This is a genomic window from Microcoleus pseudofavosus SVA1_A4, assembly GCF_036700565.1.
Classification (GTDB): Bacteria; Cyanobacteriota; Cyanobacteriia; order Cyanobacteriales; family Microcoleaceae; genus Microcoleus.
Map to the genome: position 1 here is coordinate 1 of NZ_JAUBPE010000041.1, position 57,671 is coordinate 57,671.

Sequence of the window (57,671 nt, forward strand, 5' to 3'; positions counted from 1 at the left end):
GCAGAAATTGCCCTGGAAGCCGGTGCGCCAATTCTCAATAGTTCCAGTTTAAAAACGGCCTTAGACTTAAACTGGGATGACCCTTCAGAGCGTCAAAACGCACTCTCAATTATTCTAAATAGCTTAAATTCTGTTGAAGAATGGATGCAAGGTCAGTCCGATTGCAATAACTTTGAAGTAGCCCAAGAGACTCTGGATGTTGCCCGAGTGATTGAATCTCAAAATGTAACTTTCGACTCTCAAGGCGTTCCGAGTTTAAGTAAAGGGGTGGCCTCATACCGTCGCATTTCTATTGAGGACCCAGATATGCGGCATGGAAGGAAAAGCCGGTCTAAGAAGATAGATGGTTATAAACGCCACGTCCTCAAAGATTTAGATAGCGGTGTAGTTTGTGCAGTGGCATTGAAGGAGCGCAAATACTCCCGAATCTGCTGCTACACTTGACCTGGAACGTGACTTAAGACTCCAAAATATTCACCTAACTGAGTTACATATTGACCGGGCTTATTTATCTAGTCATTGGGTCATACAGCGGGATGAGCAATTAAAGATATTTTGCAAGGCCAGGCGTGTCAGAAATTCTGGCCGGTTTGATAAAAATTCCTTTTTCCTGGATTGGGATACGCATTTAATGAGTTGTCCCAATCAAGTAAGTATCCCTTTTGAACCGGGAAAAGTTGTTCATTTTCCTCCGAGTGAATGTGCAATTTGTCCTCTGAGATCCGACTGCACCAATAGTAAAAGAGGACGTAGTGTATCAATTCATCCTGATGAAGCTTTAATGCAAGAGTTGCGAGCGCGTCAATCCACTACCACTGGTCGTCTTGACTTGAGAAAGCGTACTACAGTTGAACATTGTCTAGCCCATATTGGTCATTGGCAGGGGGACCGTGCCCGGTATCTTGGACAAAGGAAAAATCTCTTCGATTTACGTCGAGTCGCTGTTGTCCATAACCTCCATGTCATTGCTCGAATATCTAAGCTTTTGCCAATTCAACCGGGCATAGAGTCGAATTCATTGGCCGGGTAATTGCATACATCTCTTTTGTTGTCAACTTCTAATACTGTACCGACGCCCTAGGGGTGGCCTACTGATTCTAATTCCTTTTTCTTTACACCATGCTCGGTTTTCCCTTGTACGGTAAATTCGATCCGCATGAACTGATTCTGGATAGTATCCTGTGAATTTATAATAAGCTTCTACTTGGGCTTTCAAGTCCCCTGATTCGTTAAAGCTATCCCAGCTCATCCGGTCTAAAAATACATATCCTTCAAAGCAGCTCGCTGATAGTTTAGCTCCAAGCTCTACGCTTTTTCCGGCTTTTCCTCTGACTATAGGACGGATATGGGGTTGACTTAAACTTACTATTCTATATTCAATACTCTGTTTATTTTCCTCAAATAACCATTGCTGTTGGCGATAGACTTCTGTGAGGACTAGCAAGGTTTTATATTGCTTTTTATTCAGACCTTCTAGACTCGCACCTGCATCAATTAGTTGCTCAATATGAGCCAGGTTTCTTTTGATATATTGGAGTTGTTTTTTAATTGCCTGTCTTCTTTTTTTGCGGGTGGGCTTTCTTTGTTTGGCTATTAATAAGTAATCTTTTCTTGCTAAATTACGGTAGGTTCTTGGTTTTTTATGAATTTTTTCTTTAACTTGTTTATACAGGATATCTATGATTTTTTCGGTATGAACTCTGGCTCTGTTTAATAGTCCTAAGTCGGTCGGATAAGCAATATCGGCGGGAGCGCAGGTTGCATCTATGATTAGTTGACCACGATTGGATGATTCATTTTTGGCGTCCGAATCCTTTTTTTTTTCGGGTTTGACTGGCCTAAGTTCTCGCATTTTTTCGACCATGCGTTCGTTCACTTTATTAATTAGGTTTGAACTGATTCGTTGCCTAAAGTGAACCAATAGAGATGAGTCAAATGGTAGTTCATTGCTGTAGCTTGATTGACCGATAAAGTATTGTAGATAGGGGTTCTCACGAATCTGTTCTACGGTTTCTTGCTGAGCTAATTCCTAAGTTTTCTTTGATAATTAATGCCCCCAATGCCATCCTAAAAGATTTGGCGGGTACCCCCTTTTCTGTGGGGAAGTTTTCAGCATATTCTGATTCAAATTCTGACCACGGTATTATTTGGGCCATCTTTATCCAACGGTTATCTGCTGACAACTTTCCACATGAGGAAAGTTCAAAGTCGGATGGTGAGGAGGGAGCAAGCTCAGCTTTTCGGTACAGGTTCGCAGGTGGTGATGCACGGGTTTTGATCTATTTTAACCGCTTTCCTTGCACCTTTCCACCTTTTTAGGGTCACACAACTCATACAGTGTTTACGGAAGCAACTGCTTCAGCAAGCCCTAAATATCAAGCTAGAGCTAGAATTGTCATGAGAAATGGTCAAATCAGTAGCGGGTTTTACTGTAGTTTGCCCGCAGGTAATTTGGGTTAAATTATGATATTTTAGTTGTTTAGATAAACGATTTGCTGCTGCGGAGGCATCTGCCGAACAAGCAAATTCAATATTTGATAACTCTCGCAACTTTTTCTGACCCTCAATTTCAGCTTTTTTGAGGTTTTTTTCTAACTTACGTTGGTCAGCATCACGACGCAAACTGCTCTCTACTACTAACCATCTTTGTGCAATTCCACCATAATTACTTTTGTGTTCTGACCAACGATATCCGGTCACTGAGCTTTGATGAAATTCTGATTCCTGCAAGCTGAGATACCAGTTGCTGCGCTTGTTTCAGGCGAGCGTGGTACACGAGTTAACCATTTTAAATTGGTTAACATTTCTAAGTTGGGGGCACTATATAATGCACTGTCAGCTACCATTAAACTGTCGAGATTTAATTGTTTTTTAAAGTCTTGACAAATTGAGGCGAATATGGAATTATCTGATTCGTTTCCTGAAGCTACTCGTAAAAATAGTGGCACATCTCCGTCTCCACTACAAATTAGGTCTAAAATGAACTGTTTTAAGTCGGGACGATGGTCGCGAGAGTAGCCGTAGGTAATCTGAATTGGTATTGGGGATGTTTGATGGTTGATTGATGAATTATCTAACTGATTGCTATCTGTTTCTATGCTAGAACAAGATACTGATGGCAATTCTTGTTCATATTTGCCATGTAGATGAAATGAACTTGAGTCGAGGTGAGATGTGTCGGTATTTATCTCGAATTTTTGAGCTGCTTCTAGGGCAATGGTTGTGAATATTTCCGTAATTCCTGCTAAATATAATTTATCTAATACTCTTCCTAAACGGTCATCATTTAAATGTGATGCTTCAATTCCTGAGCCAAGTAAATGTTCTATTGCTTTCCCTTCAAAAAATTTAGAGAATAAGTATAGTGGGGCGGAAACCATCCCTAATCCATTGATAATCATGGCTTTGACTACCAAGCCGGGACTGACTATTTCGCCCGGTTGTTCGCCTATTAACTCATTGATTTTTTGGACAATTCCTATTTCATCAATTAGACCTGCTATCAAGCCCAGATGATCTAGGTTTTCTACTTTCATCTCAGATGCTTTCTGCATGGGCTGCTGAATCCTGATTTGAGCGTTCATCGCGATCGTAAGTGTACACTATTTTTGGTGATGATTGGTTACGGAAGAGCGATCGCAATTAACGCATTTTCGAGGCTGCGATCGGGTTACTATGAGGTCATAAACTTGGTTTATTAGCGATCGCAATTTTAACTGGTATCAGATTCTAGGTGATGGGAGCATGACCGAAATTATTGAGTATTTTTACTCAGGCTCGGTCTCGGATAATTCACTTTTATCCCCTCAAGCAGCGTATGTGCCAGTTGGGGGTGCGGAATGTGGGTTATATCTCGCCCAAATCGCAAAATAATGATACTAAAATTAGAAAAGGTAGGCACAGATATTTTTCCTACAGTGAATGTATGAAAATCCTTAGTCATCAAAGCCAGAACTGCGGAATGTGGAATAGAAAATCATTTAGGATTGCGATAGATCAACCGCTTTAGCCTCGTTGTCGCCCCCTGAAACAAAGATACTACTCTTAGCTCCCTGTCCGAAAATTGGGGGTCATTTCAGTGCCCTCCTTTCGGTCTGGCAGCTCAGAATCTCGCGGAGCTCATCTGCCACTCCGCTGGCTTCAGGACCCGATAGCAGTCCGAAATGGTCGCAGGGAAACTCTCGTGTGGCAACATCGGTGCCTAGAAGTATGCCCCACACCTGCGGCGAGTCTCCCGCCGGGGCTGAAATCGGCGGCAATGCTAAAGTATTTCCTTCGACCGTGAAGCCAAGCGCCGCCCGGAAGAGCGTCACCCGGGCTCGGCAAACGAACGGTTCCGGCCGATAGCCGTTGAGAAAGCCGTCATGCCGCGCCGCCAGCCGGCTCGCTTTGCCAATCGAACTTATTAGTTGTTCCCGATTCAGAGGCGAGTGCCTTCCAACCCGGTTTGCAATCACCTCGGCATGGTCTTCGGGTTCCACACCATGGAAATCCCCAAGTTCGAGAAGGCGCGGCGCGTTCCAGCGCCTGACCAGCATATTACCGATCAGCAACGAGGCAAATGCGGGATCGGTCAGGGTCGTATTCTCCTTGAGGTAGAGCAGATCCGCAGACCCAGGAGCGTAGGTATCGAGCAGGATCAGATCCTGGACAACCTCGCCCTGCTGTTCAAGCGCGCGGCAAATCTCGACCGCGATCGCCCCGCCGAATGAATAGCCCCCGATCCGATACCGTTCCGCAGGACGAGATTCCCGAATGACTGAGAGGTAATACTCTGCCAGTTCCTCGACACTCGCCTGAGACGCGGATTCAACGGCTTCGATTCCGAACAAGGGGAAGTCTGGCCCAAGAGACTGGCTGAGTGACAACAGCCAATTTGTATCTCCGGGGGCGCCGTGGAGCCAGAAAGACGGCGCTTGTCGGCCGTTCTCGTGGAACGCCATTAGAGGACTCCGCAGGGAACGCTGCAACGGTTTGCTAGGCCCCGTCGGCGGTAAGTTCGCGGCCAGTTGCTCAATCGTGGGATAGCGAAGGAAAACATCTGCCGGCAACGACAAATCAAAGGTCTTCTCCAGGGACTGGCGGAGTTCCACCTGTACGAGAGAATCGACGCCCAGTGTGCTCAATTCAGCATCGTCTGCCAAATCTTCATCAGCGATACCAAGTGTTTTACCGATAACCGAGCGGAGGATCTTTACCGCATCGGTGGAATCGGGCCCGACATCTGGGAGTAGCGAGCCGGTTTCCGGTTTCGTCGGCACCCAGTGTTTCGCGCTTGAGAACGGATAGCCTGGTAAGGGAACCTTTTCACCTTTGAATCCCGGTTCGATATCCCATGTCAGGTTTCCCCCCGACATCCATTCCCGCGCAGACTGTTCTGCCTTACTGTCTCCAGAAACCGCCGGGGCTCCGTTGAGCCAATTCTGAATCCGCACAAAAAGGCTCTCTCGATCGCTAGCTACGAAAGCAACTCTTTCAGCGAATGTATCCCGGCCGGTCTGTAAAGTGTGCGCTACACTTCGCAACGGGTAGTCCTTTCCCCAAGTCTGCAACGCTTCCACAAGACCCCGGACTGCTTCTCTCAGTGCCTTCGGGTTCTTGGCTGAAATCGGAATAATCTCTGGAACGCTCCGCGATTGGGGATCGTTTTGCTTGTGCCGAACCTCGGAACGCTCCAGCAGGACGTGACAGTTGGTACCGCCGAATCCGAAGCTGCTGACACCTGCGCGGAATACTGGGAGGCCCGATCGATCGATGAATGGTTCCCAATCCCGAGTAGACGGAGAAATTCGGAAACGCCCGCGATCGAGTCGCAAAAGGGGATTCACCGAGTCCTGGTGCAACGTGGCCGGAATCTTCTCATGCCGCATTGCCAGAATCACCTTCAGCAATCCCGCAATCCCCGACGCCGGTTCGAGATGCCCGATATTCGTTTTGACCGAACCCAGCCAGCAAAACGGAGCGGCCGAAGAGCTCTTGCCTGAGCGGTGGAGCCGATCGAACGCCTCAATCAGCGCGTCCACTTCTACCGGATCTCCGAGTGGAGTGCCGGTTCCATGCGCCTCAATGAAGGTCACGGAGTCTGGATCGATCCCGGCCCGTTCGTAGACTGTCGCGATCAGATTAGCCTGCGCCTCCGCATTTGGCGCCGTCAGCGACATAGCGCGCCCGCCGTGGTTGACGCCCGTACCCCTGATAATGGCGTGGATGAAGTCTCCATCCGCGCGCGCCTGGCGAGCGGACTTGAGGAACACGACCCCAACACCTTCCCCTTTAACGTAGCCGTCCGCTTGCCGATCGAAGGCCCGGCATCGCCCGCTTGGAGACAATACTCCCATCCGGGCCGCCATTAGAACAGCGTCTGCCGACAGCAGGAGGTGAACCCCGCCAGCGATCGCAAACTCAGCCTCTCCAGAACGGATGGACTGCACGGCCCGGTGTACGGCGACGAGGGAACTGGAACAAGCAGTATCGATCGCCTCGCTCGGACCGCGCAGATCGAGCAAGTAAGACACGCGGTTGGCGATCATCGAACGCGCGTTTCCAGTGGCCACTTGAGGTTCCGTCCCTGCGCGAAACCGCTCCACGTACTCATTCATCTGCACGCCCGCGAAGACCGCTGTCCTAGAGCCTGCAAGCGAAGACGGGCGAATTCCCGCATTCTCGATCGCATGCCACGAGTTTTGCAGGAACAAACGATGTTGCGGGTCCATCTGCTCAGCTTCTCTTGGCGAGATGCCAAAGAACAAAGGGTCGAATTCAGCTACCTGCTCAATGAAGCCACCCCACCGCGCAGCTTCTTCGCGACCGGTTCCCGCCAGATCCCGGGAACACTGGCGCCAATCCCAACGGTCTACAGGAGTCTCTGAAATCAGGTCCCGGCCTGCTTCGAGGTTGCGCCAGAATTCTTGGAGGTCGGGGGAGCCGGGGAACATCCCGCTGATCCCGATAATGGCGACTTCCTCTTCGTCGCTGGAAGCGGTGTGCGGCGGCAAAACGAGGTTGTTTTCCTTGACCCCACACTCTTTGAGGTGTCCCGCTAGCGCAGCGATATTGCTGAACCGGAAGAAAATAGACGGGCTGATGTCAACGTTATACTGCTGTGCAATCCTTGCCGCGAAATCTTTCAGCAAAATCGAGTCAAATCCATACTCGCTGAACCCAGTCCGAGAGTTGAGCTTTTCAGGAGCGATGGAAAGAACGGAAGCAGCAAGGTTTCTCAACAATTCTTCGACAGAACCATCCACTTCAGTGGGCGCGACTGCCGAACCGCTGGGTTTCGGTAATGTTCTTTCGGAAGCTTGCAGTAAGCGCTCAATGGCAGCATCGTCGGCATCTAAAACTAGAGTCCGCGCAGCGCCGTGTTGCAGCACGCGATCGAAAGCCTGCATCCCAGCTTCAGCCGTCAACAGCCGCAGTCCAGTAGCAGCAAGATACATCTCGCGCGCCTCGCTTTCGAGATTCATGCCACCGTCCGCCCAGAGCGGCCAACCGATCGAAATGCACCCTGCGGACTCAGCAAATGCGTCCAAATACCGACAGGCACAAGCGTAGTTGCAACTGCCGAGATCCCCTGCCAGCGCTGCGAGGGACGAAAAGAAGACCGCGAAATCTAAATTCCGAAAGTCGAGGAGCTTGTGCAGCACGCGGGCGCCTTCCAACTTAGGACGCAGAACCGTCTTGAAATCGCGCCAGCTCATATCGCCCAGGGTGCCCCGGCCCTGCACGCCAGCGCAGTGAATTACACCCTGGACGCGGCCCAGCAAGGCTTCGGCTTTCGCGAGGGCTGCTCGCATCTCCGATTCGGATGCTACGTCCGCCTGAAAGTAAGCGGCGTCGCCACCCGCGCTCCGCACCGACTCGATCGCAGCTTGGACTGCCGCTGAATGGGGCGATCGCCCGGTCATGACAATACGCGCGCGACAGGTCTGGGCAAGGTGCAATGCGAGCTTGGAGCCTAACGAACCCGCTGCGCCTGTAATCAAATAGACACCCTGCTCCGCGAGCTTTGGCGACACCGTCGCAGTTTGGTCCAGCGGAGTAAAGTCTCGGCTCAGGCGCGCGCCGTCCCGGTAAAAGATATCGGTGTCACACCAGCTAGTCTGTGCTTCCGCCTTCACGAGCAGGGGCAAATCTGCCGCGGCTACCTCGACCCGGATGGTTCTGAGGCGCAGATCCGCACAAGCAGCCGTGATGGAACGGCGGAAACCGCCAACCGCATCGTGTTCGGCGATTTCCCCATCCCGGCCGTCGAAAAAGTAATAAATGTCCATCTGTCCAGGTTTGACCTTGAGCAAGGACTGAGCCAGAAGGAACATCCGGCGAAGCGGAGCGTAACCGCTGCCAGCATCAGCCATCGAAACCAAGTCCCAGCAGTGAAGGATGCCCTTCGCTGCCGGACACTCGGAAAGGAGCCGTTCGTAGTGTTGCTCCTCATCAGGATCGATGCGGAAGGTTCGGGATTCTAGGACTTCAAACCGCGAGGTACCGGGCAATACAACCGTCACGCGCCGGAGCGGAGCGAGCTCGCGCTGGCACTTCTGCGCCATCTCCATATCTGGGGCGAATAGCAGCAGGTCGAATGCTTCCGTGCCTTGGTTGGCTGGAGACGGGCGCCAGACTGGACAGAGGATCTTTGGGCTGTCTTGCTGCCTGTCCGGCGCTTGAGATGGCGCGGTGATTTGGAGCCAATGCCTCTCCCGTTCAAAGGGGTATCCTGGAAGGACTACAGGCCGACAAGACAGGTCGGGCTGCGGCGCGGACCAGTTTGCGGTTTGCCCTAAAACCCAGGATTTTGCGGGTTCCGGCAGGTCGTCAAATGAACCGACCGCCATCCACCCGCGCAGCTTGTGAGCCGCTTCCCCCAAGGAATTCGCAGCGATCGCAGCCCGATGCTCCATTTCCACCCGGCCCCGCCTGAGTGTAAACGCGATATCAGACAGGTTTTGGCTGGCGCCGCGTGTTTCGAGATGCTCCGCAAGGTTCGCAGCCATTCTCCGCAATGCCTCTGGAGTGCGTGCGGAGATATGAAGTATTTCTGGACTGGATGTGCGATCTTCCGCGTCCGCTGGCGCTACTGGCGATTTGTAAGCTTCGAGAATGATATGGACGTTGGTCCCGCCCGCCCCGAACGAGCTAACACCGGCCCGCAGATCGCCCTGCCAAGGTTCCAGTTTCGACTGAAGAAGGAACGGACTATTGGTTAAGTCGAGGGCCGGATTGGGTTCCCCGCAGTGCAGAGATGGAACCAAGGTGCCGTGGCGCATCTGCAAAATGACCTTGATCGCGCTAGCAACGCCTGCCGCCGCTTCCAGATGCCCAATATTGGATTTCACAGAACCGAGCGAGCAGAAGTGCGTTTGGCCGGTTTGGCGGCGGAATGCCTTCTCTAACCCCCGCCATTCCAACGGGTCGCCGAGCTCCGTTCCAGTCCCGTGAGCTTCGATATAACGAATGGTTTGGGCATCAACCGCAGCATCCTTCAGGGCCAGGCCGATGAGTTCTGCCTGTGCATCGGGATTCGGGACTGTGTAGCCTGTAGTCAAACCATCTTGATTCATCGCGCTGCCCAGAATTACGGCGTCGATCCGATCGCCGTCTGCTTCGGCAAGCGAGAGCGGTTTGAGGAGCAGCGCCCCCACTCCTTCTCCCGGGACAAAGCCATTGGCTCCCCGTCCAAAGCTTCTGCATCGACCGTCCGCCGAAAGGAACCCCAGTCCGCTGAGGGCGACATACTTCGAGGGATGGAGCAGAAGATTTACTCCTCCTGCGATCGCGACTTCACACTCCCCGCGCCTCAGCGACTGTACGGCAAGGTGAATCGCGGCAAGGGAGGAAGAGCAAGCGGTATCAACGGCTATACTCGGTCCCGTGCCATCCAGAAACCATGAGACGCGGTTGGCGACCGACCAGTAGGATGAAGACGCCAAAACCATGTTGCCTCTAGACCACTCTTCGGCTGAGAGGAGTTGATAGCTTCCCCACGTAATTCCCGCAAACACGCCTATGCGGCGGGAACTGCCATTGGCACTCGCGCGAAGCCGGGCTGGCGTATATCCAGCGTTCTCGATCGCGTGCCAGGCGGTTTCCAGGAATAGCCGTTCCTGCGGGTCCATCGATGCTGCTTCCCGTGGTGAGATCCGGAAGAACAACGGATCGAAACGATCCACATCCTCAAGGAAGCCTCCCCACTTGCATGCCGACTTGCCGGTATATAGATCCGCGTTCCAGCGCGATCGCGGAATCTCCGTGATGCAATCCGATCCCGAAGCTAGCAGTTCCCAGAACTCTTCCGTGTTTCGCGCCCCCGGAAAGCGTCCTGCCATTCCGATCACTGCGATCGCTTCGTTGCTGTGTTCCGAATGCTTTGGTTGCGCGATCGCCATCGGAGCGCTGGGTTCAGTTTCGCCCAATTCCGCGCCGCCCAGCAACGCCGAGAGGGACTCCACGGTTGGATTCTCGAAAAAGACAGCAGGGTCGAGGGAAAGCCCAGGAAGCTTTTTGTGCAGTTCCTCACCCAGCCTGGCAAGTAGCAAGGAATCGAATCCTAATTCACCGAGCCGCGAATGCGGATCGATTTCTTGGGGACGAAGCCCCAGCAGCCCTGAAATGATTTGAGTAAGAATCGAGCCAACCGCCGGAAGACTTCCGGCAACCTTGCCAGTTGCTATGCCAGACTTCGCAACCGCAGCGCGACTGCTCAACAGGGTCTTAAACTTCTCCGGGTCTCCCGGCACAATGGCGATTTGGGGTTCATTCTGCGACAGCGCCCACTGGATCAGGCGCAGGCCATCTTCCGCCGCTAGCGGTCGCAGCCCCGCAAACCGCTCCATCCATTTTTGAGAGTCCTCACTGAGTGCCATGCCTCCGCCCTGCCAGAACGGGAGGTCGATCGCCCGACTGTACCCGCTTCTCAGGTGCGATCGGCGAAGGCTCTCTCGCCAGAGCATGAATCCGTCAAGGAATCCATTCGCAGCCGAGTAATCCGATTGCCCCGGTACTCCCCAGATCGAACTCAGCGAAGATAGACAGAGGAAGAAATCGAGTGGGTCTTCCCGTGTCAGCAGATCGAAGTAGGTGACTCCATGCAGCTTCGGGCGCAGCACTCGGTCGAACGAAATGCGATCCTTTCGACTTAGCAGTGAGTCGTCGATCGCACCTGCGGCATGGACGATTCCCCGCAGCGGAAACCCTGTCTTCCGCGCCGCGTTGACAACCAAGCGGACGCCAGCAATTTCGCCAACATCAGCCACTACATACGTCACATTCGCGCCTAAAGCACGCCACGACTCCAGAATTCCCGACTTTTTCGGATCGAGCGGCGATCGGCCCGCCAGCACCAACGCAACATTGCCGACTCTGACGGCACTCTCCGCGAGCGTTCTGCCGATCGCGCCCAGCCCGCCGGTGATGATGTAACATCCTCCGTCTTTCCAGATCGGCTTCGGGGTAGAGTGGCCGGGATCGATGGTTCGGAGTCCGCGCGCGGAAAGCCCGCGTTCATCCAAATGGAAGGAGAAAGAGCCACGCTGGTTCCAGATGGTGGAGGCGGCATCCAGAATAGCTGCTGCATTGCTGCCGATCGCATCTCCGACAGCCAGAACGGCAGGTCGAATTCGGGTACTCTCCTGAGCGACTGAGGCAAGCATCGCGGCCGCTGCATCCGTGAATGGCTGCTCATCCCCCACGCCACCGACATATAGAATATTCACCGGCTCAGTGGGTGCTGAACGCAGCATCGCACGGCACAAGCAAAACAGTGGATGAAGGGTGCCGTTGAGCGAGTTCCGCAAATAGTCTTCTTCCCCGCTGTCCATCCCGAACCCTGCACGCTTCGTCGATCGCAATACCACATGAGACGGAAAGTTCCTCTTGGACTTGAGGTGTTCCAGCAAGGCATCATAGTCTTGTTCGCGAACCAGATTGATCCGGTATCGGTCGTCGGCCAACGGATCGAAATCGATTCCCGGCATCGCTAAAATTGCGCGACTAGACCTGCTCCAGCAGTCCAAGCTTTCAAATTCCGCAGTTAAGGACACTCCATCGGGGGCAATCCCAATCCAGAGCAGCGTGCCCAACGGAGCTTTTGGGGTTTTGTTCCTGGCGATCGGCACCCATTCAGGGGCAAACAGGCCGATCGGCGCACCTGCTTCTGGCGCTGCTTCTGGTGCTGATGCTGGTGCTGAGCTTGTGGAGCGTGGGAACCAACACTGTCGGCGTTCAAAGGGATATCCCGGTAATTCTACGGGACGCGGCGATCGGCCATGCCACATAGCGTTCCAGTTCACATCCGCACCTTTTACCCAACGGGCTGCCAGTTCCAGCGGGTTGCCGTCCCATTTCTCAATAATTTCTTCCTCGTCGTCTCTGGAGCGATCAAATACCACTTCGCGTGCAGGAGTTCCATTGAGGAAGAGTTTCCAGTGCTGAATTAGTTCTGCCCTGTTTGCCGCCTGCACAGCCAGACGGAACGGGAGTGCCACGCGCCCGCTCTGTAGCGTAAATACGAAATCCTCGAAGTCAGGCGGATTCGGCGCTTCCAAGGCGTGCAGCAGTTGGTTGACGAGGACGCGCAGACGCTCACCGTCGATCGCGGAGACGGGAACGACTTGAGGTTGTGCGATCGGCTCCGCGATTCCGCTCCTGCTGACTGGCTGAGCCGGGTATTCCTCCACGATCAGGTGAACATTCACCCCGCCCGCTCCAAAGGAACTGACGCCCGCCAGAAGAGGCGAGCCACCCGATCTCTTCCAATCGGCCGCCTTGTTCTGCACGAAAACTGGACATTTTAGGAAATCGATCAGCGGATTCAGTTCTTCGGCATGAAGCGAGGGAGCGAGGCGCCGGTGCTTCATTTGCAACAGCACTTTGGTGAGACCAGCAATCCCCGCAGCCGATTCCAGATGTCCGATATTCGATTTGACCGACCCGATCGCACAGTATGGGGACTCACTCCGGCCCAGCGCTTTCGTCAAGGCAGATATCTCAATGGGATCGCCTAACTCCGTTCCAGTGCCGTGCGCTTCGATGTAGGAAATCGCCGATGGATCGGCACCCGCATCGCGCAGCGCCTCGCAGATGACATCCGCCTGCGCCTCCGGGTTCGGAACAGTGTAGCCGGAAACCTTCCCGCCGCTGTTCGTGGCTGAGCCGCGGATGACACCGAGAATGCGGTCTCCATCTCGTTCCGCATCGGCGAGGGTTTTCAGGACCACGACTCCGGCCCCCTCTCCGGGCACAAGGCCCGACGCGCCCGCACCGAATGGACGGCAAACTCCGTCTCGGGCAAGCATCTTCATCCGACTTAAAGCCACCAGATGACGCGGATGCAAGATGAGGTTAACGCCGCCCGCGATCGCTGCGCGGCATTCATCCCGCCGCAGACTCTGAACCGCCAGATGAATAGCTACCAGGGAAGACGAGCAAGCTGTATCGACGGCCACGCTTGGACCGCGAAAATCGCATAAATAAGAGAACCGGTTCGCGATCGAAGATGCCGACGATCCGGCCATCACGAAGTGTCCGTTCAGCGCCTCCTCCGCTGCCAGAATCTGATACTCGCCGTACATCACCCCAGCGAACACGCCCACTTCCCGGCGGCCAGCGTTCTTCGGAACGCGAACCAAGGTGGCTGGCGTCAGACCGGCATTTTCTATCCCAGCCCAAGCGATCTCAAGGAACAACCGTTCCTGAGGATCCATTCCGGCAGCTTCATTCGGCGAAATTCCGAAGAAGCGAGGATCGAAACAGTCCACCCGGTCGATCCAGCCGGCGCGAGTGGAGGAGGTGCTATTCTCCCTCTTGCCTGCCGGATCGAAGAAGTCCCGATTCGGCCAGCGATCGGGCGGAATCTCGGAGATACATTCGCGCCCGTCAATGAGATTCCGCCAGAAGTCTTCGAGTCCTTCGCCTCCGGGGTATCGCCCCGCTATTCCCACGATGGCGATCGGAGCAGGTCCGAAATTCTGGCGCTGCGGTGGCAAATGCACGGCCGGCGCTTCGATCTTGGATTTCAATGCCGAGGCTGGGATGAGGTTGCGTACTTCATCAGGTTTGTTCTCCTCCAGCCACTTGCCTAGGGCATCTAGAGACGTGCACTGGAACAGAAGGGTTTGGGGCAGTTGTCCGAAATCTTGTTCCAGCGCCCGGATAATCTCAAGCGTTACGAGAGAATCCACTCCATACTTTTCAAAAGTTGCTTTGCGAGCCAGATTCTTGCCGTCGAGCCGCAAGATTGACGCGAACACCCCCCGGAGATAGTCTATAAGCCCAGCCTGGCTAGCTGCTGGCTCGGCGGCTGCCGCGGGCACTTCCTGAGTAGTTTCCGAACTCGTTTCCTCAGCCACTTTTTCTGGAACTTCAACCCATCCGTCACTCTCTCCCAGAATGACGGACTGTATTGCATCGCCGCCGCCAGGAACCGCCGGACTCGCTTCACATATCCCCCGAAAACCCGCCAGCCGTAGCACCGCCCGCCACTGGCGCACGCCCAACAAAGGAGCATGGGGCAAACGGAGGTCTGAATCGCAGAATAACCACCAGCCGTGCGTAAGTCCGAAGGTCAGGGTCGCAAAGTCCTGAACGCGGGTGCCTTCATTGAGGACAAGCAGTCCGTCACGCTTCAACAGCCGCTTAGCCTCGCGAAGGGAATCCATCACACTGGAGGTTGCGTGCAAAACATTCGCTGCCAGCACCAGATCGTAGGAACCCGGCTGAAAGCCTTGGGATTCGATGTCCTTGGAAATATCGAGTACCCGGAATTCGCAGAATGGTCGGGAAACTCCGAACTTGAGTTCGGCTTGACGGACGAGGGCAGGCGATACATCGGTGTACGTATACAGGATCGACTCGGCGAATCGATCCAGTTTGTTGAGAACGGCGAAGCTAGTACCCCCGGTGCCCGCACCGATCTCAATGACCCGAACGATCGCGTTTGGCGCCTCAGTCAGAATCGCTTCAATAGCGGAACCGACAGCCTCCGCTGTGAGTGAATTGTAGTAGTCCATCAGGGCGTTGCCCCGATAGATTCCCTCCACCAAGGAAGACGACCCTCCTGGAAACAGAACGGTCAGCGGATCGCATTCACCGGTTAGGATTTCGCCGTAACGGTCGAGACACTTTTCCAGCAACTCAACATGGGGTGCAATTCCGGGATAGTCCGATCGCAGCCGATTAGCCTCAGCCTGCAAACCTTCGATCCGGCTTTGCGATTCAGGTTGAAGTCCTGCGGTCGAAACTACAATGTCACCGTTTCGTTCCTGAACTAACCCAGCCCGCAAAAGCATATCGAGCAATGCGGCAAACAGCCGCTCGTAACGGCTGTGGACCCGCAGTTTGCCGATGAGCGATCGCGCAGTCCACCGCTCCTCACTCGAGCGCAGTACGCCCAATTTTCGCAATGTTCCCAGCAGGCGAAACTGTGCGTACTCCTCAAGTTCCTGAAACGCAGCGACGGCGCGTTGGTCGATTGGCGAGTTCGTTAGGAAACGGACGAGCGACTGGGAAGCGGCAACAATCGACGACACGGAGGACTCTTGGATTCGTTCCGTACTCCATCCGCTGCGATCGATGGAGCGCAGCACCTCATCACCCAGCCGAACGGGCACGCTTTGCCGGACACCATGAATCAGCAGCCGCCGCAATGTCTCGACGCCCTCAGCCGTTCCTATTCCCAGAATCCCTTGTTTCTCGATCCGTTTGCTATAGTCCTCGCTGGCGACTATACCCGTTTCATTCCAATAGCCCCAGTTGATGACCTGAATTCTCGGCCCAGTCTCGGGCAGCCAAAGGGCGAAAGCGTCCTGAAAAGTGCAGCCAGCGGCATAGTTGCTCTGGCCCGCATTGCCCATGAGAGCGTTGGCAGAAGAAAAGAACGCGATGAAATCTAACGGCTCGTCCCTTGTGAGTCTTTCCAGCAGCCAGCTTCCCGCGATCTTTGGTGCAAGCGCTTCCCGAAGCGCTGCTTCAGTCATCGTGCGAATGCTCGCGTCACGGAGGACAATGGCCGAATGAATTGCTCCGTTGAGCCGCCCGGCTGTCTGGCGGATTTCGGTGAGTAGAGCTTCCATCGCCCCTTGGTCTGCGACATCAGCTTGGCGGTAGATTACCGTGGACGCGATCCGCTGTAACTCGTTGAGACGAGACGATCGCTCGGCATCCAACGGGCGCCGGCCAGTTAGCACAAGCTTTATGCCTGGCGTATTCGCTAATAACTTTGCCGCCTCGAATCCGATACCGGTCAATCCGCCGACGATCAAATAACATCCGCCAACTCGCATGGGAAGCTTATTCCCGTCATCGGGCAAACGCATCTCTTGGATGGTTCGCACCAGCCGACGGGAACCTCGGAACGCGAGCTCCGTGCCGGGCGCAGACTCTGGCTCTGCCGCGATCCGCTCGGCCATCGCTGGAAGGTCTGTCGCAGTCTGCCTATCTATATCCAAGCAGGTAACAGCCAGGCTAGGGAATTCCCGCGACAGCGCTTTGGTAAAGCCGATCGGGGAGGCATTCCACGGATTTCCACCGCCTGTGCCGGCATTCTGCACGTCTTGCGTAATTAGCCTCAACCGCGCCCGATCCTGCCAAAGGCGCGCCCTGTCCAGAGCTCTTATGAGATGAAACAGCGTCACCACTCCCCGATCCTGGATCGTTTCCAGTTCCGCCAGCGTGGAAGGGGCGGCAGTGTTGCCGGACGCCAAGAAATAGATCGTTTGCAGGGGCTGCATTTCCCGGCATATACGCTCTAGGTCATACGCTTTAGGTTCGATTTCCCAGTGCCGCGCGGAAACTGCCCGGAAAGCATCGGCGGGGTTTACATGAAAGACGGTTGAGTGCGGGTGCTGCGCGATCAAAGCTTCGGCTAGATCGCGATCGCCCGGCTGATAAACGATCAGAACCGGCCCCTCGGAAACCGATATTTGGGCTGGCGTTGGTGTTTCCTTCCAGACAGGCCGGTAGCAAGGCACGGCATCTACGGCCGGGTGCGCACCCGGCTTAGCATCCGCACCCAACCGCCGCGCCGGACGCAGTGTGAAATCCCGGATCAGTACCAAATCCTCGCCAGCAGGATTTGCGATCCGCAGGTCGAACGAGCGATCGCCGATCGAGTCTGCGGCGCGTCGCACATGGACGAGGCATTCGCTGGTCAAGGGTTTCAGTATAGCTAACTCCCCGATCGACGCGGGCAACAGCGCGGGCAGTTCCGCAGCTCTGTCGGCAAATAGGCCCATAACACACTGAAGCGCACCATCCAGAATTGACGGGTGCAGAGCGAGTCGGCCGACCCAAGGCGCTTCTTCTTCGGGCGCCCTTACCAGTCCGAGTGCTTCGGATGGGCCCGTCCAAAGGCATTCAACGGTGCGAAAGAGTCTCCCGTGAGTTACGTCGCGGGAATCGACCAGCGAATAGAATTCTTCCTTATGAATTGCCGTCCGGCAGCGGGCCTCAATTGCGGCACGATCTAGGCTGCTGGTGCTTGGCGAGGTCTCCCCGAAAGTTGTGAGAACCACTTCGGCAGAAGCGAAGGTCAATCTTTGCCCCTTGCTTTCCGACTGCAATTCGAGGTAGCGGGTTTGGCCATTCAGGCGCAACTCCGGCAAGAGCTTGTCACCACTTTTTACCGGACGCAGCCAACAGATATTGCGCAAACCAGCTACGCCGACGGATTCCTCGACGGCTTCGACCATGAGCTGTAAGGTCGCCGCTCCCGGCAACATCGGCTCGCCCTGTACCGTATGATGCCGCATCCAAAATTCGCTGTCGCGTTCAGTGTCGTGCGATCGCACCCAGTACGTGGTGCGATCGAAAGGGTACGGCGGCAACTCAACAATCTGCCCTCCTTGGGGATGCAGGAGAGACAAGTCTGTGAGATCCCCGCTCGCAAACAGGGCCGCGATCGGCAAGAGCGATCGCCGATACGCTTCGGGATCGTTCAGGTAACGCGAAAGCGACGCGAACATTTGGTCAATGGAACCGTAAAGGTTATTGGTTGGGGGTTCGTCTTCTCTAGTTGCGAAGAAATCTGTTCCTTCGCCAATTCTGAGGAAACGGCGGAGCAAATCAGTTAGATGCGCCTTGTCCCCTGATACAAAGGCTGCCCGGAATTCCAAATGGCTTCGTTTTGTGTTTAACGTGAACGCGATATCCGCGCTTCGGCAGCGGTTTCCCCGACCTTCCAGCCAGCAGAGCAGACCTTCAGCCCTTTGAATCAGTTGGCTGCGCGTCCGCGCCGAAATAGCGAATAAATAACAAGGCAATTCAGGCGATTGCTGCGTGCGGATCGCAGGCGCTTCCTCCACAACCATGTGGCAGTTGGCTCCGTTGGCACCAAACGAACTAATGGCAGCCCTTCTCGGCGTGCCAATCCAGTCGCTGCCGTGGGAATCGACGCGGAACGGACTGTCTGCTAACTCGATTCGTGGGTTCAGACCGGTTGGCACAAAGGAAGCAGGTATGCGGTGATTTTTCAATGCCAGAACAACTTTGAGCAGCGATGCGACCCCGGCCGCCGTCAGCGCGTGACCGATTAGCCCCTTCACAGAACCAATCGGCAGCGATGCAGGAGCGATCGCGCGATCGCTAAAGGCATCGCACAGAGCGTGAATCTCGATCGGATCGCCGAGTGGTGTGCCTGTACCGTGGGTTTCGACATAGCCGATCGATCTCGCATCCAAGGCGAATCGTTTGTAAACCTCCCGAATCAGCTCTGTCTGGGCAGGTCCACTAGGCGCTGTGAGGCTGCTGGTCTTGCCGTCCTGGTTGGTGCCAGACCCGCGGATTACGGCGTGAACGCGATCGCCATCCGCTAGTGCCTTCTCAAGTGGCTTGAGGACGACAACACCGATTCCTTCGCTAAGCACGATCCCATCCGCACTTTCGTCAAACGGTCTGCACGCTCCGCTGGGCGACAGCATACCGACCTTGCCGAGTAGTAAGTGCAGCCGCGGCGTCGCCAGAACGCTGACGCCGCCCGCAATGGCCATGTCGCAATTGCCGTTCTCAATGTTTTCGCAAGCCGTATGCAGGGCGATGAGCGACGAGGAGCACGCGGAATCGATTGCGAGGGTTGGGCCCTTCAAATTGAACATATATGCCACGCGCGCGGGCAGCATCGCGCCAGCGTTGCCAGTGAACATGAATCCATCAGCAGGGAGACCTGAATTCATCAGGATTTGCGAATAATCACCGCTGGATGCACCAACAAATACACCAGTGCGGCTGCCATCTAAGCGCGTATCCGAGTAGCCAGCATCTTCCAGAGCCGCCCAAGTTTCCGTCAGAAAGAGCCGCTGCTGCGGGTCCATCAGTTCGGCCTCGCGGGGCGAGATCCGGAAGAGTGCGGGATCGAACTCGCCGATTCCGCTCAGGAATCCGCCGTGACGGCTCGGTGTCTTGTTTCGAGCGAGGCGATCCGGGTCATAAATCTTGCGCCAATCCCATCGATCCGGGGGGATTTCACCGGTCACTGGTTTCGCTCTTTCGATCGATTCCCAAAACTCGGAAAGGTTGTTTGATCCGGGGAATCTGCCCGAAATGCCAATGATGGCAATTTGGCGGCCGGGGGAGCGAGTGGGTTTCAATGCTGGGGCCGTCTGCTCTACGCTTTGCTGCTCATGTTCCGAATCCTCTAGGGGGATTGCATTGAGTTTCAATGGCGTGGCCGAGGGCAATGGGCTTGGTCGGCGTCGTGCGGGAAATGTTTCGTCGATATGACCAGCCAGTTGCCGGATAGTCGGGTAGTTGAAAAGATCCGTAGACCGAAGGGAGATTCCCAGTTCCTCGTTGAGGGCTTTGGCCAGTTCCACCGAAACGATCGAGTCAATCCCGAAATCGGAAAACGGGAGGGTTGGCTTCAGGCGTGCGGGATCTGCATCGAGCTTCGATGCCATCAATTGGCGTACCTGAACCTCGCTGCTTTCGATCGCGCGATCGAAGACCGGAGAATCCTTCGGATGAACGGTTGCGGACTCGACGTTGACTGGCGCGGGTGACTCAGGAATTGACGGCAACCGCTTTTCTGCGCTGCTTTGCGCCACGATCAGACTCTGCAAGTACGATTCCGGCTGTTCTGGATGGCGCAGACCGGATGTCCTCACTCGTGGAAAGCCTTGTTCTGACAAGCAGCGACGCCAGTTGAGGGTACTCAGCAACGGTGAGTGCGGTATCCGGTTCCGTTTGTCCTCAAATAACCACCAACCGCTTGTAAATCCGAAAGTCAGGGTCGCGAAGACTTCAAAACGGCAGACTTCGCTGAGGATAATGATTCCCTTTGCACTCAGCAGCCGATTGATTGCATCCAGGGTTGCGCCGATGTCGCGGGTCGCGTGCAGCGCATTGGCCGCGCAGACGATCGCAAACTGGCCCGGCACGAAACCCTGCGCGGCGAAGTCCTTTTCGATATCGAGCACTGCGTATCGGGTAAACGGGAATTCAGCGCTCCAGCGATCGCGCCCTCGCTGGACAAAGGCCGAGGAGATGTCTGTGAAGTGGTATTCAATGCGATCGCCAAAGGACTCGATCGCCTGTAGAATCGACGCTGTAGTCGAGCCAGTGCCTGCGCCAATTTCCAAAATCGCGATCGGCAGGTCGCGATCGCGGGCAGACAGAGCGAGGACTGCTTCGCGCACCGCTTCGGCAGCAAGGGCATTGAAATGGTCGGCAAGGGGGTTATTGCGATTGATTGCCTCAATCAGTGGCAAAGAATCTTTGTTGTAGAGCAGGTCGGTTACGGACAATCGCCCAGAAAGCAGTTCCAGATAGCTCTGCAGGCACTTTCTCAGCAGATCGAGGTAGGGGCGGGTTTCGGGACATTCGGCCAGCAGTCCGGCGCTTAGGTCAGATATTGTTGCGACAATCCGGTTAGCAAAAAACTCCTCGCAGGCGCGGTTCAATTCGATCCGTTCTGGAGATGCCAAGACAATCCCTTCGGCAACGAGAATTTCAAGCAGGGCATCAAAAAGTCTTTCGTGCTGAGGCGCAAGAGCGAGCTTCCGCCGCAAGTCGGATTTCGACGTTGTGTCATCGGGATGCCGCAAGACGCCAGCTCGTTGAAACGCTTCGAGTACGCCCAATGCGCCGATCCGGTCGAGACGGTCGAAGACACTGGCACGGCCGGCAAGTGGGTCTCCTTGACTCGTGACCCGAGCTTCTACCGCGTTCATTACCTTGTCTAGAAGAGCGGTTTCGGAATCGACTCGCGGGGGAGTGCCGATGGCTTCGGTGGCTCTTGCGATCGCACATACCTCCCGTTCAAAGGAATAGGCCGGAAGCGAGATGCGCCTGCCGTGCGGTCCAGTCCATATCTGCCTCCAGTCCACGTTTTGACCGCTAATGAATTCCCGCGCAGCAGCTTCACACCGCGTCGCCGGCTCGGTTCTGAAATCAGACGAAGCGGCTGCACGCAATGCCTGGACCAGTTCGCTGGTTTCTCGAACAACCGCTGCCGCACGGCACTCGAAGTGCTGGCGACCTATCGACAGAGTCCATGCGATATCGTCGAGATGCACGGCTGGATGGCCCGAAGCCCAATCAGCCAGAGTTTCAAGATTGCGGCGCAACGAGGCTGGTGTCTTTCCCGATACCGGGACGACACGCCATTCGCCGCGTCCACGCTCCTGGGCATCGCCGGAAACCTCCGGCCCATCCTCAATCACCAAGTGGCAGTTCGTACCGCTGAAGCCGAACGCACTGAGTGCCGCACGCCGCAGCCCTCCTGCCGGGCGGAGCCACGGACGGCGTTCGCTGACAACATAGAAAGGAGAGGAAGCCCAATCAAATGCCGGGTTTGGTTCTTGGAAATGCAGAGAAGCGGGCAACTCGGAATGTTTGAGGCTAAGTAGGATCTTGATGAGTCCTGCAATTCCCGCAGCGGCCATAGTATGGCCAATATTGCTTTTTACCGACCCAATGGCACAGAACTGCTTCGCCTCAGTCCACTTGCGGAATGCGTCCGCGATCGCAGTGAGCTCGATTGGGTCGCCCAACTTGGTTCCTGTGCCGTGGGTTTCGACGTAACTAATCGTTTCTGGATGGATTTGGGCCTTTTCGTAAACTGCGGTTTCAAGTTCACTCTGCGCCTGCGCGTTGGGAGCCGTGATGCCGTTCGATCGCCCGTCCTGGTTTACGCCCGATGCACGTATCAACCCGTAGATATGGTCTCCGTCCCGCAGCGCATCAGCCAGCCGCTTCAGCATCACGACTCCGGCCCCTTCCGCTGGAACGAAGCCGTCGGCATCCTTATCGAATGGACGGCACGTGTTGGAGGTCGAAATCATGCCGCTCCCATCAAGGAACTTGTAAACGGTGGGAGACAGCAGTAAGATCGCCACTCCTCCGGCGAGGGCGAGATCGCAATCGCCATTTAGTAGGCCTTGGCAGGCCAGATGAACTGCGACCAGAGAAGATGAACAGGCCGTATCGACGGGAATTGCCGGCCCTTTGAGATTGAGATGATAGGAAACTCGCGCTGGCAGGATCGCCATTGATGTGCCGAGCGAAGACATCGAGTCCGCGATCGAACCCTCTGAATCAGCGGCAGTCAAACCGTAGAAGTTTTGCGCCGCGCCCGCGTACACGCCGCACCGAGTATTGGCGAGGCTATCTGGTGAGTAGCCTGCATCTTCGATCGCCTTCCAAGTTTCCTCAAGGAATACTCGCTGCTGGGGATCCATTTGGGCCGCTTCCCGAGGTGAGATGCGGAAGAAGAACGGATCGAAATGTAACGCTTCTGGCAGCAGTCCGCCCCGGACTGGGCGACTGGGATTGTCTCCCCACCTTTCTCCAGCAAGATCGGAATAGGCCTCGCGCGCGGATTGAAGCACTTCCCAGAACTGCTCCGCATCGCGAGCACCCGGGAGCCGGCAAGAAAGACCGATTACGGCGATCGCGTTGTCGTTTTTCACTTCGGGGGGAGGCTCCGGCTGTTCTCTGAATTGAGGTTGAACATTGGAGATCCAAGCCGCCATTTCTAAGGGACTCGGATAGCTGTAGAAGTCCGCCGGCCCGACCGTGGTTCCGAATTCCTCATTGATGCGGTTCGCGATCTGTGGGGCTAGGATGGAATCGACGCCCATCTCCGCAAATACCTTGTCCGTCTCCGGAACTGCGTCCATTTCGAGCACGGCGGCCGCGATCGCGCCGATCCTCCTCGCGATCTCTTCAATTCTAGTTTTTTCCTCTGCCGCGCTCTCTTTCGGTCGGCTCGCCTGTAGTGGTGTTGCGTCAGGCTCCTGGGCCAGCGCCACTTCGGAAGCGCTCGGTCGGTCGCCTCGCTCAACCACAAAAACGCGTTGATAGGGGGTGCCGAATGCCTTTCCATTTCGGAATCCAGCCTCTTGCAGCAGAGCCGTCCAGCGGTCGGGCAGCAATAGCGGCGAGTTCTCAATCCGCAAATCGGCATCTTCAAAAGCCCACCAACCGTCCAGCAGGGCCACTGTAATGGTTTGAAAATCCGATTTGTGGGTCAGCTCGTTCAGGAGCAGCAGCCCGCCCGGCTTCAGCAGACGTGAGATGTGCTCGATCGACCTGCGGATACTGCGCGTCGCGTGTACCACATTTGTCGCTATGACTGCGTCGTAGGATTCCGGCTCAAAGCCTTGTCGATCTGGAGACTGTTCGAGATCCAGGTGGCGGAAGTTAACAAAGGGGTATCTAGTGCCGAACGCCGCCTTCCCCTCTTGGAGAAATTTCCGCGATACGTCGGTGAAATCATACGTTACTCGATCGCGAAAGCTGTCGAGCTTGCGGAGGGTAAACTCACTCGTCGATCCTGTTCCCGATCCTAGTTCGATTATCCGAATCTTCGACTGTCCGCCGCTGCCCGCGAAGCCTGCGAGCGCTTCAGCCAGAAGCCTGTTGTAGCGATCGACCCAGGGGTTGTTCCGGTACATTCCAGTCACCAGTTCGGGCGAAGAATCAGGGAACAGGATCTCGGTAGCCAGCTTCCGTCCCGCTAGCACTGCCGCGTAGTCGTCCGGCTTCAGACAGACTTCAAGCAATCGTGCGAAGCCGCCCATGTCTGGATGCTGGCGCAGGAATTCGGCGTGCTTCCTGGCGATCTCCTCCCCATTGAGTCCAGCCAGGGTAGCGCCCAATTCAGGACCTTCCAGAATATCGCTCCCAGCCAATCGGATCAGTTTATTAGCTGCAAAAATCGACAGGTGAGCTTCCAACAAGCGCTCGTACTTCGGCAAGAGGGAAGCCCGGCTGCGGAGTGTGTCACGATTCAGGCTTTCCCCGTTTCCAGGGAACATCCGCAACTGCACCCAAACCTGCGTTAGATACAGCCTGCTGAGTGAGTCCAAATCTCGCAAAGCCATTTCGCCTTGCCTGAGATCCAGAGAGGATTGCTCTTCTTCTTTGGTAGCAGCGGCACAGGCCGATTCAAGCTTGCCCAAAACTGGCTGAACATTATCCCGTAGCCCAAGAAGTTGCAGCACCTTCGCCGACGCGCGCAGAGGAATCGACTGGGTTAATCCCAGCCGTAGGATGTCTGAGAATGCCTGGATACCCGCAGCACTGCCCATAGGCTGGACGCCAAGCCGGGCCAACTGCGCGCGGCCCTCTTCGGTGGCAAGCTGACCCACGTCTCCCCAAAAGCCCCAATCGATCGTCTGGGCCCGAAACTTACCGGAATCCTGCAAATAGCACGCAAACGCATCCTCGAAGGCGCAAGCGGCGGCGTAGTTCGCGCTGCCTGGTGTTGGCGCCAGCGATGCAAGGGACGAGAAGAACAGGACGAAGTCCGGTTTCTCCCCACTGAGCGCCTCGGCGAAGGCTGCGCTTCCTGCTACCTTGGGCGCCAGGACGGTTTCGTAGGTTCTGTCCGACATTGCGGCAAGCGGCTGATTGAGAAGTACCATCGCCGAGTGGATGGCACCCGAAATAGACCCGAACTTCCGGCGTGTCTCGCTTATAGCGCGGCGGAGTGCCCCGCGATCGGTAACGTCGGCCTGGATATAGATCGCATCTCCGCCTTGTTCGCGAATGCTCTGAATAGCTGCTTCCTGGCGATCGCTGAAATCGGATCGCCCGATCAGAACAACGCGCGCCCGTGCCTTTGCCGCCATCCACCGGGCAATCTCAAGACCGACTCCTGACGCTCCACCAACGACCAGATAAACGCCGCCTTCACGCAACCGATTCTGCGGCGAATCTTCGGATTGAACCGATTGCTGTGGAACCTCTTCGATGCCGCGCACCCATCGTTCCCCGCCGCGCCAAGCCACCTCAGCGAACTGACTATGGTTCCATTCACCGGCAATCCGCGCCGCTTCCGCCTCCGGTTCCTTTCCCTCCACGTCAACGCAGACCACCGGCAATGACGGCAATTCGATACGGCAGGCCCTCCCTAGACCAATGGAAGTTGCGGCCCAGGGCTTTGTCAGCCTGTCGCTGGGTAACGCCTTCTGCGCGCGCACCGTAACGATACGCAACAGGGGAGGCGAAGACTTCCGGCGCACAAGGTGCTGGATCAAATGAAGAAGTGGAATGGAATCGTCTACAGCATCTTGCCAATCGCAGGAATCGAGCGAACCGAGGAAATCAATAGTAGAGATGGAGGTTTCGCTTTCCAATTCATCGAGCCAGTCTGAACGGTTAAGTGAAATCGTGACGCAGTCCCTATATTGCGTGGCAAGAGCCGACGCGATGGCAGAGTTGGATCGCTGCAAGATCGCGTGCCGTCCGGCTGCTGCCGTCGGGGAAGGGCGCTCAGGAAGCAAAAACCATCTCGGCACGAAAGTCCTGCACGCATCTGCGGTATAGACGTCAGTGGCGGACTTTGGCGAGGCAAGCGTTTCGGTCGCCACGGGCCAATACCGAACGCGTTCAAACGGATAGGAGGGGAGAGAAACGATCCGCCTTTTTTCGTTGCGAGGCAGTTTCTCCCAATCTGGCTCAATACCAGTCACCCACAAACTGGCGATCTTGTGATACCGCTTGTCATTCCACAACTGGAGAAGGTACTCGCCGTTGTCTGACGAACCATCCGCCGCCGAATCGCTCTTGACTCGCCCTTCAAAAAGTGAGTCCGCCGAGGCTTCTTGTCCGGCAAAACGCCGCAACCTATCCAGGCATTCACTCTTCGACGCCGCGACGAACGCGAGGCGGTAATCCATTGCCTCCCTCCCGATCTGAAGCGTCCACGCAACATCTCCAAGGCAGTGAGAATCTGTCGCGTTCGACTCCAGCAGGGTATACAACCGTTCTGCTGATGCCAGCAGAGCCTGCCTCGATTTCGCCGAAAGAATAATCAACTCATCGACCGGTTCGACGGGGCGATCGTCAACGGAAGCGGCCTCGAACTCTTCGAGGATCGTATGCACGTTGGCGCCGCCTGCCCCGAAGCTGCTAAGCGCCGCACGCCGCGGCCCAGAGGAAGACTCCCAGCGGGTTCTGTGCGTTTGCAGGCGGAATGGTGTGCTCTCGAATTCGATCAGTGGGTTTGTTTGCTCGCCATGAAGTGATGGCACGATCTCCCGATGCTGGAACTGTAGAAGTATTTTCGTTAGCCCCGCAACGCCAGCCGCCGATTCGAGATGCCCGATATTGGATTTCACCGAACCGATCGCACAAAAACCAGACTCCTGCGTATGTTCGCGCCAAGCCTTTGTCAGTCCGGCGATTTCAATTGGGTCGCCAAGGGCAGTGCCCGTGCCGTGGGCCTCGACGTACCCGATTGTGTTGGGATCGACGCCGGCTTGCTCGAGGGCGTCCAGGATCGAGCTTGCCTGTGCCGCTGGATTCGGCACCGTATATCCGCTCGTCCGTCCGCTTGAATTCATGGCCGACCCGAGTATCACGCCCCGAATCCTGTCTCCGTCGGCGATCGCATCTGCAAGCGGGCGAATTAACACAACTCCGACGCCCTCACCATCCACAAATCCATTCGCGCCAACACCGAACGCGCGGCACTTATCATCGGGAGCCAGCATCCGCAACTGGCTCAGACCGACCAACTGAAGCGGGTGAAGGATCAGATTGACGCCTCCAGCGAGAGCCGCATTGCATTCGCCCCGCCGGATACTTTCGCAAGCTTGGTGGATGGCCGCCAAGGATGAAGAGCAGGCGGTGTCAATCCCCATACTCGGCCCCTGAAAATCGAAGAGCCAGGAGACTCGATTTGCGAGCGACCAGAACGACGAGTGCGCTCCGACGCGATCGCCGTTATTCCATTGGTCGATCGCGTAAAGCTGATACGTGGCGTAGGTGATGCCCGCGAAGACTCCTACGTCATTTCGCCCCCTACCGCTGGCTGCAGCCTTTAGGCGACGGGGAGGATACCCTGCATCTTCGAGACAAGCCCACACGGTTTCAAGAAAAACGCGTTCCTGCGGGTCCATGTCCTTCGCTTCCCGCGGCGATATGCCGAAGAAGCCCGCATCGAACTTATCCGCATCCCTGATAAATCCGCCCCACTTGCTGTAGCTCTTGCGCTCTCCACCTCGTGGGTCGAAAAATGGGGTGAAATCGAACCGATCGCGGGGAACTTCCTGGATAGCGCTGCGACCCTCTGCCAGGTTCGCCCAGAATTCTTCCAGCGTGCTGCCGTTCGGGTAGCGTCCGGCGACCCCAACAATTGCGAGCGGCATCGTCTGACCTTCGCGAGATGGAAGCCGCGTCGATTGCTCGACCGCAGGTGATGGAATTTGCTGCTGCCCATCCCCATGCAAATGCGCGGCCAAGCGGTTGAGTGTCGGATACTCATAAAGCAAAGTCTTCGACAACTTGCCGTATTCGCGCTCCAGTTGCTCGGTCAACTGAAGTACGGTCAGGGAATCCACCCCCAGCGACTCGAACGTTGCCTCTGTTCGGATTTCGGACGGCTCCATCTTCAGGACGCGGGCAAAAATGTTCTTAAGCGCCGTTAGGAACGCCTTGTGGGAGGTTTTATTAACTGAGGGCGGGGGCGGATCTGTAGGGGTCTCGTACCGGTCTGCCAGGGCGATCGGATTGGTTGCCAGCTCGTGCACCCAACCGTCGCTTTCCGCGAAGATTGCGTGATACGGCGCGGTTTCGTTCGTTCCTCCGAAACCGATCGCTTCAATTCCCCGAAAACCCGCGCTCACTAGGTTTGCTTCCCAGCCTGAGCGATCGAGCAACGGGCCGCCGGGCAAACGCATATCACTTTCATCATGTCGCCACCACCCGCTCGTGACGCCGAAAGTCATGGTGGTGAAAACTTGACTGGAAGTGGCTTCAATCAAAGCTAACAATCCGTTTGTCCGCAACAGTTTTTTTGCACGCGCAAGCGTGTCACTCATCCGGCAGGTCGCGTGCAGGACGTTGGATGCCACCACAACATCGAAAGTACCTGGTTCAAAGCCTTGCGCGGCCGGGTCGCGCTCAATGTCGAGCAAACGGAAACTGCACTGGGAATATCGATCGAATTTCTCCGATGCCTGGCGAACCAGGGCCGACGAAACATCCGTGAAGACATACTCGAATTCCCGCACATTTTCAAACGAGCGCAGCAACACTTCGGCTGTTGACCCCGTGCCTGCGCCAATCTCAAGAATCCGCAGCGGTCTTGTCGGCCCCCGCGCCGCTTGCCAAGCTTCCAAGGCGGAGACAACCGTTCGGTTCATACTCTCGGCAAGGTCGCTGCCTGAGTAAACTGGAGCTACGAGGTTGCTGGAACCATTTGGGAAGAGGATCTCATGGCCTGCAACCTCAGCACGCCACAGTCGCGGGTAACTCGCTACGCAGACTTCAAGAAGCGCCAAGTGCGGAGACAACTCTGGAAAGCGTTTGCGTACAATGTCTGTTTCAGCTTCCCAGCGGAGCGAACGGTCAACCAGTTCCCGGTTGGCTTTTGCCGTGCGCCAGACAGGAATCAATGCATATCTAAGCTGCTTCGCGCTGCCTTCTGCGGAAGGAGGTTCGGTATCATTGCTTCCGAGTTCGCGAAAAGCGGCTAGGAGACGGATCTGACTGATTTCCTCAAGAGCAGCTAGGGCATCCGCGAATTGCAGACCCACACTCGGAGTATTACTGCCTCGAACGCCTTTCATTGCCTCGCGGATCGCCGAACCATGCACATTGGGCATCTGTTGTGCTGGGCGATCGCTGGGGACGGCCAGTTCCTTTCGCATGGACGATCCGCAACGGATCAGCACAACCTGTTCGAGGGAGCTTCGCATCACGCGATCGAATGCGGCGGAGCCAATATCGCTAGTAATCCCGGAAACTCCTAGCTTGTCCATACGCAATTTATAGTCTGCGGATGCGACGATCCCGACTTCATCCCAAAATCCCCAGTTCAGAAGTTTGACTTCGATCGAGCCTGATGCGGCCAGTTTGCGCGCCAAGGCATCCTTGAACGCGCATCCAGCAACATAGTTGGCTTGTCCGGGATTACCGTAGAAGACATTTGCCGAGGAAAAAAACGCCAGTAGCCTCGCGCCACCTTCGATTGCGGCTCGGGCAAGATTGATCGAGCCCTCCAGCTTTGGAGCGAGTACGCGGCGAAAGGATTCCTCAGTTGCGCTGTGCAGCGCACAGTCGCCAAGCACGATGGCCGAATGGATCGCCGCATCGACGGTTCCGAAGCGATCGCGGCCGGCGTTGACCGCACGGAGAGCCTGTTCTGGGTCTGTGATGTCCGCCTGGAAATATACTGCCTCACCGCCGTTCCGGCCGATCTCACCGAGAAGTTGCTGAATTTCGCTGTTTACCGCACGGCGTCCGATCAGTACCAGCCGGGACTGGTACTGCGCTGAGAGCCATTTCGCGATGGTGCTGCCAATACCTCCGGCACCTCCCGCGATCGCCACAACTCCGTTGGGCCTTAGCATCGGACTCGCGCCTAAGCTGGGTAAGGGCTCCACCATCTCCAGCGACTGGACAAACCGCCTGCCATGCCGCCAGGCGATGTTCCTGCCCGCCCGATCGCCCGGGTCGGCGAGAACTCGGGCTGCAAGAGCGGCGGCTTCCTCTGGTCGGGTCCACGACAAGTCGCTAGTATCGAGATCGATCGTGGACACACGGAGGTTGGGGTACTCACGGCGCAGCACTCTCGCCACACCTGCCAACGCCGCACCTGTTGGTCCAGCATGAGTCGATCCGAATGCTACCTCCGAACCGAGTACCGAATAATTGTCAAACGTAATGAGCTTCAGCTCGGAAGCCGCCGCCGATCCCCAACGGGAATGAATCGCGCGGATCGATCGCAATAAGGGGTATAGCGCGCGAGTCTGCATCTGGCGAACCGATTCGAGCGAGAGCAAATCGAAGGAGGATGGCCGATAGAGGAAGACGGTGGCCGGCATATCGCTATACGCGCCGAAAATTGCCTCGAAGTCCGCTTGGGAACGTCCTGCAATGGGTGTGGCGATCGCTTGCGCGCCCAGGACTTTCTGAAATAGCTGAGCAAACCACATCTCTGGTAGATCCCCGGATTCGCGCTCTTCAAAGAAGATCGGAGTACGTCCAGCCGGAACGCGATGCTCGGGCAACGCTGGCGTTAGGCGCCACACGGGTCTGTACATCAGGCCGGTCAGGTCGGCGTTAGCCAGCTTGTCTTGGCTATTGGCACGATTGCCACCTAGCATCGCCAAACTTTCGGCAAGAAAGCGAGCGGCTTCCTGCGGCGCGATCGTTCCATTTTGCACCAGTCTTAAGATTTCAGCCCTGTCCATCTTTATTACCTCGCCCCTGCGCGATTGTGGAAATATCTTCGAGCAAGCGATCCGTTTCTTCAACCGCGCGATCGCCGCGCGCGAGACCTTCAAGAACCGGAAGCAGCCATTGTTCTAGTTCTTCCTTCTGCGGCCTATCAGATATAGTAGTCTTCACCAACTTCACGCAGAAGTTCTCGACGGCTGCAACCATTTGCCCGATGTCGTCTAGAATCGCCAAGTGAAAGCGCGCGATCGGTATATCTATCCCTTCGACATTTGGGGGATTTGGATCGCTCCGCCGTAGCAGTACAGTCCCCTTGAGTGGAAGCGTGCTGAAGATTCGGACAGATTCGACCGAGAAGGGCAGCCAGAGGGCTGCGTTGCGCCCGTCACGCTGCAATTCCGCCTGCACAGTTTGAAATGCTGCGTCGAGAACAACCGATTGACCTCCGAACAGTGTAGGTTCCACTCCCTGAATGTCAAATAGCGCTGACGCTCCGAAGGGAAGCAGGCGAACTTCTCTGATGCCCCGGAATAGCGGCCCATAAGTTACACCGGCTTGCTCAAACGCTTCGTAGTACCGTTCCTGCGAAATGACCCGGCCGCCAGGTTCGAGGAGATCCGCGAAAGCACCCGGAACGGCCTGCGAACCAGGAGCCTCACCACTTCGGATTGACCTGCCCGATGCGTATGTATCGCCCGCGGTGTTCCGAATCGCAAACCTCACACTGTTTTGTTCAAGCGAGAGTGAGACTAGAAGTCTCATTGAATCCGCATGAATCTCTGCTCGTCGCATCCACGTCACATCTTCAAATGCGGTGGGCACGCCAAAACCGGCATTGTTCATGGCCCGGCTCGCGATTTCAAGCAGTGTGGCTCCAGGCAGAGTCGGTATGCCGCCGACTCGGTGCTCGCGAACAATCGGGTCATCGCGATGTATGAGTTCCTCGACGGTGGTTTGTTTGGCTGAGGCGACCTCCGGCATCGCGATCCAGCAACGTCGCCTATCAAAAGGGGATCCTGGAAGCGAGACGCGCCAGGGTTCCGTCGGTCGGTGAAGATTTTCCCACTGGACTGCTCCTCCCGTTACCCAATGCGCGGCCAGTTCCCGGAGGTCGCCCGACGCAGATGCTCCAATCTCGACCTTGCAGGAGTTTGCAACTCCAAGGAATAGGTCGTCAGCCTGGCCGCCTTGAAGATATACGTCGAGCAGAAAGCGGGCCTGGTCGATCGAAACGGCGTGCAGGGCGAGGCGATGTTCAGATGCACGGCGGCCGATCTGTAGTGTGAAAGCCACATCAGCCAGCCTCATTGCCGGTTCGCGACTTAGGTGCTGCGCCAAGTTACGCACCGCGATCTGTAAGAGCCGCTCATTCCGCGCTGAAAGGACAACCAACTCGGGCTCGGTTCCAGTTTCGGGTCGCCTGGCAGCTTGGTATTCCTCTACGATCGCGTGTGCATTGCTGCCACCCGCACCGAAGCTGCTAATCCCGGCTCGCCGCAGTCCTTCGCTTTCCCATGCCGCGCAGACTTTTTGCAGGCGGAAGGGACTGGACTCGAAATCGATCGCGGGATTTTGGATTTCCGCATGCAGGCTCGGCACGAGCAAACGGTGCTTCATTTGTAGGAGGATCTTGAACAGTCCGGCCACACCGGCCGCCGATTCCAGGTGTCCAATATTCGATTTGATCGATCCCAGCGCGCAAACGCCATTCTGCATATCCGGCGCGGTCTCGAAAGCCGCCCCAAGGCCGTCGATTTCAATGGGATCTCCGAGCGCCGTGCCCGTGCCGTGGGCTTCGATGTAGGAAATCGTATTCGCCGCAATCCCTGACCGCTGAACAGCCAACCGAACGACTTCTGCCTGTGCGCTAGGGTTGGGAACGGTATAGCCATTTGTCTTGCCACCGTGGTTCATCGCACTGCCGAGGATCGTGGCGTAGATTTGGTCGCGATCGCGCTTGGCGGCGGATAGACGTTTTAGGATCGCTACGCCCACCCCCTCGCCGGGAACATACCCGTCGCCGCCTGCTCCGAAGCTGCGGCATTTTCCATCTGTCGAGGCGAAACGGAGTTGTGCCATCTGCACAAACTTGGAGGGATGCAGATAGAGATTGACACCGCCAGCGATCGCGAGGTCGCATTCTCCTCGGCGCAGGCTCTCACAGGCTAGGTGAATGGCGCTCAGAGACGAGGAACAAGCCGTGTCTACCGGAATGCTTGGACCGTGAAGGTCTAGCGTATAAGACACCCGATTCGCAACAGACCAGAATGATGAATTCGGGAAAATGGCGCGGCCCTGGCTCCACGCCTCGGTCCCGAAGAGCTGATAGCTTCCCCAAGTAACGCCTGCGAATACTCCAGTTCGCTGGCTTTGCCCATTCCTGTCGCATCGAAGGGAATCCGCTTGATATCCCGCATCCTCAAGCGCGAGCCAAGCGGACTCGAGGAACAGCCGCTCCTGCGGGTCCATCAACTCCGCATCCTTCGGGGCGATCCCGAAAAAGAGCGGGTCAAATCGATCGACATTATTTAGGAATCCGCCCCAGCGCGCATAGGTCTTTGAGGGGTTTCCTGGTTGCGGGTCGTAAAACTGAGAGTGGTCCCACCGCTCGGGCGGAACTTCGCGGATGGCATCCCGGCCGTCGCGCAGCAACTCCCAAAGTTCGTCAAGACTGTCCGCGCCTGGGAAGCGCCCGTTCACTCCGATAATCGCGATCGCATCATTGTTGCTGTCATTGTTGCTGTCAGGGTTTGACGCCACAGCCGGTTCTGGGCTGCTAGAACCGGGAATCGCGACTTCCGATCGCTTGACCAGATAGGCCGCCAACTCGCCAATCGTTTTGTGGTGGAAGAGTAATGTCTTTGGCAGCGTTCCAAACCGTTCTTCGAGTTGTGCAGTAAGGCGCCGAATGGACACCGAGTCGATTCCGTAGACATCAAGCCCGGCTGCGGGATCGAGCCGTTCCGGGTCAATTTTCAATTCCTTGCCGAACAACTCGCGAAGCTGCGATGCGATCGGCTCCGGCGAAATCTGTGGCGATCGCTCCATGACGCCAAGGAATTTCCGCAATCGCGCTGTGTCACCCCAGGCTGCGATAACCGAAGTCTCTCCCAACGCCAGTGCCTTCTCGATTAGCTCAAGACCCTCATCTGGAGGAAGTGGTGCCATGCCTGTTTGCTCGAAGATATCTGGAAGCATATCCGCCGGGATCTGCATACCGCCCTCCTGCCAAAGAGGCCAATTGATGGAAAGAGTCCGGCCAGCGCGACGTTCAGCGAATTGGTCGAGGAACGCATTGGCCGCCGCATAGTCGGACTGACCGGGATTACCAACGACGGCGGCAAGGGAAGAGAAGAGCAGGAAAAAATCTAGATCGTCGTTCCTCGTCGCTCGATCTAACAGTAGGGCGCCCTCCACCTTTGGCGCCAGCACTCTTAGGAACGATTCCTCGTCTTTGTGACTGATGTAACGATCTTCAAGGATTCCCGCTGCGTGGATCGCGCCGTGAATGGCTCCGAACCGGTGACGCGTTCTACGCACCGCCTCCTCCACGTCCACGGCACTGGTGATATCGGCACAAACGTAGATAGCCTCTCCGCCGAGTTCTCTGATTTCGTGGATGAGGCGGACGCTTTCAGACCCAAATCGTTTTCTTCCAAGCAACGCAACCCGGGCATGGAATTTCTTAGCCAGATGTCGCGCCAGAAGGCGTCCAATTCCGCCTGCTCCACCGCTAATTAAGTAAACACCCTCGGCACGGAAACTGGCGGCGGCAGTTTTGTTGGCGGGCTCGTCCTGTTCCGGCAGTTCCTCGGAGCAGCGCTCTTGGAATACACCGTTGCGAACCGAGAGTTCCTTCGCTTGGCCGGCCTGCAATGCTGGAATCCGAACACATAGGGGCAGCAGGGAAGCGGGAGCAAAGACCAATTCGTCTACAGCGAGGGAGGCGGCAGCCACATTCGGGTACTCGGCAACAAGTGTACGCAGGAAGGCTGCCTGCATGGCCGCATTCGCGCCAGCGGCGACGGCAATCAGTTCCACCGCGCGATCGGCCTGACAAAGCATCGCCCTGCACAACCGTAAGAGTTCTAATAGTGCCCCTTCCCGGGGCGAATCGCAAAAGTGCCACACGCGGACAGCCGCTAAGGGAGCGGGATCGGAAGCTGGCCATCCGGCCAAGACCTTAATCCGAGGCTGCATCTGTTGCAGCTTGTCGATCCACTCCTGGCTCGAAGTGCCCAGTCCGCTGAGGATCAAAGATCCGCCATCGCGTGGAGTCGCTGCCGTCTCGCGCCAGACGCGCCGCGCCAGCAGCATCCCGTGCGACCTCTCCAACGGCGGTCTAAGTGGAACTGACGCACATCCCCGCATCGGCTCTCCTTCGGGCAACCAATGGCGTTCCCGGAGAAAGGGATATCCCGGCAATGAGATAATCGCACCCGATGCTTTCCAATTCACATCCGCGCCGTCCGCCCACCGCCTTGCAACAGAATGCAAATCGCCGCTGTCAATCATCTGCTGAGTTTGCGCGCAAATCTGGCGCAACAACGCCGGCGGTGCCTGTACTTTGCTGGTGGAGAGTTTTCCAGCAAACGTCGCAGTATCAGGTGTTCCGGCCAGCCAGCCGCGCAGGGAGCCGACCAGCCGGGCAGCAGAATCGGCTACGATCGCCAGCCTGCACGTCATCGGTTCCCTGCCTCGCTGTAGAGTTGCCGCAACGGACGCAATATCGGCATCCGGGTCTGTCTCAATAGAATCCGCGATCGCAGACGCATAGGACCGCAGCCGTTCCTCGTTCGCAGCCGAAATTGGGATCGGCTCCGGTTTGTGCTGCCTCACAGCGGGTGCATCGGAGTCACAGAGGAACTCTTCCAAAATCACGTGCGCGTTTGCGCCGCCCGCTCCAAACGAGCTCAATCCGGCACGCCGTAAACCAGAACTAGGAGTCCAGTCAGTCAAGTGGCGTTGCAGCCGGAAGCAGGTCTTCTCAAACAAGATGGACGGATTCGGTGTTTCAGCGTGCAGGGAAGGAACAAGTTTGCCGTACTTCATCTGTAGCAGAACTTTCGTAAGCCCCGCGATGCCCGCCGCCGACTCCAGATGCCCGATATTGGATTTTACCGAACCGATCGCGCACGGTTCCCCAGTCTCTCCCCTGCCACCAAATACACGGCTTAGGGCCTCGATTTCCAGTGGGTCGCCCAACTCCGTTCCCGTGCCGTGCGCTTCCACATAGCTCAAAGAATCCGCCCCGAAACCCGATTGTTCGAGAGCCTGCTCAATCGCCGCAGCCTGCGCCACTGGATTCGGAACGGTGTAGCCATGCGTCCGTCCGCCGTGATTCATGCTGGAGCCGCGAATCACAGCGTAGATCCGGTCGCCATCGGACACGGCTTGCCTCAAAGGCTTCAGAACAACAGCCCCGACACCTTCGCCCGGCACATAACCGTCGCCGCCAATGCCGAAGCTCCGGCAGCGTCCGTCGCTCGAAGCGAATTGCTGCTGGCTCAATCCAACGTATTTGGAAGGGTGCAAGTAAAGGTTCACTCCCCCCGCCAGCGCGAGATCGCATTCTCCTCGATGAATCGCTTCGCAAGCTAGGTGGACAGCTACAAGCGAGGAGGAACAAGCGGTATCGACGGTCATGCTCGGGCCGCTCCAGTTGAGGACGTGGGAGACCCGGTTCGCCACCGTCCAGTGCGAAGATCCCGGAATGACTGCGCGACCCCTCGCCCATTCTTCAGCGGCAAGCAACTGATAGCTTCCCCACGTTACGCCCACAAATACACCGGCCTTGGTGCCGAGATCGACGCGCCCTGCGGACAGACCCGAAGGAGTGTAAGCGGCATCCTCCAAGGCATGCCAGCAAACTTCGAGAAAGATGCGTTCTTGGGGATCCATGAGTTCGGCTTCTTTGGGTGAAATGCCGAAGAAAAGCGGATCGAATTTGTCGGCATCCTCCAGGAAACCGCCCCACCGAGTGTAAGAGCCGGTCGGGTTTCCCCGGTCGGGATCGTAGATCAATTTGTGATCCCAGCGATCGGCGGGAACTTCACCGATTGCGTCCACGCCCGAAGCCAGAAGTTTCCAAAACTCGTCTATATTCCTTGCCCCGGGATATCTGCCCGCGAGTCCCACGATCGCAATTTCTACCGGAGCGCAGGGTGTTGGCGCTAGGCGGGTACTGGCGCGCGGTGCGGTGGCTGTTCCACTGAACCTTTCTGGGCGCTCCTTCACGAGAAATTGCGTGAGGTCGTGAAGGTTCCTCTGCTCGAAAAACAGGCTGGAGGGCAGCGGGCCAAATCTCGCCGAGAGCAGCGCGTTCAGCTTTTTGATCAGCAGAGAGTCTAACCCGAGACTGTCCCAGGGATCGAGAAGGTTCAGTTTCTCCCTCGGTATTGCCAAGGCATCCGCGAGCAATCTGCGGACAATCTCAACCGGGGCATCTCCAGTCGCCAGCGGGGCTTCTGGAGCCGGACCAGACGGTGAAGGCGAGCAGCGTACCGGGCGGAATGGATAAGCGGGCAATGACAGGGGGCGAGCTAGGCTCTTGGGATAGAGGAGTTCCCATTCAACGGCTGCTGAGGCTTCGTAGACCGAGGCCAGCTCTAGCAGCAGATTGTTTCGCTGGACTCCGGTCGCGGTCGCCGCCTTTCTGGCTATATCCGCAGGTTGGTCTTGGCTCAACTCGCGAGGTGTACTGGAAGCCACCTCTAAAAACTGCTGTCGCAGCGAGCCAGCGCTATCTGCAACGAACGCCACCCGATATCGGAAATGACTGCGGCGAACGGCCAAGGTCGCGGCGAATTCCCGCAAAGATACTTCGGGGTTGGCTTCGAGGAAACCGGCTAAGTCTGTGAGGCGGTCTTGCAAGGCTTCCTCTGATTTTGCGGACACGAGGAACAACTCCGGTCCTGATTCTGGCGGAACAGCCGTTATCGTTGGAAGCGGAGGTTCCTCTAGAACTGCATGGCAATTAGTGCCGCTGAACCCGAATGAGCTAATAGCGGCTCGCAGCGGTGTGCCGGCCGGGGTCTGCCAGAGACGGAGTTCGCTATTGACCTGGAATGGGGTCAGTTCAAAAGAAATCTGTGGATTAGCCTGCTCGAAGTGCAAGGAGGGCGGCAATTGGCGGTGGCGAAAGCAGAGAAGTACCTTGATCGCGGCCGCTACACCAGCAGCATAAACCGTATGGCCAATATTCGTTTTTACGGAACCCAGGGCGCAAAAGCCCGTCCGGGAGGTCTTCTCGCGGAACACCCGCGCGATCGCCTCTACTTCGATGGGATCTCCAAGGATTGTGCCAGTTCCGTGGGCTTCGACCATCGTAATGGTCGCCGGGTCGATGCCGCTTGCTGCATAGACCTCCCGTTCGAGGGCGCTCTGGCTCTGGCTGCTCGGCGCGGTGATGCCATTGGTCTGGCCATCTTGGTTCACCGCCATTCCCCGGATGACTCCGTGAATCCGATCGTTGTTCTCGATAGCGTCTTCTAGCCGCTTCAGAACCACGACTCCAACGCCCTCTCCCGGGACGAATCCGTCCGCGCCAGCAGAAAATGCCCTCAGCTTCCCGGAGGGTGAAAGCATTCCCGCTTTGCCACAGAGCAGGTGGAACCGCGGGGTGTTCATGATGAACGCTCCGCCAGCGATCGCCGTAGTACACTGCCCAGAAAGAAGAGACCGGCAGGCCAAGTCGATCGCCACGAGTGAAGACGAGCAAGCCGTATCCACGGTCATGCTTGGACCTTTAAGATTTAACAAATAGGAAAGGCGAGCGCTGAGGATTGCTGAATGATTTCCGGTGAGGATGTGTCCGTCCGGCGCAATGCCGGATTTATCGAGCCACTCGGCATAGTCTCCTGAACCGGCTGCTGCAAAGACGCCACAGGCTGTACCCTCCAGTTCGCGATCGGGAATACCCGCATCTTCGATCGCTTTCCAGGCCTCCTCTAGGAAAAGGCGCTGTTCTGGACTAATGAACTGAGCCTCCGCTCCCGTAATGCGGAAGAAGAGCGAATCCCAGTCATGAACTCCGTCAAGAAATGCGCCGAATTGACAATATCGGGTATAGTCCACATCGCCCGTCTCTCGAAATAGAACCTCTGGCTCCCAACGATCCTTCGGGACTTCGCCACAGGCGCTGGCTCCCGATCGCAGGTTCGACCAGAACTGCTCGATGTTCCGGGCTCCGGGGAAACGCCCGCTCATTCCCACAATGGCGATGCTGCCAGTTGGAACTGACTGGGCCGATTCTTGCTGGGCGATCGCTCCTGGTTCACGACGGTTCATCGAAATTACGATTTTGCCAATATTCTCCCGGCTCTCTAGGTATTGGAACGCCTGCCGGATCTGGCTCAGGGGGAAGATGCGGTCTACCATCCCCTCGCCCGCTCCCCGAGCGAGAGCCGCTGCCATCTGGTCGAGATACTCCCTGGTTTCCGGCGATCGGCGCATCAGCAAACGCCGCAAGTCCAGGCTGAGAATCGTCTGGTTATCGACGAGCCGCGACAGATCCAGTGAAGGTGCCGACTTCAAAGCGGTCATCGCCAGTTCGACATATCGGCCGCCAGGTGCGAGGACTTCGATACCCTTCTGGATCGCATCGCCGGACAAGGTATTTAAAACAACATCAACTCCTCGGCTGCCGGTCAGCCTGAATACTTCGTCGCGGAAATCAGTTTCGCGGTAAGCAATGGTGTGATGGACGCCGATACTTTTGAGATAATCTAGTTTGCTCTGGCTGCCTGCAGTTGCGAAGACTTCCGCACCAGCCTCAAGGGCCATGCGAACGGCGTGCAAACCAGTGCCGCCCGCCGCAGTCTGAATCAAAATTGTTTCACCTTGGCGCAGGTTCGCCCGGCGCAGCGCACAGTGGGCTGTCAGCCACGCGACCGGAAACGCTGCTGCAATCTCGTGGGTCACATCAGCAGGTTTTTGCACCGCGAGCCAAGCTTCAGCATTCACTACCTCGGAGATTCCTCCCATTGTCTCTCCGAGTATGGACACCACTTCGTCACCTACTTGAAATCCTTCGACGCCTTCGCCCACCGCTATGACCTGGCCTGAAACTTCAAAACCAGGCGTAAAGGGATATGGAGGCATCGTAGGGTAAAGTCCTTTGATACAGAGGAGGTCGCCGAAGTTTAGGGAACAAGCCCGAACTGCGATCTGCACTTTTCCAGCTTCGGGTGGCTCCACGGCCCGCCTGTGCAGCAGCAGTTCAGCTACAGAACTCGGACTGGTGAGCAGCACAGCGCTTGGGAAATCAGGTTCTGCGGAATCCTCAGCCGAAACCGGCTCGCGGGCGCGCAAATCTTCGGGTGCCGTTTCTGGAAACGCGGTTGGCAAATGGGGTAGGGGGGAAACAGGCTCGCGGGTATGCAAATCTTCGGTCTGCAGGATCGGCAGGCGGTACTCTTCGCTCAGATGCTTCGCCAGACTGCGGACGCTTGGATAGTCAAACAAAACTGTCGTTCGCAGATTGAGCGACAAGACGCGGTTGATCTCGCGAATCAGATCGACGGAGGCGATCGAGTCGAGGCCGTACTCAGCAAATCGGCGATCGCTGTCGATCTGGGCTGTGGGAACCTGCAAGCATTCTGAAACAAGCTCCCGGATTCGCTCCTCTAACTGGATGCTCTCTGGCTGGACTTCGGCCGGTCTAACGGCTGCAAACAGCGCCTGACCGTAGGTGTAGTCGCCCTCTAACTCGGCTGTATTAACCGCACAGAAGCCAGTTTCCTCGAGCAGTGCTTTCCAGCGAGCGGACGACAGCAGCGGAGAGCCGGGCAAACGCTCGGACTCGTCTTCAAACGACCACCAGCCGTCGGTCAGCCCAAAGGTCGCTGTCAGTACGTTTGAAACCTTCGTGAGTTCGTTTAAAAGCAGGAGTCCGCCCGGCTTCAACAAACGGTAAATATTGGCGAGCGATCGCCGGATGTCCCGCGTGGCGTGAATGACGTTGGAGGCAGCGATCGCGTCGAATGAGGCGGGCAGACCGAGTAATTCCGGCCTCTCAATATCTAGCGTGCTGAACTTGAGGAACGGATATGCGCGGCTAAGGCTATTGGAAGCGGCTCGGACAAGCGTCGGAGATAAATCCGTGAACCAATACTCCAGTCCTCCGATTTCCGTACCCATCCGTTCCAATACCGCTTTTGTGGAAGCGCCCGTTCCCGCCCCAATCTCCAGCACGCGCAGCTCCGCACTAGCGCCACTTCGGGCTCGGTGAATAATAGCTTCAGCTACGAGCTTGCTGAAACGATCGGCAGGGGGATTGCCCTTATAAACGGCTTCGACGAGTTCCGCTGAGCCGTCAGGGAAAAGAACTTCGGTCGCGCTAACCTGTCCTCGCATGACCGCAGCACATTGGTTGAGACATCGATCGAGCAAGCGGAGCCAAGCAGCAGTTCCCGGCCCTTCGCTCGCGCTGTGGCGAAGAGCGGATTCGTCAATGTCACTTGTGACCGCCTTGGATGAGGTGAGGATGGTCGCTCGGAGCCGCCGAAGTCGGGGAATCACTTCGGATTCGCCGACGGCGCGAACAGCCCTGGCGAGGCCCGAAGCGGCTAATAGTTCCAGCGACTCAAAGCCTTTGTGGAACGCTTCGATCGCATCTCTGGAGGCTGCATTGACGCTTTCCGCGCAGCCAAGGCTCCCACAAAAAGCATCCGTTGCCTTGAAGATGGCCGCCTGGGCGAGATCGCTGCTGAGGATTCGATCGAACGCGGCGAGACCTTCGGCGGTCGAAATCGATCCGATTCCTTGGCGTTTCATCCTCGCCATGTACTCCGGCGAAGCGACAATGCCGGTTTCTCCCCAATAGCCCCAATTGCAGGTGAAAATCCGTACTTCCGGTCGCTCTCTCCGCATACGTGCCGCATAGGCATCCTGGTAGGAGCATCCCGCAACATAATTACCTTGTCCAGCATTTCCCGCAAACGAGTTCAAAGACGAGAAGAACGCTAGAAAATCGAGCTTGTCCAGGCGCGTGGCGCGATCGATTGAGATACTGCCCGCCACCTTGACCTCGAACGCGGCGCGAAAATCCGCTTCAGTGAGACTAGGCAGGCTGCCATCCCTGAGAACTAGGGCTGAATGGACTACTCCGCGGATCGACCCGAAACGGGATCGCGCGGTTTCAAACATCCGTGCGGTTTCCTGGATGTTGGTAATGTCTCCTGAAAGGTAGATGACCTCGGAACCTGCTTTTTCGAGCCTCTTGAGGAGGGCGCGAATGTTGGCGTCGAGCGGCCGCCGGCCCAGCAGCACTAGGCGGACGGACGTTTTCGAGGCAAAATGCTCCGCGAGTGCGGCACCGATACCGCCTGCCCCGCCGGCGATCGCATAAACGCCCCCACGGCGCAGGGTCATCTGTCTTTGGGGGAGTTCCACGGATTCGAGTACCCGTTCATAGATACCGTTTGTACATAAGGAGAGTTCGCGAAACCGCCGGGAATCTCCGAAGGCGTCCGCGAACGCATCCACCAGCCTTTTCGCCTTCCCTGTTTGCAGCCATTGCGAACTTAGATCCAAGCAGCATACGCGCCAGTGGGGGTTCTCGGCGGCGACTGTGCGGGCTAGTCCTGTCACACTTGCGGAGCCGGGAACAGGCACATCATTATCAGAGACCGCCCCTGCGTCTATCGTCAGAATCCGTAATTCCAGCGGTTCCGGAGCAGGTACTAACTTCCGCAGGTTGACTATTAAGCGGAAAAGTGCGATCGCGGCCTCGTCGCCCGTCTGGGCCAAGTACCAAACGGCAGCCGGTTTCGACCCGTCCAGACTCTCCGCAATAACCGATCCGTGCGCGATCGATGCCGCTTCGCGGACACACTCAGGAATGCTGCCGACAGCCGAAACGATCGCGACTCCGCCTCGCCCCGCAACTGCTGGAAATCCAGTCCGCCACACGTGGGGAAGCGGACGCCACACTGGCTGGAAGTACCGTAGCCTGTCTTCTGGAGAAATTGACTCGCCGGCGGGCAAAGAACTGGACTGCGCATCCCGACTGCCGGAATTCCATCGCGCCGATCTTAGGCAGACGCCGTCAAGCTGAAGGATGACCGCGCCTTGGGAATCCGTGGCCGAGACCTCAAACCGTGCCGATTCGGCAGTTCGATCGATCCGGCGGGCGCGGATATAGCGAACCGACGCGAGTTCTCCATCAAGCCACAGCCAGTTCACCGAATACGGCACGAATAACTGGTCTCCGGGTTCGAGCAACGCCCCTGTAACCTGTAACGCGGCGTCAACAATTGCCCAGTCTTCTCCTCCTGCCGCACGAATCCTGCCGAAGGCTTGAGACTCCTCCACGCGAATGGATTCAAGAAGCCGGCATGACGGCCCGTATTCAATCCCGCGGCGCGAAAATAGACGATCGATTTCAATGGCATCAAGCTCCATCGCAGAGGAGTCTTTGGAACCCAAAGTCTTGTCAGGCTCGTGGATTCGTGAAGTCCCTGCGGAATCGCTGACGCAGGTAGCTCGGCAGAATTGGCGGCCATCCGCACCGACCACGTGGTAAACTAACCCTTCTTGAACTTGATTTGCGAGGGCGACATTAGCCTCCAACGGCTCGTTCGACACGACGGCCGGTTCGAGGAACGTCAAGCCGCTCCACTGTTGAGATGTCCGTTCGCCCGCCGCGTCGAACAGCATCGTTAAAAACGCACCCGCCGGAACTACCATCCGCGACTGAACGCGGTGGTCTCGCAGCATCTGGTCTTTTCCCGTGAAAGTAGCAGTCCGGACGTAGGTGGGTTCAACTGCTGGTTGCGTTTCTGCGACCCAATAGCGCTGGCGTTCAAAAGGATATGTGGGCAAACCAGTGACGTGAGTGCCTGTGGACTTCTGGATTTCCGAAACTTCCCCGTTCCACAGATGCGGAGATTCATTTTGGGCGATCGCATACAGCCTTTGGCGGCATTCGGCAATGGATGATGCTGCAAACCGAATCTTATGCTCCATCCATTCCCGGCGGCTCTGGAGGGTGAAAGCAAGATCCGCAAGGCTTACATCCGATGAGTCCAGCGCCTCCGCCATAGCTCCAGCGTAGCGCCGCAGCGCTTCCGGAGTGCGGGCCGAAAGCACGATTTCATGAGGGTCCTCTTCCCTTCGGAGGCTGCTAATAGAACGTATCGGTGGTTCCGAAACGATCAGGTGAACGTTTACGCCACCCGCCCCAAACGAACTGATTCCCGCGATTCGTTCCCCTTCGACTGTCCACGGAGCCGTTTCCCGCTGCAAATAGAATGGTGTAGAGTCGAACCTGATTTCCGGATTCGTTTCCAAGCAATGCAGCGAGGGAACCAGCATTTTGTGCCGCATCTCAAGCAGGACTTTAATCAGTGCCGCGACTCCCGCCGCAGCCTCCAAATGACCGATGTTTGACTTCACCGACGAGACGGCACAAAAGCCTCCGTCTGCTGTGTGCCGGGAAAAAGCAGCCGTCAAACCGGCGATCTCGATCGGATCGCCGAGAGCCGTTCCGGTTCCGTGCGCCTCAATGTGAGAGATTTGCCGCGCGCTAATGCCTGCCCGCCGGATAGCGGACTCGATCGCTCTTGCCTGGAACCTGGGATGAGGTACGGTATATCCGCCTGTTCTTCCGTTGTGGTTTGCGGCTGACCCGCGTATTACTCCGTAGATAATGTCATCATTCTCAAGTGCCCGCTCCAAAGAGCAAAGCGCGACGGCGCCTACACCCTCACCCGCCACGTAACCATCTGCTCCGGTTCCGAAACTCCGACAGCGCCCACTGCGGGACAACATCTGCATCTGCCCGAGAAGTTGATACTTATCAGGGTGCAAACTCAGATTCACGCCACCCGCAAGCGCCAGCGAGCAATCCCCTCGACGAATACTCTCGCAGGCCATATGCACGGCAAGAAGCGAAGATGAACACGCCGTGTCCAGAGTAACGCTCGGCCCATGAAAATCGAAGAAGTGACTTACTCGATTGGCCACTGAAAACGACCAAGAAGCTGGGAGCATCCCCGTTTGCTGGCGGAAAAGCTGGTACTCGTTCCACATCACGCCGGCGAATACTCCAACGCCACCGCCGGATCTTTCAGAATGTAGTTCCGCGAGCCTGTCCCGGCTATAACCGGCATCTTCGAGGGTCGCCCAGGCAGCCTCAAGGAAGAGCCGCTCCTGTGGGTCCATTAACCGGGCATCCCGAGGTGAAATCTGAAAAAAGAGAGGATCGAAACAATCGAAATCGTCAAGGAATCCGCCCCATTGCTTTCCTGGAGTAACCCGTCCACCGGATTCGTTCTGCCAGCGACCGAGTGGAACTTCTGTGATACAGTCTCGCCCGGCTTCCAGATTGCGCCAAAACTCACGCAGATTGGCGGCCTTTGGAAACCGCCCACTTACCCCGATGATGGCAATCGGCTCTAGCTCTTTGCCACTCGTACCTTCAATGCGCGACCCCGGCATCGGCTCTGCCTTTTTGCCACTCGTACCTTCAATGCGCGAACCCGGCATCGGCTCTGGCTCTTTGCCACTCGTACCTTCAATGCGCGGTTCCGGCATCGAACCAGCGGCAGATTGTTTGTCAGCGATCGTGCCGCTCCAGACGACCACCTGCCCGTGCGCGTCTGGGCATCTGAGTATTCGTTCCAGAGCCTGGATACCAGCCTCCGTCCCTAGCACTTCCAGTCCGTGGCGCTTACGGATCTCCCGCTGCTTATCTAGGGAAATCTTCATACCGCCACTTGTCCATGGCGGCCAAGCGATAGAGATGGTTCGGCCTTTCCTCAGCCCCTTGGCCCGTAGCTGTTCGCGATGTTCGGCAAACCGGTCGAGGAACCCGTTGGCGTAAGCGTAGTCGCTCTGCCCGATGTTTCCGACTATTGCCGAAATGGAACTGAATAGAATGAAGAAGTCGAGGGGCTGGTTGCTCGTCACCGCGTCTAGCTGCAAAGTGCCTATAAGTTTCGGAGCGAGTACGCGCCCGATCGACGCGAGATCCTTGTTCCCAAGAATTCTGTCCTCCTTAGTCCCCGCGGCGTGGATCGCGCCCCGGATCGCGCCCCACGATTCTTCCGTCTCCATCAGGCAGGTCTGCAATGCGTCGGCGTCTGTAACATCGACCTGACGGTAAACAAGGGATTTCGGGAACAGACCAAGTTCCCGCTGTACTTCCGCACTGGCCGACGATCGCGCCGTAATTAGGACTCTTGCTCCTGCTTGCACGAGCCACCGGGCAAATAACAGGCCCAGCCCGCTTCCGCCTCCGGCGATCCAATAGACGCCATCTGGTCGAATCTGAATATCACCGAAATGCCCGTCGCCTTCAGGGAGGATACGGGCATTTCGGCAAAGGCGAATTCCAGCCCGGTAGCGAACCTCAAACGGCTGGTCCGCTTCCCCGAACTGGAGTTCCTCCAAAACGGCGTTGGCGAGATCCGCAGAACCAACTTCTATAACTCTGCCTGCAAGCGATGGAGACTCGAGCGCCACAGTCCGAAAATGGGCTGCGATCGCGGTTTCTTGTGGCGGGCCATCCGGATCGGCCACATAGAGTAGTGTGACTTGGGGCACCGGACGCATGGCCAATATCGACTGCTCCAGCAATACAAGACTCTCGAATCCCGTCACCATCGAATCTGACAAACTCCCAGGCATTTCGCTCGTAGGTATGTCATGGTTCCAAAGATGGACGATATGCAGTTGTTTCAGCGGTCCCGCTATCGCCAGAAACTTGTCGAAGTCGGCGCGACGGGCAGGATTCACCTGGTAGTGACCCTCGCCGATCGCGGAAAAACGCGGTCCCGGTTCCGCCCACAGCACTGGACGATTTGTCGAATCAAAAGCTTGGGTATCTCGCAGGCGCATCCATTGCTCCGACCGGGCAAGCACGAGCAGAGGCGCCATCGAATCCGCAGTCTTGCGTCCCGCACCTCGGTAAGGTTCCCAATCGAAGACTCGAAGGGTAGGCACGCAGTTTACTGGTTCGTCTGCAGGCTCGTTTTCCTCTGCCTGTTCTGGTATCGACAGGCTCATCCTCCCAAAACGCTCGCCCAGATAGCCAGCCAGCGCCTCTACGTTTGGGTATTCGAACAGCAGCGTGGGATATATCTCTTTCCCGGTTTGCCGCTCGATTGCCTGAGCGAGCTGAAGCAATTGCGTTGAGTCGAGACCTACGTCGTAAAATCCGGCGTGTTCCGGAATCTGCGCTGCCTGCTTGCCCACAAACTCTGCAACCAGATGCCGCAAATAGTCAGCCCAGTCTCCATGCGGGTTCGTCTGCTCCAGCGGCAGAGGCATTATTTGAGCAGGCACTTCCGGCTTCAACTCGACCAACCTGCAGATCGCGGAGGCATCGCGAATGCGCTTCAACAAACAGTTGTGCATCGCCGCAACTGGATTGCCCTCTCCGTCGAAAAGAAAGATGTCGCGGCTGAACGCCTCTGTCAACGTTGACGAACTCGCCGCAGCCAAGTCTGGCAAAGGAACGAAAACGTAGCAAGTCTCCGGCCCGCGTTTCCAAATCCGGAACGACTCGATATGAAAGGGTACGTAAGGACTTCCGGCCAGGTGTTCCGTTTCCTCTTCATTCAAGAAAAATGGGACTAGCGTGGAACCGTCGAGATAGGCGGGATGGATCAGAAAATCGCTTTCGTAAGACTGAGAAACCTCATTCAATTGAAACTGCGCTACCACGGAACCCGGTTTTCTGTACAAGAATCCCAGCGGTTGGTAGAACTCGCCATGTACGATTCCGGCTTTGCGAGCGACCTCGTACATACTAATGGTCTGCAAAGCAACGCGATCGCCACTTGCAGAACGCGCTTCTGCATCTAGGGGGGCGGGCGGGCCATCAGGCGCGCGAATTACCTTGCAGCGCGCATGGACTCGCCAGCCTTCTTCGAGAGCTTCGCCATTCTTTTCCGCCTGACTCTCAACTGTCACGTCGGACTCTTCGCCCATCGTTCGGAATGAGATTCGCAGCCGTCGGTCGAAGGACTCCGTAGTCGCTACGGGTTCGATGAATAGGATATTCCGAACCTCGATTTCAGAAAGATCGAGACCTCTGCCGACTGCGATTCGGCAGATGAGGTCAACCAGACATACGCCTGGCAGAATGCGGACATCGAACACACGATGGTCTCGGACAACGGGATCTTCATGCCGGACAATCGTTCGATACTGCCGTTCGGTAACGTTTTTTTCCTGGTCTATCACCCTTGTGTCGTCCATAGTTGAGTGAAATTATAGTTTATATCTGCCCATTCCGATTCTTAACGCGTTAAAATCTCTTCAAATCCGAGCAGGGCTGCACGGCTCTCAACGGAGGCTCGCGCAACAGCTTGAGACGGTTTCTTCTCGATCCACGCGTATTTCCGTTGGTACTCGGGCGGAGCTAAGGGCGTGCGCCGCGGCGTTTTCGAGTCCAGATCGCGATGAGAGCGCAAAACAACGTGACAATTGGTGCCCCCGAACCCGAAGGAACTAATTCCGGCTCTACGGACTTCCCGCCTCGGATTCCACAATTGGTCCCGCACGCACGGAAATAGGGGGGAGTTTTCGAAATCAAATCTTGGATTCGGGCGATCGCAGTGCAATGTCGGCGGTATTCGACCGTGCCAAGCGGCCAGCGCCGTCTTGATGAAACCGGCGACACCCGCTGCGCTTAACAGGTGTCCAATATTCGTCTTCACGCTGCCGACTGCGCAGAAGCCTTTGTCTTCCGTGTGTTTGCCGATCGCCCTCGATAGCGCTTTCAGTTCGATCGGGTCGCCAATCATCGTTCCCGTGCCATGAGCCTCAACGTAACTTACGGATGCTCCATCGACTCCGGCGGAGGCCAAAGCGGCTTCAATCACCCGCTGTTGCCCTTCGAGGCTGGGTGTTGTAGTCCCCATCGTGCGTCCATCGTTATTGATCGCCGAGCCTTCGATGACGGCATAGATGCGATCGCCGTCCGCCAATGCTCGATCTAGGCGCTTGAGCAGCACGGCTCCACACCCTTCGCCAGGAACGAACCCGTTAGCGCGAAGATCGAACGTGTAACAACGCCCGTCAGGTGACAAAGCCTTGGCTGCGCTCAGAATCCTGTATGGCTGTTCGTCAAGAAGCAGGTCAACACCTCCGGCAACCGCCATACTACATTCTCCGTCCATCAGGCTCCTGCAGGCCAGATGGACAGCGACCAGTGACGAAGAACACGCTGAATCGATCGCCAGACTCGGCCCTTTCCAATCGAAGACGTGGGAAGACAGGCTCGCGATGAAGTTTTGTCCCGCGCCGACAATGCTATTCTTCGACCAGTTCCCGTAGCGTTGCGGATAGCTGCCGGCGCGGGCTCCAACGAATACGCCTACCTGCTTACCCCGCAACTCGGCTTCCTCATATCCAGCGTGACGAACTGTTTCGGCAAACACTTCCAGTATCTGACGTATAGAAGGATCAACTTGTGCGGCTTCGACATCCCGAATCCCGAAATAATCCGCATCGAACATCTCAATGCCTTCGAGGAACCCCCCCCACTTGCTCGTCAGCTTCCCAGCTTCTCCATTGCCGTACAAAAGCCGGTGGTCCCATCGCGACGCCGGTACTTCGCGGATACTGTTGACACCCGCGATCAGATTTGCCCAGAAATCGGAAGCATTGCCAGAGCCCGGGAAATGGCAGCCGATCCCGATCACCGCGACTTCGCGCGCAGAATTGGGTTGCCCTACGTGAGTAGCGGCCGGGCGCTGTTCTGCGGATGGCTGGGCGACAGATGCCTCGCCGAACTCAGTTGGCTGGGCGACGGATGCCTCGCCGAACTCCATTGGCTGGGGGGCGGATGCCTCGCCGAACTCCGTCGCCCAGCGGGTCGCCAGATAGTCGCTCAGACTGTCCAGGTTGCTGAGTTCCAACAACTGGGACGGGTCCATCGGCGATCCGGCTCGCTTCTCGATCGCCTGGGCGAGATCGGCGAGCAGAATGGAATCAACCCCATATTCGGCGAAGTTCGTGGTTCCATCAAGCCGTTCCCGGGGGATCTTAAGTTCCTTTGAAAACCAGTCAGCTAACCAACTCCACGCGCCCTGAGCAGCGCCAGGCGGGGTAGATGGCACAGACGGCGAGGAAGCCCTTGTGACTGGAAGCGTATCGGAGGGGAGCGCCATTCCCAATTGCCCAACACGAAATAGTTGCTCATCGACCGTACACGGAAGTACAACCGGAGGCACGGGTGAACTGGCAATGCTCTCGTAGAGAGCTAAAGCCTCACCGACGGTCAGTGTCTTAAAGCCAAGTTGTCGGTACCGGGCGGACTCCCCCCTGGCCGAACCAGCACCGCTCCAGTTAGGCCAGTTTATTGCCGTAATGTTTGCTCCCGCCGACCTATAGACCTCCGCAAATGCATTTAAGAAGCCGTTCGCGCAGGCGTAGTCGGATATCCCCGCGCCCAGAGCGGGCACAGAACCGGATACCGAACTGAACAAGTGAAAGAAGTCAACGCTAACGGGTGGCACGAGTTCTGCCAGCGCGATCAGGCCGTCTACCTTCGGCTCCAATGTCTGGAGGATTTCATCGACGTTCTTACGGATAAAAGAGCCGACGCCTTCAGGCGTCACGCCCGCACAGTGTACAACTCCACTGATTTGACCTAATTCCCGCGAACTGCTCTCGAAAAAGCTCTGCAATCGTGAACTCTCCGTCAGCTTCCCCGAAAAGAGCCGCACTTGAACACCGGATTTCTCCAGTTCCTGGACGTGCCGTATTCTTTCCTGAACCGCTTCGGAATAGCTATCAATCTGGCTGGTAGACCATTTCTCCCGCGGAGGCAATGCAGTGACGCCTAGCAGCAGCAGCTTTCTCGCGCCCCTCGCAGCGAGCCATGCAGCCACTTGCGCTCCGAGGCCGCTCGTTCCCCCCGTGACGACGTAAACCTTTGCCGCATCAAGCTGCCACTGGGAACGCGGAACGGGGAGAGCTTCCCAATCCGCTACTGTGCGGATGCCATCCCGGTAGCGAACCTCGGCACGCGCACCGTCGAGCCGCAGTTCCCGTCGCAAGGCCTCCGCGACTTCCTGGGCAGTCATGAGGCTTTCGACTTCGATCGTCCTGGCGCGCACGGATCGATGCTCGCAACACAACACCGGAAACAGACTCGCGATCCACGAGCCTCCAAGGTTGGGAGTCTCGTCATTCGACTGACTATGCCCGCAGGTAATATGCAGCAGTCGCAATGACCGCTGAGCTACAGAATCGAGGAGCGACTGGTACACCGCCAAGCGACTGGCTTGAGGATGCACACGCAGATTCCGCTCTCGTTCAAAGTCGATCGCGTCTAGGAACGCATCGAGATCGCCGATGCGCGCCGTCTGGATCGGGAAGTCGGTTTCCTGGAACCTCACGCACTCGATCTCGGGAAAGTTGCACAATTGCCTATAGAGTTCGTTTCCGAACCCACCGGAAGACAGCACTCCGATCCGGAGCCGTTCTCGTCCGTGCGTCTCCTCCTCGCCTTCTTCCTGAATCCAGACCTTGGCAAATAATCGACTATTGGCGACGGCCTTGACTTCCTGGCGAGCCGGTTCCCGGGTATTCAAATCGTTTGAAGGCGTTAGCCAGTATCGCTCCCGTGCGAAAGGATACACGGGCAGAGGAATTCGGCGGCTGCCAGAGGCGCGGCTGGCAGCCCAATCGATATCAGCTCCCTTGGTCCATAGCGAGGCAATCTCGTCGTCGCTCAGCTTGCCGTCGCTCGGGTTGGAGGGGGAGTAAGAACCCGGAGAATTTGATGCCCTCGCACTAAAACAGTTCCGACGCAAACTTCCGCTCGCGAAAGCATCGAGTTGGTCTGTTAGCTCTTCAAAGGAATGCGACACGATCGCCAGCCGCTCAGGCATCGGCTCCCGCCCCGCTTGTAGCGTCCATGCCAAGTCATCCAGGCTAGGGTGTTGGGATTCAAGGAAACCGCGAAGGTTACTGGCCATCTCCACGAGGCGATCCTTCGTCCTTGCGCTTAAGACGATCGTCCAGGTGCCAGTTTCCGGTGCGACGGTCGGCGGGTTTCGCCAGTCTTCGAGGACAATATGTGCATTCGATCCGCCGGCGCCAAAGCTGCTAACGCAAGCGATACGTTGCTGTTCTCCTGGAACCCAGGCTAGATTGCGATCGGTGACTTCAAAGGGCGTCTCTGAAAATTGAATGTTCGGGTTTGGCGGTTGGCAGTGCAGCGTCGCTGGAATCACACCGTGGCGCATTGCCAGGAGCACTTTGGTAACGCCCGCGATCCCGGCTGCTGCTTCCAGATGACCGATGTTGGACTTGACGGAGCCGATGGGAATCCTCTGGCCCGAGTAACTTTCTCGTTTGGCCAACTCCCACAACGCGCCAATCTCGATAGGATCTCCCAGTGCCGTTCCAGTCCCATGACACTCAATGTATTGCAGGTCGCCAAAGCGTACACCTGCCGTCCGCAAGGACTGTTCAATCAGATCGCTCTGCGATACGGCGTTCGGGACGGTGAAACCGTTGGCGCGACCGCCGTGGTTGATGCTGCTGCCGCGAATCACGCCCTGAATGGTGTCACCATCAGCGATCGCGCGCGCCAGCGGCTTGAGCAGCAAGGCTCCCACGCCTTCGCCGGGAACGTAGCCCTCGCCTCCTTCTCCAAAACTCCGGCAGAGTCCGTCTTTCGACAGAAATCCTGCTTGGCTGAGATAAAGATAGCGGAACGGATGCAAACTGAGATTGACACCACCAGCCACGGCCATATCGCAATCACCCATAAGGATGCTCTGGCACGCCAGATGGATGGCCGTCAATGAAGACGAACAGGCCGTGTCGATCGCCAAGCTCGGTCCAGTGAAATCGAGGAAATGAGAAACTCGATTCGCAATTGCCCAGAAAAGTGCGCCAGCGCCGCTTGACTGGTCGTCGTTCACGCTGAGATCGCGCGCGACGTGCGAATAGTCGTGCCACATTACGCCGGCAAACAGTCCCACGCGCTGCCCTTGCCGCGATTTCCTGCTCCCGTAGCCAGCTTGCTCCATCGTATGCCAAACGCTTTCCAGAAAAAGTCGCTGCTGCGGATCGATCTGTTCAGCTTCTTTTGGAGAGATATTGAAAAACAGCGGATCGAAGAGATCGACCCCTTCGACGAAACCGCCCCATTTGCCCTGGGTGCGGTTTGGCTGTCTCGTCTCCGAAAAATAAGGCGCATGATCCCAGCGCGAGGACGGAATCTCCTCGACACACGATCTGCCCGATAGGAGGTTGTTCCAGTATGTATCGAGGTCTGGGGATTTCGGGTATCGCCCATCGATACCGACGATCGCGATCTCATAGCCCGGCGCGCGGCGAACCGCCGGAGCGGGGAGCTTGAGGGGTTTGACCTCGGCGTCCTCCGTCGGTCTCGCCGCCAGACCGACGGAGGCCACGTTGGGCGTAGGGGGAACCGCCGGAGCGGGGAGCTTGAGGGGTTTGACCTCGGCCTCCTCCGCCTGTCTGGCGACGAGACCGGACTCGGCCACGCTGGGCGCACGGCTTCCTAAATACGCGGCAAGCACGGCGATATTGGGGTAGTCAAACAAGAGCGTAGGTCGCAGACCCGGATAGCGCTTTCCCAATTCAGCCATGATCTCTTCGATCGTTAAGGACTCGACCCCAAGGCTGAAGAACCCCTCTTGTCGAGAGATATTCTCCTGAGCCGTATTGAGCGTTCGCGCGATTAACCCGACTAACTCCTGCTCGATGCTCTCGATCGCAGTGCCACTGCTTGTAGCGGTTGTAGTGGCGATCGCTGCGGTCGGTTGAGGCAAAGAAGGATGAGACCCGGCCACAGAAGCCGCAAATACCTCCTTTGCGGTTCCTTTCCCGGTAACAGCGACTTGAAGTGGAAATTCACCGGTCAGGATTTCCATTAGTGCGAACCTGCCGGATGCAGCAGTCAACGGCTCAATCCCAAGACTGCGAAATCGGTCCGAAAGGTTTGCCGCAGCCCCCATGCCCCTTGATTTCCAAAGCCCCCAGTTGATGGCAATGCTTCGCCCTGGAGAGTTGCGGGAACGATAGGCACAAAATGAGTCGAGAAGCGCGTTGGCGGCAGCGTAATTTGCCTGCCCGGCGTTTCCGGTCAGCGGAGTTACCGAGGAGAAAGCTACGAAGAACTCTACTGGATGGTCGCACAGCCGTTCACCGATTAGAACCGCAGCCACAAGCTTGGGTGCAACGGCGCGATCGAAAGCTGCCGCGCTCTGGTTGTGCAGCAGGCTATCTTCGATCTGCCCGGCGGTGTGAATCACGCCATGGAGCTTGATGCCAGTTTCTCGCCAATGGGAGAACAAGACGTCCAATGCTCCGGCATCGGCAACGTCGCTTTGATGGTACTCCGCGATCGATCCGAGGTTCGATATCTCAGCAATCAGACGGTCTGTGTCTTTGTTGGCTGGAGAGCGCCCCACCAGGATGAGGCGAACCTGGGTCTGCGATGCGATCGCTCGCGCAACTTCGGCAGCCAGCGCCCCATTCCCCCCGGTCACTAGGATGCAAGCGCCTTCGGGAATGATGGTCTCTTCGCCCGCCCGTCCGGCCAGTTCGCTGATGTTTCTGGTGTAACGGAGACCGCCCCGGTATGCCACGGCATCATGGTCGAACCGAGTTGCTACCTCGGCAAGGATAACCAGGCTTCGCTCCCCAATGGACATCGCCGATTCCAAGTCTACAGATTTAAAGCGGATCTGCGGAACCTCGATCGACGCAGTGCGCCCTAGCGCTTCGATCCCGGCTGAAGCGAATCCCAAGGCTCGATCGTGTTCCGTTACCGCCTGTGCGTCAACCGTAATCGCCGCCAAGCGCAGAGGGGTCGATGGAAGCAACCTAGTCCATGTGTGCGTAAGGAGGAAAACTCCGCGGACGCCGTGCGCGACCCGATCGGCAACGGAAGAAACAAGGGGCTGCTTTTGTTCCGCCGGGCGCGTCACCCAGTATACAGTGACCGGTGTTTCAGGGGCATATGCCGCAAGCGCTGGGGCGATTGCTTCCAGCAGGCGATCGTAATTTCTGGCTTCCGTGAAGTCCATCTGATACATCCCGCCACCCAGCGGTTCAAAGCTGCCACCGGCCACGATCAGGCGACATTCCGCCGAACTGGAACGAAGTGCCTGGAAAAGAGATAATCCCAAGGGCGCCGAACCCGCGAAGATAATCGAAAGCCCTTGGCCTGCATCGCTGTTCCCCGATACTAGCGGGGTCGCAATCCAGTGGGGCTCGAAGTAAGATATATCGGGTGACAGCAACGGCGCGGCGGAAAGTTCCAGACCGTAAACTGCTGCTGCCAGCGACCCGGATTTATCCATGGCTTCGGCACTGACATCGCTGCCTGATGCTGAGAACTTGCACCGTTGCCGTTCGATCCTCACCTTGAAAGGTCCGGCCACATCATCGCGGGCTAAGATTGTACTTATCTTGGCCGGTACCTCGAATATAGGTGTCCGTGTAGGTTCCCAGATATTACGCAGGTAAACCGCCGCCTGTAGGATGCCATCCAGCAGAGCTGTCCGATTGTCGGTTTCTATCAGGAACTCTGCTATCTCATCATTCACAGACATCGATCGGATGACCTGCAGAACCGTGCCGTACTGATATCCGCGGGCGCGGAGTGCAGCATAAATCCTGGGAGCCCCAAACTCGCGGAGCCAGTTCTGCGGTGCCAACGGGCGATCGCAATCGGCATCTCCAATAGCTGAAATCTTTGCGCTACCAACAATTCTGCCTTTAAGACTCAACTTTAGGGTGGAGTCGGAGATATTAACCGACGCGGACAACTCAACCTTCCCCGCATCTTCCGCCGACTCGCCAACGGGTATCTGCACCGCATGGTGAAGTTCAAAGTCCGACAAAGTTTGCACAGATATTCCGGTTGCCTGTTGGGCGGAATCTAGAGCGAAACAAGCCATACTGGCGGCTGGTAAAATCAACCGACCGTTGAGGAAGTGTGCCTCAACGATCGGGTCGTCCGCTCGGAAAGTGCGCGAAACAAAAGGCGGTTCCGAGGCTGCGCGATCGCCTGCCGGATACAGCCAGTACGCCTGCCTGTCGAACGGATAAAGTGGCAGGGAGAGCTTTTGGTATCTGCCCGGGAAGCACTCACGCCAATCCACATCGCTCCCCGCCAGCCACAGCGACAAGGTGTCGTTCAGAGAGGAAGCTGTCCCTACTAAGGTTTTGTCCTCGGTACTCTTAACCCGGGTTCGATCCCCCGTGAACGTTCCTCCAGATAACAACCCCAATACATCCGCCGGCTCGAACACACCTTCGGCGAATAGTTGCACGAGTTCGCTGAGTTGCGGCGATCCGCAGGGATACCGGTCAGTCAAATTCCATTTTTGGCACAGGCGGCGCAGGCTGCTTCGGATTGCAATGAATACTGGAATTCGATTTACCTCGTTAGGGTGTATTCCTCCGAATATATCTTCAAGTTCAAGACCGGCCTCTCGGAGCACGGCCCGCCAAGCTTCGACTAAGCGTGTAAAAGTTATCTGCCGGCTCCACAGGAGCCGGGCGTGCTGTAGCACAGTTTCCAAGTCGGCGTCGGTGAGAGCAATTCCCTCAACCAGGGGCTTCACTGACTTTGGATCGATTGTTAAGGTTTGAGAATCTGGTTGGTGATTCACCGACCCGTTGGCGCGGGGTGGTTTGAACCGTTCGAGGGCAAGCCTGATTTCATCCCAACTGGAAGCGGTGAACCCGAATCGCCAGGGGAAGCTCTCTCGCGATAAAGCGAGATTGGCACAAACGTCCCAAAGTTCGAGTTCATGGGAAAAGCGTTCCGCTGATGCCCGCCAGAGCGCCACGAGCTGCTCGAGACTGCTTGCGGATTTCGCCGACAAAAGGAACGGCATCTGGGCTGAGGGTTTGCCAGGACTAGAGAAAGCTGGAGAAATACCGCTTTCTGTCGGCGCTTCGAGAATGAGGTGGGCGTTACTGCCGCCGAATCCGAAGGAACTAACTCCAGCCCGCAAGGGAAGGTTCTCCGCTGCCGGAGTCCAGGGCGCGAGTTCCAAAGCGGGAACAAATGGGGACGAAGCGAAATCGATGAGTGGATTCGGGGTGGCGAGATTCAGACTCGGCGCGATCGCTTTCGCTCTCATCATTAGAAGCACCTTCACCACACCAGCGATTCCAGCCGCAGCTTCCAGATGTCCGATGTTTGTCTTGACCGACCCCACCTTGCAGTAACCCTTACGTTCCGAGTGCGGACTGAAGGCGCGCGTTAGCGCCTCCATTTCGATGGGATCGCCCAGAGAAGTTCCGGTACCGTGCGCTTCGATGTAGGTAACTGTCGCGGGGTCAACAGCCGCATTCGTGTATGCGGAAACTAACAGCGCTGTCTGCCTGTCCGCGCTGGGAGCTGTAATCGATTCCGCGACAGCCGAATGGTTTACTGCCGAGCCCTTGATAACTCCGAGGATTCTGTTGTTTTCGGCAATCGCTTTTTCTAGGGGTTGAAGCAGCACCACCCCACAACCCTCACCTGGAACATAGCCATCCGCGCTCGCGTCGAAGGTTCGGCATTGGCCGGTAGGACTCAGCATTCGGGCCCGCGAAAAGGAGAGGTGTTTCCACGGCCTGTGATTCAGGCAAACTCCACCGACGAAGGCCATGTCGCAATCGCCGGCGAGCAGTGCTTGCCGTGCCAGATGAATTGCTACTAATGAAGACGAGCAGGCAGTGTCGATGGTCACGCTAGGGCCACTCAGACCGAAGGCATGAGAAATACGATTGGAAAGAATGCAACTGTAACCGCCAAGACACGAAAATCCATCCACTTCAACGCCGGTTGCGGTGGCAGTCTGCAGGTAGTCGAGCGTCATTGCACCCATGTAAACGCCGGTGCGATTTCTCTGGAGTAGGGCAGGCGCAACACCGGAATCCTCAATGCAATGCCACGCAACTTCGAGAAGCAACCGCTGTTGTGGATCCATATTGCGGGCCTCTCGTGGAGAAATCGCAAAAAACCCGGCATCGAACTCCGCAATTCCATTGATGAAGCCGCCCCATTTGCTCGCCGTCTGGTCAGCGTAGGCCTCGCGGTCCCATCG

3 protein-coding genes and 4 pseudogenes (1 of these 7 running past the window's edge) are annotated in these 57,671 nt (G+C 56.7%); 2 read left to right on the forward strand and 5 right to left on the reverse strand.

The genetic code is table 11. The annotated features are described in order from the left end of the window. Positions 1-444 (forward strand): annotated as a pseudogene (locus QUA02_RS18420) (IS5/IS1182 family transposase); the annotation flags it as partial. Beyond that, positions 410-1,030, forward strand: a pseudogene (locus tag QUA02_RS33670) (transposase); the annotation flags it as partial. The pseudogenes QUA02_RS18420 and QUA02_RS33670, both read left to right, overlap by 35 nt. 42 nt (positions 1,031-1,072) lie before the next feature. On the opposite strand, the pseudogene QUA02_RS18430 reads toward QUA02_RS33670, so the two are convergent. The 5 genes and pseudogenes from QUA02_RS18430 to QUA02_RS18455 all read right to left on the reverse strand — a co-directional run. Beyond that, positions 1,073-2,249 (reverse strand): annotated as a pseudogene (locus QUA02_RS18430) (IS5 family transposase); the annotation flags it as partial. A 118-nt stretch (positions 2,250-2,367) separates the two neighbouring features. Continuing rightward, positions 2,368-3,554: pseudogene (locus tag QUA02_RS18440) on the reverse strand (IS1634 family transposase); the annotation flags it as partial. 516 nt (positions 3,555-4,070) lie between these two features. Then, entirely contained in the window at positions 4,071-30,635 is a 26,565-nt protein-coding gene (locus QUA02_RS18445) for an SDR family NAD(P)-dependent oxidoreductase (protein WP_333029727.1), read from the reverse strand. Further along, positions 30,622-47,829 (reverse strand): SDR family NAD(P)-dependent oxidoreductase, encoded by a 17,208-nt coding sequence (locus QUA02_RS18450; protein WP_333029728.1) that lies wholly within the window; start codon positions 47,827-47,829, stop codon positions 30,622-30,624. Before QUA02_RS18450 ends, QUA02_RS18445 begins: the two co-directional genes overlap by 14 nt. A gap of 41 nt (positions 47,830-47,870) precedes the next feature. Beyond that, positions 47,871-57,671, reverse strand: the 3' portion of a protein-coding gene (locus QUA02_RS18455) for an SDR family NAD(P)-dependent oxidoreductase (protein WP_333029729.1). It continues 120 nt past the right edge of the window; only the last 9,801 of its 9,921 coding nucleotides appear in the window; its start codon lies off the right edge, out of view; it ends in the stop codon at positions 47,871-47,873.

Bases quoted from the DNA above. Each gene is read 5' to 3' on its own strand.
- QUA02_RS18445 (WP_333029727.1), bottom strand. From the start codon at position 30,635: ATGGACAGGGCTGAAATCTTAAGACTGGTGCAAAATGGAACGATCGCG.
- QUA02_RS18450 (WP_333029728.1), bottom strand. From the start codon at position 47,829: ATGGACGACACAAGGGTGATAGACCAGGAAAAAAACGTTACCGAACGG.